59 protein-coding genes, 1 pseudogene and 1 riboswitch (2 of these 61 cut by a window edge) are annotated in these 55,679 nt (G+C 67.5%); of the genes and pseudogenes, 27 read left to right on the top strand and 33 right to left on the bottom strand.

All coding sequences use genetic code 11. The features are described from left to right. Positions 1-1,049, bottom strand: partial view of an APC family permease gene (locus SKC41_RS24755; protein ID WP_330980336.1) — the 5' portion only. It extends 946 nt beyond the left edge of the window; the window shows 1,049 of its 1,995 coding nt (coding positions 1-1,049); the start codon lies at positions 1,047-1,049; its stop codon lies beyond the left edge, outside the window. Between the two features lie 124 nt (positions 1,050-1,173). Here SKC41_RS24755 and SKC41_RS24750 point away from each other — a divergent pair, with 124 nt between their 5' ends. Both SKC41_RS24750 and SKC41_RS24745 read left to right on the top strand, forming a co-directional pair. After that, positions 1,174-1,857 (top strand): potassium channel family protein, encoded by a 684-nt coding sequence (locus SKC41_RS24750; protein ID WP_330980335.1) that lies wholly within the window; start codon positions 1,174-1,176, stop codon positions 1,855-1,857. A gap of 38 nt (positions 1,858-1,895) precedes the next feature. After that, complete coding sequence (locus tag SKC41_RS24745) at positions 1,896-2,573, top strand: potassium channel family protein (protein WP_330980334.1); 678 nt, start codon at positions 1,896-1,898, stop codon at positions 2,571-2,573. On the opposite strand, the gene SKC41_RS24740 is transcribed toward SKC41_RS24745, so the two are convergent. After that, positions 2,570-3,253: a DUF3159 domain-containing protein gene (locus SKC41_RS24740; RefSeq protein WP_330980333.1), complete on the bottom strand. Its 684-nt coding sequence runs from the start codon at positions 3,251-3,253 to the stop codon at positions 2,570-2,572. The genes SKC41_RS24745 and SKC41_RS24740 overlap by 4 nt on opposite strands. Next, a complete protein-coding gene (locus SKC41_RS24735) occupies positions 3,250-3,618 on the bottom strand; it encodes an OB-fold nucleic acid binding domain-containing protein (RefSeq protein ID WP_330980332.1) in 369 nt (122 codons plus the stop codon). Before SKC41_RS24735 ends, SKC41_RS24740 begins: the two co-directional genes overlap by 4 nt. A gap of 138 nt (positions 3,619-3,756) precedes the next feature. Between SKC41_RS24735 and SKC41_RS24730 the strand changes: the two genes are divergently transcribed. Further along, on the top strand, positions 3,757-4,455 hold the full coding sequence (locus SKC41_RS24730) for an alpha/beta hydrolase (protein WP_330980331.1): 699 nt from the start codon (positions 3,757-3,759) through the stop codon (positions 4,453-4,455). Between the two features lie 13 nt (positions 4,456-4,468). Here the strand turns inward: SKC41_RS24730 and SKC41_RS24725 are convergent, their stop codons facing one another. Both SKC41_RS24725 and dut read right to left on the bottom strand, forming a co-directional pair. Next, a complete protein-coding gene (locus SKC41_RS24725; RefSeq protein ID WP_330980330.1) occupies positions 4,469-5,251 on the bottom strand; it encodes a DUF3710 domain-containing protein in 783 nt (260 codons plus the stop codon). A 71-nt stretch (positions 5,252-5,322) separates the two neighbouring features. Continuing rightward, a complete protein-coding gene (dut, locus tag SKC41_RS24720) occupies positions 5,323-5,775 on the bottom strand; it encodes a dUTP diphosphatase (RefSeq protein WP_330980329.1) in 453 nt (150 codons plus the stop codon). 48 nt (positions 5,776-5,823) lie between these two features. Here dut and SKC41_RS24715 point away from each other — a divergent pair, with 48 nt between their 5' ends. Beyond that, a complete protein-coding gene (locus SKC41_RS24715) occupies positions 5,824-6,303 on the top strand; it encodes a DUF3093 domain-containing protein (RefSeq protein WP_330980328.1) in 480 nt (159 codons plus the stop codon). 9 nt (positions 6,304-6,312) lie between these two features. Here the strand turns inward: SKC41_RS24715 and SKC41_RS24710 are convergent, their stop codons facing one another. Further along, entirely contained in the window at positions 6,313-6,615 is a 303-nt protein-coding gene (locus SKC41_RS24710; RefSeq protein WP_330980327.1) for a DUF4193 domain-containing protein, read from the bottom strand. 182 nt (positions 6,616-6,797) lie between these two features. On the opposite strand from SKC41_RS24710, the gene cei reads away from it, so the two are divergent. After that, positions 6,798-7,451 (top strand): envelope integrity protein Cei, encoded by a 654-nt coding sequence (cei, locus tag SKC41_RS24705; protein WP_330980326.1) that lies wholly within the window; start codon positions 6,798-6,800, stop codon positions 7,449-7,451. A 1-nt stretch (position 7,452) separates the two neighbouring features. Here cei and SKC41_RS24700 read toward each other — a convergent pair whose 3' ends face one another. Then, the gene (locus SKC41_RS24700) at positions 7,453-8,331 is read right to left on the bottom strand and encodes an inositol monophosphatase family protein (protein WP_330980325.1); all 879 of its coding nucleotides are present in this window, start codon (positions 8,329-8,331) and stop codon (positions 7,453-7,455) included. A 127-nt stretch (positions 8,332-8,458) separates the two neighbouring features. Here SKC41_RS24700 and ppgK point away from each other — a divergent pair, with 127 nt between their 5' ends. From ppgK to SKC41_RS24680, 4 genes and pseudogenes are all read left to right on the top strand, one after another. Then, positions 8,459-9,268 carry a polyphosphate--glucose phosphotransferase gene (ppgK, locus tag SKC41_RS24695; RefSeq protein WP_330980324.1) on the top strand — a complete coding sequence of 270 codons (810 nt, stop codon included), beginning with the start codon at positions 8,459-8,461 and terminating at the stop codon, positions 9,266-9,268. A 177-nt stretch (positions 9,269-9,445) separates the two neighbouring features. Then, positions 9,446-10,975, top strand: coding sequence for an RNA polymerase sigma factor (locus SKC41_RS24690; RefSeq protein WP_330980323.1), 1,530 nt, complete (start codon positions 9,446-9,448; stop codon positions 10,973-10,975). 69 nt (positions 10,976-11,044) lie between these two features. After that, positions 11,045-11,899 (top strand): DUF4436 family protein, encoded by an 855-nt coding sequence (locus SKC41_RS24685; protein ID WP_330980322.1) that lies wholly within the window; start codon positions 11,045-11,047, stop codon positions 11,897-11,899. Between the two features lie 68 nt (positions 11,900-11,967). Continuing rightward, positions 11,968-12,401, top strand: a pseudogene (locus SKC41_RS24680) (RidA family protein). On the opposite strand, the gene SKC41_RS24675 reads toward SKC41_RS24680, so the two are convergent. Next, on the bottom strand, positions 12,329-12,715 hold the full coding sequence (locus SKC41_RS24675) for a DUF952 domain-containing protein (RefSeq protein WP_330980321.1): 387 nt from the start codon (positions 12,713-12,715) through the stop codon (positions 12,329-12,331). The pseudogene SKC41_RS24680 and the gene SKC41_RS24675 overlap by 73 nt on opposite strands. A 134-nt stretch (positions 12,716-12,849) precedes the next feature. On the opposite strand from SKC41_RS24675, the gene SKC41_RS24670 reads away from it, so the two are divergent. Then, the gene (locus SKC41_RS24670) at positions 12,850-13,038 is read left to right on the top strand and encodes a DUF7455 domain-containing protein (RefSeq protein WP_330980320.1); all 189 of its coding nucleotides are present in this window, start codon (positions 12,850-12,852) and stop codon (positions 13,036-13,038) included. Between the two features lie 66 nt (positions 13,039-13,104). After that, positions 13,105-14,109: a YihY/virulence factor BrkB family protein gene (locus tag SKC41_RS24665; protein WP_330980319.1), complete on the top strand. Its 1,005-nt coding sequence runs from the start codon at positions 13,105-13,107 to the stop codon at positions 14,107-14,109. Here the strand turns inward: SKC41_RS24665 and SKC41_RS24660 are convergent, their stop codons facing one another. Then, positions 14,110-14,349 carry a DUF3039 domain-containing protein gene (locus SKC41_RS24660; RefSeq protein WP_330980318.1) on the bottom strand — a complete coding sequence of 80 codons (240 nt, stop codon included), beginning with the start codon at positions 14,347-14,349 and terminating at the stop codon, positions 14,110-14,112. 45 nt (positions 14,350-14,394) lie between these two features. Between SKC41_RS24660 and SKC41_RS24655 the strand changes: the two genes are divergently transcribed. The 3 genes from SKC41_RS24655 to SKC41_RS24645 all read left to right on the top strand — a co-directional run bounded on the left by SKC41_RS24655 (position 14,395) and on the right by SKC41_RS24645 (position 16,796). Further along, positions 14,395-14,856, top strand: coding sequence for a DUF3099 domain-containing protein (locus tag SKC41_RS24655; protein WP_330980317.1), 462 nt, complete (start codon positions 14,395-14,397; stop codon positions 14,854-14,856). 149 nt (positions 14,857-15,005) lie between these two features. Next, positions 15,006-15,968 (top strand): sigma-70 family RNA polymerase sigma factor SigB, encoded by a 963-nt coding sequence (sigB, locus tag SKC41_RS24650; RefSeq protein ID WP_330980316.1) that lies wholly within the window; start codon positions 15,006-15,008, stop codon positions 15,966-15,968. Between the two features lie 138 nt (positions 15,969-16,106). Continuing rightward, complete coding sequence (locus SKC41_RS24645) at positions 16,107-16,796, top strand: metal-dependent transcriptional regulator (protein ID WP_330980315.1); 690 nt, start codon at positions 16,107-16,109, stop codon at positions 16,794-16,796. A 7-nt stretch (positions 16,797-16,803) separates the two neighbouring features. Here SKC41_RS24645 and SKC41_RS24640 read toward each other — a convergent pair whose 3' ends face one another. Further along, on the bottom strand, positions 16,804-17,862 hold the full coding sequence (locus tag SKC41_RS24640; RefSeq protein ID WP_330980314.1) for a DUF4192 domain-containing protein: 1,059 nt from the start codon (positions 17,860-17,862) through the stop codon (positions 16,804-16,806). A gap of 114 nt (positions 17,863-17,976) precedes the next feature. On the opposite strand from SKC41_RS24640, the gene sthA reads away from it, so the two are divergent. Next, positions 17,977-19,383, top strand: a complete 1,407-nt coding sequence (sthA, locus tag SKC41_RS24635; RefSeq protein WP_330980598.1) for a Si-specific NAD(P)(+) transhydrogenase — start codon at positions 17,977-17,979, stop codon at positions 19,381-19,383. Here the strand turns inward: sthA and SKC41_RS24630 are convergent, their stop codons facing one another. Further along, positions 19,384-20,205: a trypsin-like serine peptidase gene (locus tag SKC41_RS24630; protein WP_330980313.1), complete on the bottom strand. Its 822-nt coding sequence runs from the start codon at positions 20,203-20,205 to the stop codon at positions 19,384-19,386. A gap of 207 nt (positions 20,206-20,412) precedes the next feature. On the opposite strand from SKC41_RS24630, the gene SKC41_RS24625 reads away from it, so the two are divergent. From SKC41_RS24625 to SKC41_RS24615, 3 genes are read left to right on the top strand one after another with little or no spacing between them, the layout of a single operon-like run. Then, positions 20,413-21,387, top strand: a complete 975-nt coding sequence (locus SKC41_RS24625; RefSeq protein WP_330980312.1) for a proteasome assembly chaperone family protein — start codon at positions 20,413-20,415, stop codon at positions 21,385-21,387. A gap of 34 nt (positions 21,388-21,421) precedes the next feature. Further along, positions 21,422-22,453, top strand: a complete 1,032-nt coding sequence (locus SKC41_RS24620; protein WP_330980311.1) for an alpha/beta fold hydrolase — start codon at positions 21,422-21,424, stop codon at positions 22,451-22,453. Between the two features lie 34 nt (positions 22,454-22,487). After that, positions 22,488-23,174 carry a PhzF family phenazine biosynthesis protein gene (locus SKC41_RS24615; RefSeq protein WP_330980310.1) on the top strand — a complete coding sequence of 229 codons (687 nt, stop codon included), beginning with the start codon at positions 22,488-22,490 and terminating at the stop codon, positions 23,172-23,174. Between the two features lie 3 nt (positions 23,175-23,177). Here the strand turns inward: SKC41_RS24615 and SKC41_RS24610 are convergent, their stop codons facing one another. The 3 genes from SKC41_RS24610 to SKC41_RS24600 form a co-directional block, all read right to left on the bottom strand. Further along, entirely contained in the window at positions 23,178-23,663 is a 486-nt protein-coding gene (locus tag SKC41_RS24610) for a peroxynitrite isomerase (protein WP_330980309.1), read from the bottom strand. A gap of 5 nt (positions 23,664-23,668) precedes the next feature. Further along, a complete protein-coding gene (gene nrdR / locus SKC41_RS24605; RefSeq protein ID WP_090601310.1) occupies positions 23,669-24,133 on the bottom strand; it encodes a transcriptional regulator NrdR in 465 nt (154 codons plus the stop codon). Between the two features lie 157 nt (positions 24,134-24,290). Beyond that, positions 24,291-24,803, bottom strand: coding sequence for a LysM peptidoglycan-binding domain-containing protein (locus SKC41_RS24600; protein WP_330980308.1), 513 nt, complete (start codon positions 24,801-24,803; stop codon positions 24,291-24,293). A 293-nt stretch (positions 24,804-25,096) separates the two neighbouring features. Here SKC41_RS24600 and lexA point away from each other — a divergent pair, with 293 nt between their 5' ends. After that, positions 25,097-25,798, top strand: a complete 702-nt coding sequence (gene lexA / locus SKC41_RS24595; protein ID WP_330980307.1) for a transcriptional repressor LexA — start codon at positions 25,097-25,099, stop codon at positions 25,796-25,798. A 19-nt stretch (positions 25,799-25,817) separates the two neighbouring features. On the opposite strand, the gene SKC41_RS24590 is transcribed toward lexA, so the two are convergent. After that, positions 25,818-28,262 (bottom strand): sunset domain-containing protein, encoded by a 2,445-nt coding sequence (locus tag SKC41_RS24590; protein WP_442931780.1) that lies wholly within the window; start codon positions 28,260-28,262, stop codon positions 25,818-25,820. Between the two features lie 526 nt (positions 28,263-28,788). Beyond that, complete coding sequence (locus tag SKC41_RS24585) at positions 28,789-29,949, bottom strand: acyl-CoA dehydrogenase family protein (protein WP_330980305.1); 1,161 nt, start codon at positions 29,947-29,949, stop codon at positions 28,789-28,791. Between the two features lie 175 nt (positions 29,950-30,124). On the opposite strand from SKC41_RS24585, the gene SKC41_RS24580 reads away from it, so the two are divergent. Beyond that, positions 30,125-33,292: an ATP-binding protein gene (locus tag SKC41_RS24580; protein ID WP_330980304.1), complete on the top strand. Its 3,168-nt coding sequence runs from the start codon at positions 30,125-30,127 to the stop codon at positions 33,290-33,292. A 12-nt stretch (positions 33,293-33,304) separates the two neighbouring features. On the opposite strand, the gene hflX is transcribed toward SKC41_RS24580, so the two are convergent. The 6 genes from hflX to SKC41_RS24550 form a co-directional block, all read right to left on the bottom strand. Next, positions 33,305-34,759 carry a GTPase HflX gene (gene hflX / locus SKC41_RS24575; protein ID WP_330980597.1) on the bottom strand — a complete coding sequence of 485 codons (1,455 nt, stop codon included), beginning with the start codon at positions 34,757-34,759 and terminating at the stop codon, positions 33,305-33,307. A gap of 46 nt (positions 34,760-34,805) precedes the next feature. Next, positions 34,806-35,684, bottom strand: coding sequence for a diaminopimelate epimerase (gene dapF / locus SKC41_RS24570; RefSeq protein WP_330980303.1), 879 nt, complete (start codon positions 35,682-35,684; stop codon positions 34,806-34,808). Positions 35,685-35,768: 84 nt separating this feature from the next. Continuing rightward, positions 35,769-36,710 carry a tRNA (adenosine(37)-N6)-dimethylallyltransferase MiaA gene (miaA, locus tag SKC41_RS24565; RefSeq protein ID WP_330980302.1) on the bottom strand — a complete coding sequence of 314 codons (942 nt, stop codon included), beginning with the start codon at positions 36,708-36,710 and terminating at the stop codon, positions 35,769-35,771. Between the two features lie 108 nt (positions 36,711-36,818). Beyond that, on the bottom strand, positions 36,819-37,514 hold the full coding sequence (locus SKC41_RS24560) for a hypothetical protein (protein ID WP_330980301.1): 696 nt from the start codon (positions 37,512-37,514) through the stop codon (positions 36,819-36,821). A gap of 35 nt (positions 37,515-37,549) precedes the next feature. Then, a complete protein-coding gene (locus SKC41_RS24555) occupies positions 37,550-38,488 on the bottom strand; it encodes a DMT family transporter (protein WP_330980300.1) in 939 nt (312 codons plus the stop codon). Between the two features lie 445 nt (positions 38,489-38,933). Continuing rightward, positions 38,934-39,836, bottom strand: a complete 903-nt coding sequence (locus SKC41_RS24550) for a DMT family transporter (RefSeq protein WP_330980299.1) — start codon at positions 39,834-39,836, stop codon at positions 38,934-38,936. A gap of 255 nt (positions 39,837-40,091) precedes the next feature. On the opposite strand from SKC41_RS24550, the gene SKC41_RS24545 reads away from it, so the two are divergent. Further along, positions 40,092-41,426 carry a DUF349 domain-containing protein gene (locus tag SKC41_RS24545; RefSeq protein WP_330980298.1) on the top strand — a complete coding sequence of 445 codons (1,335 nt, stop codon included), beginning with the start codon at positions 40,092-40,094 and terminating at the stop codon, positions 41,424-41,426. Here SKC41_RS24545 and SKC41_RS24540 read toward each other — a convergent pair. The 4 genes from SKC41_RS24540 to recA are packed head-to-tail and all read right to left on the bottom strand — an operon-like array spanning position 41,423 to position 45,138. Then, the gene (locus SKC41_RS24540; RefSeq protein ID WP_330980297.1) at positions 41,423-42,052 is read right to left on the bottom strand and encodes an Rv2732c family membrane protein; all 630 of its coding nucleotides are present in this window, start codon (positions 42,050-42,052) and stop codon (positions 41,423-41,425) included. The genes SKC41_RS24545 and SKC41_RS24540 overlap by 4 nt on opposite strands. Further along, positions 42,040-43,566, bottom strand: coding sequence for a tRNA (N6-isopentenyl adenosine(37)-C2)-methylthiotransferase MiaB (gene miaB, locus SKC41_RS24535; RefSeq protein ID WP_330980296.1), 1,527 nt, complete (start codon positions 43,564-43,566; stop codon positions 42,040-42,042). Before miaB ends, SKC41_RS24540 begins: the two co-directional genes overlap by 13 nt. A gap of 44 nt (positions 43,567-43,610) precedes the next feature. Further along, positions 43,611-44,132 carry a recombination regulator RecX gene (recX, locus tag SKC41_RS24530; protein ID WP_330980295.1) on the bottom strand — a complete coding sequence of 174 codons (522 nt, stop codon included), beginning with the start codon at positions 44,130-44,132 and terminating at the stop codon, positions 43,611-43,613. Beyond that, a complete protein-coding gene (gene recA, locus SKC41_RS24525; RefSeq protein ID WP_330980294.1) occupies positions 44,098-45,138 on the bottom strand; it encodes a recombinase RecA in 1,041 nt (346 codons plus the stop codon). Before recA ends, recX begins: the two co-directional genes overlap by 35 nt. A gap of 167 nt (positions 45,139-45,305) precedes the next feature. Next, a riboswitch (cobalamin riboswitch) is annotated at positions 45,306-45,431 on the top strand. Positions 45,432-45,474: 43 nt separating this feature from the next. Here recA and SKC41_RS24520 point away from each other — a divergent pair. After that, positions 45,475-46,149 (top strand): (2Fe-2S)-binding protein, encoded by a 675-nt coding sequence (locus SKC41_RS24520; RefSeq protein WP_330980293.1) that lies wholly within the window; start codon positions 45,475-45,477, stop codon positions 46,147-46,149. A 97-nt stretch (positions 46,150-46,246) separates the two neighbouring features. Here SKC41_RS24520 and SKC41_RS24515 read toward each other — a convergent pair whose 3' ends face one another. Together SKC41_RS24515 and SKC41_RS24510 are read right to left on the bottom strand one after the other, a co-directional pair. Next, positions 46,247-46,441 carry a DUF3046 domain-containing protein gene (locus SKC41_RS24515; protein ID WP_442931778.1) on the bottom strand — a complete coding sequence of 65 codons (195 nt, stop codon included), beginning with the start codon at positions 46,439-46,441 and terminating at the stop codon, positions 46,247-46,249. 23 nt (positions 46,442-46,464) lie between these two features. Beyond that, on the bottom strand, positions 46,465-47,631 hold the full coding sequence (locus SKC41_RS24510) for a glycosyltransferase (protein ID WP_330980291.1): 1,167 nt from the start codon (positions 47,629-47,631) through the stop codon (positions 46,465-46,467). A gap of 50 nt (positions 47,632-47,681) precedes the next feature. On the opposite strand from SKC41_RS24510, the gene SKC41_RS24505 reads away from it, so the two are divergent. Then, positions 47,682-48,113 (top strand): limonene-1,2-epoxide hydrolase, encoded by a 432-nt coding sequence (locus SKC41_RS24505; protein ID WP_330980290.1) that lies wholly within the window; start codon positions 47,682-47,684, stop codon positions 48,111-48,113. On the opposite strand, the gene pspM is transcribed toward SKC41_RS24505, so the two are convergent. The 4 genes from pspM to pgsA all read right to left on the bottom strand — a co-directional run bounded on the left by pspM (position 48,110) and on the right by pgsA (position 50,852). Continuing rightward, entirely contained in the window at positions 48,110-48,919 is an 810-nt protein-coding gene (pspM, locus tag SKC41_RS24500) for a phage shock envelope stress response protein PspM (protein WP_330980289.1), read from the bottom strand. The two genes, SKC41_RS24505 and pspM, sit on opposite strands and share 4 nt — an antisense overlap. Before the next feature lie 15 nt (positions 48,920-48,934). Continuing rightward, positions 48,935-49,765 (bottom strand): phage shock protein PspA, encoded by an 831-nt coding sequence (pspA, locus tag SKC41_RS24495; RefSeq protein WP_330980288.1) that lies wholly within the window; start codon positions 49,763-49,765, stop codon positions 48,935-48,937. 102 nt (positions 49,766-49,867) lie between these two features. Beyond that, on the bottom strand, positions 49,868-50,200 hold the full coding sequence (gene clgR, locus SKC41_RS24490) for a transcriptional regulator ClgR (RefSeq protein WP_330980287.1): 333 nt from the start codon (positions 50,198-50,200) through the stop codon (positions 49,868-49,870). Between the two features lie 61 nt (positions 50,201-50,261). After that, positions 50,262-50,852, bottom strand: coding sequence for a CDP-diacylglycerol--glycerol-3-phosphate 3-phosphatidyltransferase (gene pgsA / locus SKC41_RS24485; protein ID WP_330980286.1), 591 nt, complete (start codon positions 50,850-50,852; stop codon positions 50,262-50,264). 56 nt (positions 50,853-50,908) lie between these two features. Between pgsA and SKC41_RS24480 the strand changes: the two genes are divergently transcribed. After that, positions 50,909-51,427, top strand: coding sequence for an amino-acid N-acetyltransferase (locus SKC41_RS24480; protein WP_330980285.1), 519 nt, complete (start codon positions 50,909-50,911; stop codon positions 51,425-51,427). A gap of 82 nt (positions 51,428-51,509) precedes the next feature. On the opposite strand, the gene SKC41_RS24475 is transcribed toward SKC41_RS24480, so the two are convergent. Beyond that, positions 51,510-54,038: an FtsK/SpoIIIE family DNA translocase gene (locus SKC41_RS24475; protein WP_330980284.1), complete on the bottom strand. Its 2,529-nt coding sequence runs from the start codon at positions 54,036-54,038 to the stop codon at positions 51,510-51,512. A 208-nt stretch (positions 54,039-54,246) separates the two neighbouring features. On the opposite strand from SKC41_RS24475, the gene SKC41_RS24470 reads away from it, so the two are divergent. The 3 genes in view from SKC41_RS24470 to SKC41_RS24460 are tightly spaced (at most 5 nt apart) and all read left to right on the top strand, a layout consistent with a single transcriptional unit that may run on beyond the window. Further along, positions 54,247-54,561, top strand: a complete 315-nt coding sequence (locus SKC41_RS24470; protein ID WP_330980283.1) for a putative quinol monooxygenase — start codon at positions 54,247-54,249, stop codon at positions 54,559-54,561. Continuing rightward, positions 54,558-55,391: a mycofactocin-coupled SDR family oxidoreductase gene (locus SKC41_RS24465; RefSeq protein ID WP_330980282.1), complete on the top strand. Its 834-nt coding sequence runs from the start codon at positions 54,558-54,560 to the stop codon at positions 55,389-55,391. The genes SKC41_RS24470 and SKC41_RS24465 overlap by 4 nt, the downstream gene beginning before the upstream one ends. Positions 55,392-55,396: 5 nt before the next feature. After that, positions 55,397-55,679: the 5' portion of an SAM-dependent methyltransferase gene (locus SKC41_RS24460; protein ID WP_330980281.1), read on the top strand. Its footprint extends 590 nt past the window's final position; 283 of the gene's 873 nt are visible here — the first part of the coding sequence; it begins with the start codon at positions 55,397-55,399; its stop codon lies beyond the right edge, outside the window.

Raw genomic sequence — 55,679 nt, 5'->3', positions numbered from 1 at the left:
CCGAGCACCGGGAAGCCGTTGAACGCGGTGTTGGCCGCCAGCACCAAGATCAGGGCCGTCACGGTGGCGATGAGCAGAAACCCGATTCGGAAGCTGCCGAACACCGTCTCGGCGAGCTGGGTGACCAGTGTCTTCTGCAGGTAGCCGGCCGGCGCACCCGTCAGCTGAGTGGCGGGATCGTCGACCAGCTGCACATGGATCTGCTGGGCCAGCACGATGATGCCCATCAGCAGCGTCACCGCGATCACGCCGAGCATCAGCAGCGTCGTTGCGGCGTTGCGGGACTTGGGTTTCTGGAACGCCGGGACGCCGTTGCTGATCGCCTCGACACCCGTCAGCGCCGCGCAGCCGGACGAGAACGAGCGGGCCAGCAGGAAGGCAAAGGCGAAACCGACGATCTGGCCGTGCTCGGCATGCATCTGGAAGGCGGCGGATTCGGCGCGCAGCGGATTGCCCAGCACGAAAATCCGGATCAGCCCCCACCCGATCATCACGACGACCCCGACGATGAACGCGTAGGTCGGGATCGCGAAAGCCACCCCGGACTCGCGGATCCCACGCAAATTCAACGCCATCACCACGAGAATGGCGGCCACACAGAACCACACCTTGTTCTGCGCCACGAGCGGGACCGCCGAACCGATGTTCGCCATCGCGGATGAGGTCGAAACAGCAACGGTGAGAACATAATCCACCATCAGCGCACTGGCCACGACGAGGCCGGCGGTCTCGCCGAGGTTGGTGGTGACCACTTCGTAGTCACCGCCGCCGGACGGGTAAGCGTGAACGTTCTGCCGGTAGCTGGCCACCACCACCAACATCACCGCGGCCACCGCGAGCCCGATCCACGGCGTCAGCGCGTAGGCGGCCGCTCCGGCCACCGACAGCATCAAGAAGACTTCCTCGGGCGCATACGCGACCGAGGACAGTGCGTCGGAAGCGAACACCGGCAAGGCGATGCGTTTGGGCAGCAGGGTGTGGCTCAGCCGGTCGCTGCGTTGCGGTCGCCCGATGAGCAACCGGCGCGCTGCGGTTGAAAGTTTGGACACGAGAGCCAAGAGTAAGCGCAACGGGCCATGCCGGTAGCGTTCCGTGGGCGAGAATATTCCCGACGGAAATCGGCTGGCCACACAAGTTTGCCGATGGAACGCGACCCGGCCGAGAGGACCTGACGTGCGGGTGGTTGTAATGGGCTGCGGGCGGGTGGGCTCGTCGCTGGCCGACGGGCTGTCCCGAATTGGTCACGACGTCGCCGTGATCGACCGCGACAGCACGGCATTCAACCGGCTGAGCCCGGAGTTCGCCGGCGAGCGGGTGCTGGGCCAGGGCTTCGACCGCGATGTGCTGCTGAAGGCCGGCATCGAGGAGACCGACGCGTTCGCCGCGGTGTCCTCCGGCGACAACTCCAACATCATTTCGGCCCGGTTGGCCCGCGAGACGTTCGGCGTTCACCGGGTGGTGGCGCGGATCTACGACGCCAAGCGCGCCGAGGTCTACGAACGCCTCGGTATTCCCACGATTGCCACCGTGCCGTGGACCACCGACCGGCTGCTCGGCCTGCTGACCCGCGACACCGAGACTGCCAAATGGCGCGACCCCACCGGCACGGTCGCCGTCGCCGAGGTCGTCCTGCACGAGGACTGGGCGGGCCGCCGCGCCACCGATCTCGAGCAGGCCACCGGTGCTCGCGTGGCGTTTCTGATCCGGTTCGGCACCGGCATCCTGCCCGAGCCCAAGACGGTCATCCAGGCCGGCGATCAGGTCTACATCGCCGCGATCTCCGGCCGCGCAGCCGAGGCGGTGGCCATCGCCGCCCTGCCGCCCGCCGACGACATCGATTCGGGGGCGGGGCATTGACCCCGGGCCGCCGGACCGCGACTTAAGGAGCGCCGCACATGAAGGTAGCTATCGCCGGAGCCGGTGCGGTCGGCCGCTCGGTCGCCCGCGAGCTGATCGAGAACAACCACGACATCACCCTGATCGAACGCAACCCCGACCACGTCGACGTCGACGCGATCCCGGCCGCGCAATGGCGTCTCGGCGACGCGTGCGAACTGAGCCTGCTGGAGTCGGTGCACCTCGAGGATTTCGACGTGGTGGTCGCCGCGACCGGTGATGACAAAGCCAACGTCGTGCTGTCCCTGCTGGCCAAGACCGAGTTCGCGGTGCCCCGGGTGGTGGCCCGGGTCAACGACCCCCGCAACGAATGGCTGTTCACCGACGCCTGGGGTGTCGACGTGGCGGTGTCCACCCCGCGCATGCTGGCCTCGCTGATCGAAGAAGCCGTCGCCGTGGGCGATTTGGTGCGCCTGATGGAGTTCCGGCGGGGTCAGGCCAATCTGGTCGAGATCACCCTGCCCGACGACACGCCCTGGGGTGGCAAGCCGGTCCGCCGGCTCGAGCTGCCCCGCGATGCCGCGCTGGTGACCATCCTGCGCGGGCCGCGCGTGATCGTCCCGGAAGCCGACGAGCCACTGGAAGGCGGCGACGAGTTGCTCTTCGTCGCGGTCACCGAGGTCGAAGAGGACCTGCGCAAGCTGGTGCTGCCGGCGGTTGCGCCACCCGGCAGCTAATCGCCGAGGGTGTCGGCGTCGATCGGCATGGCGGCCGGACCGACGGCATCGCCGGCGCCGGCCATCGCGCGCTGCGCGGCCCTGATCGCCCCATAGGTCACCACCGCGGCGGCCGCGGTCAGCGGCCAGCCCATCCCGAGGCGCGCCGCCGCCAGCCAGCCGGTCTGGTCGGCGTCGTAGAGCAGTCGCTGCACCACGAACCGGGCGGCGAAGACCAGCGTCCAGCACAGGGTGGCGATGTCGAAGGCGTAGACGGCCCGGGACACGTTGCGCCAGGCGCGGTCACGTCCGGTGGCCCAGCTCCAGGCGTAGCCGACCAGCGGCCGGCGGATCACAACCGACGCCGCGAAGACCACGGCCCACACCAGCGACATCCAGATGCCGAGCAGGAAGTACCCCTTGGAGGCTCCGACGACGTAGGCGATCAGCGCGCAGACCGCGACTCCGATGAACCCGGAGAAGGCGGGCTGGGTGGATTCGCGGCGAATCAGCCGCCACACCAAGACGAGTGCGGCCAGTCCCAGCGCGACCCCGATCGCGGGCACCAGGCCCAGCAGGCTGGACGAGGCCACGAAGGCCACCACGGGCAGCGACGAGTAGACGAGACCGCTCACCCCGCCCAGCTGACTCAGCAGGCGTTCTGGGTTGATGCGGTTAGACGTGTTACCGGGCAGAGTCAACGCTGAATTTCGTAATGCGGGTTGTAGATGGCCTTGGTTCCGTTCTCCAGCTTGCCCATCCGGCCGCTCACCCGCAAAGTGCGTCCCGAGTCGATGCCGGGGATCCGGCGCTGCCCCAACCAGACCAGGGTCACGGTGTCGCTGCCGTCGAACAGTTCGGCCTTCACGCCGCCGGAGCAGCCCTTGCCGTTACATTCCACGCTGCGCAACGTGCCCACCATCGTGACCTCTTGGCCGCGTTCGCAATCGATCGCGCGCTGCGCACCAGTGCTGGCGACCTCGTCCGACAATTCCTCGGAATCGCGTTGCTCCGGGTCCTCCGTCAACCGACGGGTGAGGCGGCGCAAATAACCTTGGGCCCCCATGGCCACTCCTGACAATTGGAGAAAAAGCTGCGGTGCTTTCATCTATGCCAACGGACACCGTAGACCTGTTGGTTCCCCTGCGCCAACCGAATCAAACTGTGATTTTGGAAGGTTCGCCGCGCCGGGCAGTATCGGAGCGTGGGTGTCGATCTGCGCGGTGTCACGGCCGTGCTGCTGCCCGGAACCGGATCCGACGACGTTTACGTCAATCGGGCATTTTCCGGACCCTTGCGCAATGCCGGCGCGCTGCTCGTTTGCCCGCCGCCGCGGCCGGAGAGTTTGGTCGACGGCTACCTGTCCGCCTTGGACGAGGCCGCGCGCGAAGGCCCCATCGCCGTTGGCGGAATCTCGATCGGTGCTGCCGTAGCGGCCGCCTGGGCACTGGCACACCCAGGCCAAACGGTCGCGGTGCTGGCCGCGCTGCCCGCCTGGGCGGGACCGCCGGGGTCGGCGCCGGCCGCGCTCGCCGCGCGGTACTCGGCGTCCCAGCTACGCACCGAGGGCCTGGCCGCCACGACCGCGCAGATGCGCGCCTCGAGCCCGGCCTGGCTGGCCGATGAGCTGACCCGGTCGTGGCAGGCCCAGTGGCCGCTGTTGCCCGACGCCATGGACGAAGCGGCCGCCTACGTCGCACCCAGCTGTGACGAACTCAACACGCTCGCCGCGCCTCTCGGCGTGGCGGCCGCGGTCGACGATCCGATTCATCCGCTGCAGGCCGGCGTCGATTGGGTCGCCGCGGCGCCCCACGCGGCGCTGCGGACGGTGACGCTCGACCAGATCGGCGCGGACAGCGCCGCGCTGGGAGCGGCCTGCCTGGCGGCGCTGGCCGACGCGTAGGCGTCGGGCCGGGCTAGCCGCCGGTGGTGGTGCGCAGCTGCTGCATGGCCGAGCCGTCCGCGCTGCGGCGCGCGGCCGGCTCGTTGGGCGGCGCTTGCGCATCGGTTTGTTCGGCGGCCTGCTGCGCCGCCTCGGCCTGCTGCACGGCGGCCTGCCGCAGTTGCTCGGCCATCGGCTCGGGCAGGTTCACGGCCAGCGGCGTGCGCACCGGCAGCGGGGTGTCGCCGCGGCGAACCACGGTGTCCGCCAACGCCGAACGCGCCTCCTGCTCGAGTGCCTCGATGGTTTCGTGCGGGCCGTTGATGACGCAGCGAATCATCCAGCGGTAGCCGTCGACCCCGATGAAGCGCACCACCCCCGACGCGGTACCGACCACCTCGCGGCCCCACGGGCCGTCCTTGATGCTGACTTGGGCCGAGTCCTTGCGCAGCGAGTCGGCGAGCTCGCCGGCCACCTCGCGCCACAGGCCGCCCGTCTTGGGCGCGGCGTAGGCGGCGATCGTGAACCGGCCGTTGGGCGTGACGACCCACACCGCGCTCGGGACGCCGGTCTCGGTCAGCTCGACCTGCAGCTGGCCGGCCTCGGGCATCGGGATGAGCACCGAGCCCAGATCGAGCCGGGCCAACTCCGCGACCGACGGGTCGTCGAAGTCGTCGATGTCGAACGGACCCTCCAGCTCGTCCTCGAACTCGTCGTCGACCGGGCCGGCGGCGACATCCACTGCGGCCGAGTCGTCGCCGGCCGGCGTGGCGGGGGCGTCGTCGTCTTTGCCTGAACGTTTACCGAATGCAGCCATTGGCGCCGCTCCTCCTCATCGCTTCGTCCCCCGCGAGCGGGAGGTACCCGCACTGCGTCGTCGCCAGCGCATCACAAACTCGCATGTCCGCCGGAGGAACCGTGACCACCATCGCCACGGGATGTGTCGGCCAGCCCGGCCTCGTCGAAGGACGCGACCTCGACCAGCTCGACCAACTCGACCCGCTGCACCAGCAACTGGGCGATGCGATCGCCGCGGTGCACCTCGATCGGCTCGGCCGGGTCGAGATTGATCAGCGAAATCTTGACCTCGCCGCGATAGCCCGCGTCGATCGTACCCGGACTGTTGACGATCGAAAGTCCAACCCGCGCAGCCAATCCCGAGCGGGGGTGCACCAGGCCAACCATCCCGAAGGGGATGGCGACCGCCACACCGGTACGGACCAGGGCGCGTTGCCCCGGGCCCAGTGTGACGTCTTCTGCGCTGAACAGATCAACCCCCGCGTCGCCGTCGTGGGCACGACTGGGCAGCGGGAGCTCGGGGTCGAGGCGGACAACTTTCACTTCAAGGCCAGACTGGTTGACACGGGGCCACAGACTACCCTTGACCGCGTGTCGAGTACGCGCGTCGCGCCGCACAGTGTGCGATACCGCGAGCGGCTATGGGTCCCATGGTGGTGGTGGCCACCGGGCTTCGCGCTGGCGACGTTGATCGCCGTCGAGGTCAATCTGGGTGTCAAGACGCTCCCTGACTGGCTGCCGTTCGTGGTGCTGTACATCGTGGCGACCGGCGCGCTGCTGTGGCTGGGCCGCACCGAGATCCGGGTCACCGTCGGCGACGACGGTGTGGCGCAGCTCTGGGCCGCCGAAGCCCACCTGCCGGTCACGGTGATCGCCCGATCCGCCGAGATAGCGCCGACGGCGAAGTCGGCTGCCCTGGGACGCCAACTCGACCCCGCGGCGTATGTTCTGCATCGCGCATGGGTCGGACCGATGGTTTTGCTGGTCCTCGACGACCCAGACGACCCGACGCCGTACTGGATGGTGAGCTGCCGTCACCCCGAGCGGGTGCTGTCGGCACTGACACGCTAGGTGCAGCGATCAGGCTGCGCAGTCGGTGCAGATCATCATGCCGTTCTTCTCGCTGGCAAGTCGACTGCGATGTTGCACTAAAAAGCAGCTCGAGCAGGTGAACTCGTCGGCTTGTTTCGGAATGACCCGAACCGATAGCTCCTCCCCGGACAGGTCGGCACCAGGCAGTTCGAAATTCTCGGCGGACTCGGATTCGTCCACGTCGACAACAGCCGACGCGGCCTCGTTCCGCCGTGCCTTGAGCTCCTCGAGCGAGTCCTCCGAAACGTCGTCCGTTTCGGTGCGCCGTGGAGCGTCATAGTCGGTAGGCATTGTCCAATCCCCTCACATGCCTGCGTTACCTCAAGCAACGCTTTGTACCAGCGTCGAACGCATCCACCAAACGATTCGTGCCCGGAACGCGGTCGGATGGGTTGTGATTTACCTCACACCCCCGAATTGACCCTCATATTTGCCTTTAAACAGTGGATTTAGTGTGCGGCTAGAGTGCACGTGTGGTCGCACAAATCACCGAGGGTACAGCCTTCGACAAGCACGGTCGGCCGTTTCGGCGACGCAACCCCCGACCCGCGATTGTCGTGCTGGTTTTCCTGGTGGTGGTGACCGGCCTCGCGTGGACGGTGGCGCTGACGCGACCGGCGAAGGTTCGCGAGGCCCAAGTGTGCAACCCGCCGCCACAGCCGACCAACGGATCGGCGCCGGCGCAGCTCGGCGAGCAAATGTCACGCAGCGCGATGGCCGACGTGCCGCCCGCCAAACTCGCCGACACCAAGGTTCGCGTGCTGAACGCCAGCGGCCGCGGCGGCCAGGCCGCCGACGTCGCCGGCGCGATGAAGGATCTGGGCTTCGCGCAGCCGACCGCGGCCAACGACCCGATCTACGCCGGCGCCCGGCTGAACTGCCAGAGCCAGATCCGCTTCGGGACGGCCGGCGGGTCCACCGCCGCCGCGGTGTGGCTGGTCGCCCCCTGCAGCGAGCTGTTCAACGACAACCGGGCCGACGACTCCGTCGACCTCGCGATCGGCACGGAATTCACGGCGCTGGCCCACAACGACGACATCGACTCGGTACTCGCCAGCCTGCGTCCCGGCGCCACCGGATCGTCAGATCCCTCGCTGTTGTCCAAGATTCACGCCAGCAGCTGCTGACTCAGTCGGCGATCGGCGCTAGGCCGCCGAACTCGTCCAGCGCCGCCAACAGCGCGTCGGCGATTCCGGGGGCGGCCGCCACCACCAGCCCGGCTTCCGATCCGGGCGGGCCGACCGGCCCGTCCGGCGGCACCAACACCCGCGCCCCGGCCTCGGCCGCGATCAGCCCACCCGCCGCCCGATCCCACACTTGCAGTCCGTGCTCGTAGTAGGCGTCCAGCCGCCCCGCCGCGACCATGCACAGGTCCAGCGCCGCGGACCCGACCCGGCGCACGTCCCGCACCAACGGCAGCATCTTCGCCAACAGCGCGGCCTGAGTGGTGCGGCGTCCGACCGAATACCCAAACCCGGTGCCCAACAAGGCCATTGACAGATCGTCGACGTCGGCACACCGCAACGGATGCGCCCCCTGCGCGTCGATGACGTGGGCGCCCAGGCCCTGTGCCGCGGAATAGACGCGGCCCCCGACGACGTCGGCGACCGCGCCGGCCACCGACACGCCGCCGATCTGCGCCCCGACCGAGACCGCATAGGCCGGGATGCCGTAGACGAAATTCACCGTGCCGTCGATCGGGTCGAGCACCCAGGTGACCGCGTCGTCGGACGCTGCGTCCCGTTCGGTCGGCCCGCCGCCCTCTTCCCCGAGAATCGGGTCGCCAGGCCGTAATTCGGCCAACCGGTCGCGCAGCAGCCGTTCGGTCTCGGTGTCGACCACCGTGACCGGATCGGTCGGTGTGCTCTTGGACCGCACCGCGCCACTGACCGTCGCGCCCGCGTGGGCGCCGAATACCTCGGCGCGGCGTGACCTGACGAACTCGGCGGCTTCGGTGGCCAGCGTTTCGGCTACGGCGCGCAGCTGCGCGGGCTCGGATCGCGTCACCGGTCCATCGCAACACAGTCGGCCACCGCGGCGCAGACCGGCGGCACCCCTAACGGATTGCCCGACCGCAACCGCAGCGTCGCCAGCTAAGGTGTGAACGATCCCAAATCTCGCCAAGGAGATTTCGATGACCAGCACCGACTCGGCCACGGATGCACCCGGCACCGAGGCAGCCTCCGGCACGCCGCAGCGTCGTGGATTCGGCATCGACGTCGGGGGCAGCGGAATCAAAGGCGGAATCGTCGACCTGGACACCGGACTGCTGATCGGTGACCGGGTCAAACTGCTGACGCCACAACCCGCCACCCCGTCGGCCGTCGCCAAGACCATCGCCAAGGTCGTCACCGAATTCGGCTGGACCGGTCCGCTCGGCGTGACCTATCCCGGCGTCGTCACCAACGGCATCGTCCAGACCGCAGCCAACGTCGACCGCGCCTGGATCGGGACCAACGCGCGCGAGGTGATCAGCTCCAAGTTGGACGGCCAGGAGGTCACGGTCCTCAACGATGCCGACGCGGCCGGGCTCGCCGAGGAGCGCTACGGGGCCGGCAAGGGCAACTCCGGACTGGTCGTGTTGCTCACCTTCGGAACCGGAATCGGATCGGCCTTGATCCACAACGGGAAGCTGATACCAAACACCGAATTCGGCCATCTCGAAGTCGGCGGCAAAGAGGCCGAGAAACGCGCGGCGTCGTCGGTCAAAGACAAGAACAAGTGGAGTTACCCGCGCTGGACCAAAGAGGTGACCAGAGTGCTGATCGCCATCGAAAACGCGATCTGGCCCGACCTGATCATCGCCGGAGGCGGGATCAGCCGAAAGGCCGACGAATGGGTGCCGCTTCTGAAAAACCGCACCCCGGTGGTGGCCGCGGCACTGCTCAATACCGCCGGAATTGTGGGTGCCGCGATGGCCTCGATCGCGGACGTAACGCACTGAATTTTCCCCGCTAGGGCGGTACGAGCGCGCACTGTCGTTACAATGGTCCACGGCGACCGCCCGACAGAAAGCGTGCGAGCAGTCACGCTCATACCAACGCCGACATTCGACATAGCAGACACTTTCGGTTAACCATGCCCAAACCCACCGAAAGTGAGTCCAACCGAAGGGGTGTAAGTGGCAGCGACCAAGACCAGTCCGGCAACCGATGAGCCGGTGAAGCGCACCGCCACGAAGACTCCCGCCAAGCGTCCCGCGGCAAAGGCCGCCAACGGCTCCGCGCCGGCAAAACGCGCAACAAAGACCGCACCGCGGGCTACCAAGCCCGCCGACGACACCGAGGCGACCATCGAGAAGAAGCCCCGCACCCCTGCCAAGGCCGCCACGGGCAAGGCGCCGGCCGGACGCGGCACCAAGGCCGCAGCCAAAGACGCCGGCGACGACGAGACCCTGGAGGCCGTCGACGAGACCGCCGAGGAACTCGACGGCGAGCCCGACCTCGAAGGCGAGGACCTCGACATCGAAGCCGACCTTGTCCTGGACGACCTCGAGGATGTCGTCGCTGAAGACGAGGCCGAGGCCGACGCGGGCGAGGCCGCCGACGACGAGGCCGGAGAGGTCGGAGAGGTCGTCACCGTCGTGAAGCCGGCCGCGGCCAAGAAGCCGGCCGACGAGGACGAGGAAATCGCCGAGCCGTCGGAAAAGGACAAGGCGTCCGGCGATTTCGTCTGGGACGAAGACGAATCCGAGGCGTTGCGGCAGGCCCGCAAGGACGCCGAACTCACCGCGTCCGCGGACTCGGTTCGTGCGTACCTCAAGCAAATCGGCAAGGTGGCACTGCTTAACGCCGAGGAAGAGGTCGAGCTCGCCAAGCGGATCGAAGCCGGTCTGTATGCCACGCAGCTGATGGCCGAGCTGGTCGAACGCGGCGACAAGCTACCCGCCGCCCAGCGCCGCGACATGATGTGGATCTGCCGCGACGGCGATCGCGCGAAAAACCATCTGCTGGAAGCCAACCTGCGTCTGGTGGTCTCGCTGGCCAAGCGCTACACGGGCCGCGGCATGGCCTTCCTCGACCTGATCCAGGAAGGAAACCTGGGTCTGATCCGCGCGGTGGAGAAGTTCGACTACACCAAGGGATACAAGTTCTCCACCTACGCCACGTGGTGGATTCGGCAGGCGATCACCCGCGCGATGGCCGACCAGGCCCGCACCATCCGCATCCCGGTGCACATGGTCGAGGTGATCAACAAGCTGGGCCGCATTCAGCGCGAGCTGCTGCAGGATCTGGGCCGCGAGCCCACGCCTGAGGAGCTGGCCAAGGAAATGGACATCACGCCGGAGAAGGTGCTGGAGATCCAGCAGTACGCGCGTGAGCCCATCTCGCTCGACCAGACCATCGGCGATGAGGGCGACAGCCAGCTCGGCGACTTCATCGAGGACAGCGAAGCGGTCGTGGCCGTCGACGCGGTGTCGTTCACGTTGCTGCAAGACCAGTTGCAGTCGGTGCTCGAGACGCTCTCGGAGCGTGAAGCCGGCGTAGTACGGCTGCGCTTCGGGCTCACCGACGGCCAGCCGCGCACTCTGGACGAGATCGGCCAGGTCTACGGCGTGACCCGTGAGCGCATCCGCCAGATCGAGTCGAAGACGATGTCGAAGTTGCGCCACCCCAGCCGCTCCCAGGTCCTGCGCGACTACCTCGACTAGCCCTTAGCTGTTCAGCCGGCGTTCAACCGTCGACCCGCCCGGCTGGGTCCACTCGTTTAGGGTGTGGGCGTGGGCGCGGACTTCAAAAATGTCCCCGCAGCACGCAACCGGCGACCGCTCTTACTGCTCGCCGTAGCCGCGTTCCTGGCCGTACTGACAATCACGGCGGTGTCCTACGAGCAGGCGGGCCACGCGGCGGGCGTAAACGGCGACAGGAACCTGAGCGACGGCATCCGCATACATGCCGACATCCAAAAGATCAGTCCCGTCGATGACCAGTTGGTGGTCGGGCTGCAATTCGAGCCGAGAGGACGCTTCGCGCAGGACGGCGTGTTCTTGGCCAAGAACGTGCGGGTCGTCGCGGTCGGAGGCGCGGGCTTGATTGACGAATCGTTTACCGCGGGCGGGCTGATGACATCGCAAACGCTGCCCGTCGCGCTCGAAACCGGCGACATCAGCCAGTACCCATTCGACAGCTACACATCGCTTTTCAGCGTTCGCATCCTGACCACCGATGGCGCCCCGGTGCCTACGGTGTTGCTCGCCGGCGGGTCGGTGCACGGCTACAGCATCAGCATCGGCAACCCTCCACGGGAGCCGAACGAGGGCAACGACCTGACGATCAGCGTGGGACGCGCGCCTTCGACATGGATCTTCGCGGTATTCATCATCTTGCTGATGTGGACGTTGACGATCCTGTCAATGCTGCTGGTAGCCAATCAGATTCGTAGCGATCGACCGATCGATGGCACACTTATCTCATTCCTCGGCGTTCTTCTGTTTTCGTTTTCGGCAGTGCGCAACTCGATGCCCAACGCGCCGGCCGTTGGTGCGCTCACCGATTACCTGTCCTTCTTCTGGTGTGAGTTGGTACTGGGACTCTGCGTGGTCGCGATGCTCATTGCGCGCATCCGCCGTAACTGAATCGCTTGTCCTGTAGATATTTTCGCGATCGTGACGGCGCACAGTCGCGGGCGGGCTACGGTGACCGCATGACAGGCACACGTAAGCTCGTCTCGTCAGGATCCGATTTCGAAGCGACGGTGGGTTATTCGCGCGCGGTGCGAGTAGGTCCCTATGTGGCGATCGCCGGCACCACCGGCGCCGGACCCGCGGATGACATCGTCGCTCAAGCCCAAGACGCCTTGCGCCGCATCGAGATTGCACTGCACGAGGCTGGCGCTTCGCTGACCGATGTGGTCCGCACCCGGATCTATGTCACCGACATTTCCGGTGGCGCGAGGTCGCCGCGGTGCATGCGCGGGTGTTCGGGCAGATACGGCCGGTGGCGACCATGGTCGAAGTCTCGGCGCTGATCGCACCCGAGCTGCTGGTGGAGATCGAGGCCGACGCCTACCTGGAGCCTGCAGACGGGTCCGCGGGCCCCGCGATCGGCGGGAACGTGCCGTCGTCTCCCGGCGAGTAGCCAGTGACCCGTGTCACGGCCGCGAGTGGCAGCGGTCCGTACAGATGCGGGAACAGCATCGCGTCGGGATCCGTTGGCAGACCGGGCTCCCACCGCACGGGCGCGTCCAGCAACGCCGGGTCGATGTGCAGCAGCACCAAATCCTGGCGACCGCGGAAGAGCCGGTTGGCCGGCAGATGGACTTGCTCGGGCGCCGACAGGTGGATGAAGTCGGCACCCGCGGTGGTGTCGGGGCGGATTTCCCCCCGGCTCCGCGCGTCGGACCACTCTTCGGCTCCGCACAGGTGTACAAGCAGGTCAGCAGCATTCGTCACAGTCGTTAACCCTAAAAGAACCCACGAAACCAAACGTTTACAGCCCGTGAGAAACGACACACCCGATAACGATCGGGGAACAACGCAAAAACGCCGAACGTCTGAGACAGTGAAGGAACGAGAAGGAGAAGCCAATGCACGCAACTCTGACGACAACCGCCGAGCTGACTAGAGCAGACCGCTGCGACCGCTGCGGTGCCGCAGCTCGCGTACGCGCCAAGCTGCCTTCGGGAGCCGAACTTCTCTTCTGCCAGCATCACGCTAACGAGCACGAGGCAAAGCTTGTCGAACTCGCCGCCGTGCTGGAGGTCAGCGGAAGCTAGGTCCAGCGAAACTCGCCCGTTCACAATGTGAGGTGTGGGCGAACTGATCGGTAATGCTGGACCGGTATGAGCGATCAGACCGTAAGGCCGTCACGCCATCACGTTTGGCGAATCGCGTTGAGGACCCTCGCAAAAAGCTGGGACGACTCCATCTTTGCCGAGTCCGCGCAGGCGGGCTTCTGGTCGGCGCTCTCGACGCCTCCGCTGCTGTTGGGGATGCTGGGCAGCTTGGCCTATGTGGCTCCGCTGTTCGGGCCGGACGCGTTGCCCAGCATCGAGAAGAGTGCGATCTCGGCGGCACACAGTCTGTTCTCGTCCAGCGTCGTCAACGAGATCATCGAGCCCACCGTTCGTGACATCACCGCGCACGCCCGCGGTGAGGTGGTCTCCCTCGGCTTCTTGCTGTCGTTGTGGGCAGGGTCATCGGCGATCTCGGCCTTCGTCGATTCCGTGGTCGAGGCGCACGACCAGACACCGCTGCGCCACCCGGTGCGCCAGCGCCTGTTCGCGCTGTTCCTCTACGTAGTAGGGCTGGTGTGCGCGGTGGTGGCCGCACCGGTCCTCGTGGTGGGCCCGCGCACGGTGTCCGAACACATCCCGGACGACCTGGCCAACGTGCTGCGCTACGGCTACTACCCGGCGCTGATCCTCGGGCTGATCCTGGGCGTCGTCATTTTGTACAGGGTGTCACTGCCGGAACCCCTGCCGACACATCGCCTGCTCTACGGCGCCGTCCTGGCCACCGCCGTGTTCGTGATCGCGACGCTGGGCCTGCGGATCTACCTGCGCTGGATTACCAGCACGGGCTACACCTACGGCGCGCTGTCCACACCGATCGCGTTCCTGTTGTTCGCCTTCTTCGGCGGCTTCGCGATCATGCTCGGCGCCGAGCTCAATGCCGCGATCCAGGAGGAATTCCCGGCGCCCCGCACGCACGCCCACCGGCTGCGCAAATGGTTGTTGTCGCGTTCGCCCGCACTCAAGCGAACGGCGGAGGCGCTGTCGAATCCGGTGACGACAAATCCGGCGACACAGGACCGCGCCGGCGAGCCGGTAGAGCGGCCGAGCTGATCAGGCCTTCTTGAGCTGCTCGTAGATCTTCTTGCAATCCGGGCAGACCGGCGAGCCCGGCTTGGCCGCCCGCGTCACGGGAAAAACCTCACCGCACAACGCGACCACGTGGTTACCCATGACCGCACTCTCGGCGATCTTGTCCTTCTTGACGTAATGGAAGTACTTGGGGGTGTCGCTGCCGGTCCCGTCGTCGACGCGTTCGTCGGTGTCGGTGCGTTCGATCGTCTGGGTCTGCATACCTCACATTGTGCCTGCCGAGGCGCCCTGACCGGAATCGGCCGGATGTGGGACAGTGGAGGAATGAAGCGCGGCCCGGATTTGGGGTTCGACGACGACGGCCGGCCGGTGCTGATTACCGCCGCCGAGCCTTCGTACGAGCAACAGCATCGCGCCCGGGTGCGTAAATATCTGACGCTGATGGCTTTCCGGATTCCCGCGCTGCTGCTGGCCGCTTTCGCCTATGGCGCCTGGCACAACGGACTGATCTCGCTGGCGATCGTGGCGGCGTCCATCCCGTTGCCCTGGATGGCAGTGCTGATCGCTAATGATCGGCCACCTCGCGCCAAGAACGAGCCTCGGCGGTTCGACGATGCCGCACGGCGCACCCCGTTGTTCCCGACGGCCGAGCGACCGGCACTCGAGGCGCGGCGCCCCCCGCAGCCGCAACCGGGTTCGCCGGGCGCGGAATACAACCCGGGCCGCGACGACAACCCGGATCACGAATACGGCGCCGGTTCCGGTTAACCGGGTTCCGCGCACTCTTCTCAGGACATTCTCAGGTCGGCGGCACATTTGTGCACGTCAAAGCGTGTGAGATGGCGGCGGCGCGGGAACTCTGAGGGCTGATCTGTCGTTTAACACCATGACAGCTACAAGCCAATCGGGAGGCCGCCATGGCGAATGCCATCACAGGCAGGATCGACACCAGCGATCTTGATGCTCAGAGCCCTGCAGCGGACCTCGTGCGCGTATATCTGAACGGCATCGGGAAGACGGCGTTGCTGACCGCCGCGGACGAAGTCGAACTGGCGAAGCGCATCGAGGCCGGACTGTATGCCGAGCATCTGCTCGCGACGCGCAAGCGTCTCGGCGAGAACCGCAAACGCGATCTTGCCGTCGTCGTACGTGATGGCCAGGCGGCGCGTCGTCACCTGCTGGAAGCGAACCTGCGCCTGGTGGTCTCACTGGCCAAGCGCTACACCGGCCGGGGGATGCCGTTGCTCGACCTGATTCAGGAGGGCAACCTCGGACTGATCCGCGCGATGGAAAAGTTCGACTACACAAAGGGATTCAAGTTCTCGACGTACGCCACGTGGTGGATCCGTCAGGCCATCACCCGCGGGATGGCCGACCAGAGCCGCACCATCCGGCTGCCCGTTCACCTCGTTGAGCAGGTCAACAAGCTGGCCCGGATCAAGCGGGAGATGCACCAGAACCTGGGCCGTGAAGCCACCGACGAGGAACTGGCCTCCGAGTCCGGAATCCCGGTCGAGAAGATCAACGATCTGCTCGAGCACAGTCGCGACCCGGTCAGCCTGGACATGCCCGTCGGATCCGAAGAAGAAGCGCCGCTGGGCGACTTCATCGAGGACGCCGAAGCGATGTCCGCGGAGAACGCGGTGATCGCCGAGCTGCTGCACACCGACATCCGTAGTGTGCTGGCGACTCTCGACGAGCGCGAACACCAGGTGATCCGGCTGCGTTTCGGTCTCGACGACGGCCAGCCGCGGACGCTGGATCAGATCGGCAAGCTGTTTGGTCTGTCGCGTGAGCGGGTCCGTCAGATCGAGCGCGACGTGATGGCCAAGCTGCGCAACGGAGAGCGCGCCGATCGGCTGCGCTCGTACGCGAGCTGAGGCGCCGCACTCAAGCCAGGTAGCGCCGACAGTATGCCCGCCGCGAAATTGCGGCGGGCATACTTGCTTGCCGAGGGGAAGCGTTGAGCCCATTTCGGCAGCTGGGCAAGTAGACTCGGCGTCAATGGAGGGTGCTGAATGAACGACCTGGTCGATACCACCGAGATGTACCTGCGGACCATCTACGACCTCGAGGAAGAGGGCGTAACGCCGCTGCGCGCCAGGATCGCCGAACGGCTCGACCAGAGCGGTCCGACCGTCAGCCAGACCGTCTCCCGGATGGAGCGCGACGGACTCCTCCACGTGGCCGGTGATCGGCACCTGGAACTCACCGACAAGGGCCGGGCCCTGGCCGTCGCCGTGATGCGCAAGCACCGGCTCGCCGAGCGGCTGCTCGTCGACGTCATCGGGCTCCCATGGGAAGAAGTGCACGCCGAGGCGTGCCGGTGGGAGCACGTGATGAGCGAGGACGTGGAGCGCCGGCTGGTCAAAGTGCTCAACAATCCCACCACCTCCCCGTTCGGCAACCCGATTCCCGGTTTGCTGGACCTCGGCGTGGGCCCCGATTCCGGCGCCGACGGCCTCAATCTGGTCCGCCTGACCGAATTGCCGGCGGGATCGCCGGTCGCGGTCGTCGTCCGCCAGCTCACCGAGCATGTTCAGGGCGACATCGATCTGATCGCACGGCTCAAGGACGCCGGTGTCGTGCCGAATGCGCGCGTCACCGTCGAAACCGGCCCCGTCGGGGTCACCATCCTGATACCCGGACATGAGAACGTCACCCTGCCGCACGAGATGGCGCACGCCGTCAAGGTCGAAAAGGTCTGACTCGCCGCTACCCCGCGCAGCGGCCGGATGCCCGCCGCGGCGGTAGCCGCACCCCGAGCCGCTTGGCCAGCCGGTAGCCGGTCGCCGCGAGTTCGCGGATCTGTTCCGGCCGCAGACCCGACTGCAACGCCGTATCGAGCATGCCCGCCATCCGATGGTCCGGATCGCAGCGCAGCGCGGCCTCCAGCGACACCCCGGCCAGCGGGCCATCCCCGCGGACGTAGGCGCTGAACGCGAGCAACACCAGCGCTTCGACCCGCCACGGCGCGGGCAGGGTGCGTGCCAGCGACGCCCACAACGTCTCGGCTTCCCCGGCCTTCGCGCCCACCGCGAGGGCGTACAACGTGTCGCGCACCTGCGCGTCGTGCAGCGCGCAGCCCAGCGCGGCCAGCTCGTCGTCCGACAGCGATCGCCCGCCCACCACGCGACCGGCCGCGGCGATCGCGCGTTCCACGTCGCGACGGCAACAGCCCGCGGGATCCGCGCGATGCTCCGCCGCGCGGGTGGCCGCCTGCTCGCCGAGCGGGCCGGCCAGTGCGGCGCTGCGGGCCGGATCCTCGACAGCCAGCACCGCCAGCAGGTCGGCGCGACGCGAATACAGCCGCCGACCCTCCAGCACCGCGGCGGCGGCCAGGGGCGACGCGGATGGATCGTCGACCGTGCCGCTCGCGCCGCAGCCGTCCACGCAATGCCAGCGCCCGCCACGGGCCACCCGATCCACCACGTGCGCCGCCAACAGCTCAATGTTGTGCTCCGACAACACTTCTGCGAGCATCGCGCAGAGCTGCCGGTATTCTTCGTTGCACTGCGGGCAGTGGGCGCCCTCGTCGTTGACGATCACCGCGATCGCCGCCTCGGGCGCCGCGGCGGCGGTAACCTCGGCCAGGTGCCCGATCCCGCCGACGAGTTCGTCGGAGAGGTCGACGCGCAGCACGGCGCCGAGCTCGCCGCGGTCCAACGACACCAAGACCAATGAATTCTCCGGAACGAAGCCGAGAACGGCCGGTAGCGCCGCAATCAGTGCGCCGGGGCGGTTCAGTTCAAAATCGGGTGTATGCGGTGTCATGAGGCCCAACGCTGCTGGCCGCCACCGTCAGACCGCGTTCGCGCAACGCAATTGCGCCATCCGTCTGTGGAGAAAGTCTCGACTGTGGGCTCTATCGTCTATCTCATGGGATCGATGCAGGAATACGACATGGTCGTGATCGGCTCGGGGCCGGGCGGCCAGAAGGCCGCCATCGCCTCGGCCAAGCTCGGCAAATCGGTGGCGATCATCGAACGCGGCCAGATGCTGGGCGGTGTGTGCGTGCAGACCGGCACGATCCCGTCAAAGACGTTGCGCGAAGCGGTGCTCTACCTCACCGGCATGAGCCAGCGCGAGCTCTACGGCGCGAGCTACCGCGTCAAGGAGAAGATCACCCCTGCCGACCTGCTGGCCCGCACCCAGCACGTGATCGGCAAGGAAGTCGACGTCGTACGTAACCAGCTGATGCGCAACAGGATCGACCTGCTGATCGGGCACGGCCGCTTCATCGACCCGCACACCATCGAAATCGAAGACCCGTCCCGGCGCGAAAAGCTAACCATCAGTGGCAAATACATCGTGATCGCCACCGGCACCAGGCCGGCGCGGCCGTCCGGCATCGAGTTCGACGAAGACCGGGTACTCGACTCCGACGGCATCCTCGATCTCAAGACGCTGCCCACCTCGATGGTGGTGGTCGGCGCCGGTGTGATCGGCATCGAATACGCGTCGATGTTCGCCGCGCTGGGCACCAAGGTCACGGTCGTCGAAAAACGCGGCGACATGTTGGACTTCTGCGATCCCGAGGTCATCGAGGCGCTGAAGTTCCACCTGCGCGACCTGGCGGTGACGTTCCGGTTCGGTGAGGAAGTGACCGCGGTCGACGTCGGCTCGGCCGGCACCGTCACCACCCTGGCCAGTGGCAAGCAGATTCCCGCCGAGACGGTAATGTATTCCGCCGGGCGCCAAGGGCAGACCGATCACCTCGATCTGCACAACGCGGAGCTCGAAGCCGACAACCGCGGCCGGATCTTCGTCGACGATAACTTCGCGACCAAGGTGCCCCACATCTACGCCGTCGGCGACGTGATCGGCTTCCCGGCCCTGGCCGCCACCTCGATGGAACAAGGCCGGCTGGCCGCCTACCACGCGTTCGGGGAAGCCTGCGATGGCATCACCGACCTGCAGCCGATCGGGATCTACTCCATTCCCGAGGTCTCCTACGTCGGCGCCACCGAGGTGGAACTGACCAAGAACTCGATCCCCTACGAGGTGGGCATGGCCCGCTACCGCGAGCTGGCCCGCGGCCAGATCGCCGGCGACTCCTACGGCATGCTCAAGCTCCTGGTGTCCACCGATGACCTCAAGCTGCTCGGGGTGCACATCTTCGGCACCAGCGCGACCGAGATGGTGCACATCGGTCAGGCCGTGATGGGGTGCGGGGGCACCGTCGAATACCTGGTCGACGCGGTGTTCAACTACCCGACGTTCTCCGAGGCGTACAAGGTGGCGGCGCTGGACGTGATGAACAAGGTGCGCGCGCTCAACCAGTTCCGCCGCTGACTAGCAGGTGTCGTCCAAGTCGACCGGTATCGGATCGCCCGGGCCGCCGGCTTCCGCGCGGGTCAGAAGCTGGGCGATGTGGTCGTCGAACGGCGCGGAGTAGGACACGTTCTCGGCGCATCCCCCGCGTTCGAGTCCACCGATCAGCCCGACAACGGTCGTGCCGCTGACCCAGGGTGCGCCGCTGGTGCCGCCGACGAGTCCCTGGCATACCAATGAGGGATATCCGCCGTCGGTGAGCGCCGTGCTGCCCTGACAGGCGATCGGCGAGCCGCCCACGCCGGATGGATAGCCCACCACGGTCACGCGGCTGCTGGGCGGCGGGGCGGTGCCCAGGGTCAGCGCCAAGCCGGCCCGCGCCTCCACCGAACCACCATGGTCGCTGTTGACCCGCGCAATCGCGTAGTCGGCGTGGGGGTCTTTGCTGGCAACCCAACGTGGATCCAGGTAGACGTTGTCGGCCGTCCAGAGATCAGGTGGCACCCCATCCCCGGACAAACCGGGCACGAAGGTGATCTGGGCAGCTCCGGCCAGGCAGTGCGCGGCGGTCAGCACCAGGTTGCCGGCCGCGGAATGCAGCACCGAGCCCGTGCACACGTGCTGAGTGCTGCCGTCCAAGAAGATTGCTCCCACTCGCCGGTCCGGATCCACCGGGGCGGCAACCGCACCCGGCTCGGGCTGGCTGAGACGCTGGACCGTCTTACTCGTTTTCGGTGCCTGAGTGGTAGTGGGCAGCGACACATGCAGCACCGGGCGCCCGCACGACGCCAACAACGTCGCCAGGCCGACCAGTGGGCATAGCAGCAACATCCGGACGCGCATCGAGTCCCATAATGCCCGACCAGAGGAGCGGAAGCGGAATTCCACGCTCGGCGCCGCGGTTGTAGATTTGCTGGACGACTTCGATCCGGGCGGAATTGTTCCATCCGGATTACGTTCAAGCGTCATCCCGTTTTCGAGTAATGGTGCCCGTCGATTCGGGAGACACTAGTTAAGGCACCCTGGAGAAACCCCCGGGAGGAGGCAACGATGTCTAACGAGCAGAACGACGACGATCTCTACTACCAGCCAGGGCAACCCGGCATGTATGAGCTGGAGTTCCCGGCGCCTCAGTTGGTGACATCGGACGGTCGCGGCCCCGTGCTGGTGCACGCTTTGGAGGGATTCTCGGACGCCGGCCACGCGATCCGGCTGGCCGCTACCCACCTGAAGGAGGCCCTGGACACCGAGCTGGTCGCGTCCTTCGCGATCGACGAACTGCTGGACTACCGCTCGCGCCGGCCGCTGATGACCTTCAAGACAGACCATTTCACCAACTACGACGACCCGGAGCTGAGCCTGTACGCACTGCGCGACAGCGTCGGGACGCCGTTTCTGCTGCTCGCCGGGATGGAACCGGATCTCAAATGGGAGCGGTTCATCACCGCGGTGCGTCTGCTGTCCGAACGGCTGGGTGTACGGCAGACCATCGGCCTGGGCACCGTCCCCATGGCGGTCCCGCACACCCGGCCCATCACGCTGACCGCGCACTCCAACAATCGCGACTTGATCACCGATTTCCAGCCGTGGATCTCCGAGATCCAGGTCCCGGGCAGTGCATCGAACCTGCTGGAATACCGGCTGGCACAGCACGGGCATGAGGTGGTCGGTTTCACGGTTCACGTTCCGCACTACCTGACGCAGACCGACTACCCCGCCGCCGCCCAAGCGCTGCTCGAGCAGGTCGCCAAGACCGGGTCGCTCGACCTCCCGCTGTCGGCACTGACCGAGGCAGCCGCCGAGATCCGGGGCAAGATCGACGAGCAGGTCGAGGCGAGCGCCGAGGTCGCTCAAGTGGTGGCCGCACTCGAGCGCCAGTACGATGCCTTCATCGACGCTCAGGAAAACAGGTCGTTACTAACGCGCGATGAGGACCTTCCTAGCGGCGACGAACTTGGTGCCGAGTTCGAGCGATTCCTAGCCCAGGAAGCGGAGAAGAAGCGCGACGACGACGGCCCCGCGTAATCACCCGACGGGACGCGACAACAAGGGTGGCGAGATGACTGAGCGGAAGCGTAAGAGCAACCTTCGCCCGGTGCGTGAAGTGACCACCCCCAGGCTCGAATACCGCACCATCCACGGGTACAAACGAGCGTTCCGCATCGCCGGCTCCGGTCCGGCGATTCTGTTGATTCACGGCATCGGTGACAACTCCACGACGTGGAATACGGTGCAGGCCAAGCTCGCTCAGCGCTTCACGGTGATCGCCCCCGACCTGCTGGGGCACGGCCAGTCCGACAAACCCCGCGCGGACTACTCGGTGGCCGGCTACGCCAACGGCATGCGCGACTTGCTGTCCGTGCTCGACATCGAACGCGTGACGATCGTCGGTCACTCCCTCGGTGGCGGGGTGGCGATGCAATTCGCTTACCAGTTCCCACATTTGGTCGAGCGGCTCATCCTGGTCGCAGCGGGTGGTGTCACCAAGGACGTCAACGTCGCCTTCCGGTTGGCCTCGCTGCCGATCGGGACGGAGGCACTGGCGCTGCTGCGGCTGCCCCTGGTATTACCGGCCGTCCAGGTGGCGGGGCGGCTCGCGGGCCTGGCGATCGGATCGACCGGCTTGGGCCGCGATCTCCCGAACGTGTTACGCATTCTGGACGACTTGCCGGAGCCGACGGCCTCATCGGCCTTCAGCCGGACACTGCGGGCCGTGGTGGACTGGCGGGGGCAGATCGTCACGTTCCTGGACCGATGTTATTTGACCGAGGCCATCCCCGTGCAGATCGTCTGGGGCACCAAGGATGTGGTGGTCCCCGTCCGCCATGCCTGGATGGCACACGCCGCGATGCCCGGCTCGCGCCTGGAGATCTTCCAGGGCTCCGGCCACTTTCCGTTCCACGAAGACCCGGCCCGTTTCATCGACGTCGTCCAGCGCTTCATCGACACCACCGCGCCCGCCGAATACGACCAAGCCGCGCTACGCCAGCTGCTGCGCACCGGCAGCGGCGAACGCACCGTCACCGGCCCGGCCGACACTCGCGTCGCTGTGCTCAACGCGATGGGTTCCGACGAGCGCAGCGCGACTTAGACAATTCGTTTGACCCGGCCCGTACAGTCGGGCCATGGGCATCGACGTGACGGTGTTGCGCGTCTTCACCGACCGCGACGGCAACTTCGGCAATCCGTTGGGCGTCGTCGACGCCAGTCAGGTCCCACCCGCCGATCGCCAGCAGCTGGCCACCCAATTGGGTTACAGCGAAACGGTATTCATCGATCTACCGGCTGCCGGAGCAACCACCGCGCATGCCACGATCTACACGCCACGCACCGAGATTCCGTTCGCCGGGCACCCGACCGTCGGCGCGTCGTGGTGGCTGCGCGCGAGCGGTATGCCGATCAACGCGCTTGCGGTGCCGGCCGGCATCGTGCAGGTGCACTACGAGGGCGACCTGGTGGGTGTGCGGGCCCGCCCGGAATGGGGCCCGGAGTTGCTCTTTCACGAATTCGAGTCCGTTGACCAGGTTCTCGCGGCCGACCCCAGCGAGTTTCCCGACGACACCGCCCATTACCTGTGGGCCTGGATCGATCAGTGCGCCGGGGCACTGCGTTCCCGGATGTTCGTCGCGAATCTCGGTGTGCCAGAAGACGAAGCGACCGGCTCGGCGGCCATGCGGATCACCGACCATCTCCGCCGCGACCTGAGCATCGTCCAGGGCCAGGGATCGATGCTGGAAACCGGGTGGAGCCCCGGGGGCTGGGCTCGCGTCGCCGGCCGCGTCGTCAACGATGGTATGACACAACTCGACTGAGATTCAGGGCTTGCGCTGCAGCTGCGCGGACAGATGATGCTGCAGGGGTTGCCCGACCGCACCCATCCGCACCGAGTAGGACAGCTGGTCGCCGTCGATCCGCAAGGTCCGACCAAGCGCGGAAACCTCTTTGGCGGTCGGGGTCAATCCGACCGACGTGGTGGCCAACTCGATTTCGATGACGCCGCCGATCACCCGGTAGGTCCCGACCTCGATTTCGGTCACGCCGCTGGGGTGGGCCAGCACCATCTCGACGTGACCGGGCTGCGGCACCCGAAGGTAGCCGGTCTCGGCATGCATCGGCTTGCCGTCGGCGGCACCTTTGGTCTTTTGCGCGTAGGCCAGAAACGGTTTGCCCACATGGGAAAACACGATTTCTTCGAGATACTCGAAGGGCTGGATCGTCGGGTATTCGCCCGAACCGCGGCCGGCCCAGGTGCCGAGCAGCGGCGCGAGCGCCTCGAGATCGGGATGCACGTCCGGAGACATCGGGGTCAGCTCGGTGTCGATACTTTGCGGTGCTTGCGAAGCGCGGCGATCTCGCGCTCGAAATCGTCGGCCGACGAAAAGGACCGGTATACCGAGGCGAAGCGCAGATAGGCCACCTCGTCCAGGTCACGCAATGGGCCGAGGATCGCCAGGCCGACTTCGTGACTGGGAATCTCCGGCGAGCCGGCGGCACGCACGGTGTCTTCGACCTGCTGGGCCAGCAGATTCAGCGCGTCCTCGTCCACCTGGCGGCCCTGGCAGGCGCGGCGGACGCCTTTGATGACCTTTTCGCGGCTGAACGGCTCGGTGACACCGCTGCGTTTCACGACGGCCAAGACCGCAGTCTCTACGGTGGTGAATCGTCGCCCGCACTCCGGGCAGGATCGGCGGCGCCGAATGGCTTGGCCTTCATCGGTTTCCCGGGAGTCGATCACCCGGGAGTCGGGATGGCGGCAGAACGGGCAATGCATGACCGCTCCTTCGCTGGGCCGGCGTCTCGGAAGAACACTCCGAGCGTACCCGTGCCCTCCCCCGGGCGGGCCAACGTTGCCACGACGCGTGCGCCGTCACCGACGGGAGAACCGAGGAGCCTTGGCGTAGAGCGGCTTTCGCGATACGCGGCTGCGGTCAGCCGACCGGCGCGATCAGGGTCTGGCCGGCGGCCAGCGCCGGAGAGCTCAGGTTGTTGAGTTCGCGGATGCGGTCGGCGACCTGGCGGGCCGGCGCTTCCGGCGCGACCCGGTGCGCCACATCCTGAAGGGATTCGCCCGGCTCGACCTGCACGACCGACAGCCGGTCCGGAACGGGAGCGGCCGCGGCGCCGGAGTCGCCGTTGGCGATCTGACCGAGATTGGCGACCAGTCCCAGCCAGAGCGTGATGACTCCGGCCATCAGGGCCAGACCCACCGTCGTCCCCAGCGTGACCGGGCGGCGACGATGCGGTGCTTGCGACATCGACACACCGGTACCGCGGTAGCGCATCGGCGCTCCGGCCGGCCGGGCCGGCACGGACCGGCGCCGCAGCACGCGCTCCTGCTCGTAGCGAGGCCGTGCGACGTCATAGCGAGGCCGTGCGACCAGCCCATCGGTGGGGCGCCGCATGTTGCTGATCCGCGGTGAGACTGTGTGCATGAGCGTCATGGTGCGTTCCTCCGGTCGTCTAAATCCTCGCTCGTGTGTTCGACACTATCGCTCGTGTGTTCGAAATACGAACATTTGAGCGAAGCGTGTCGCACGAGCAAAACGCTAGACCACGCCACCGACAACTTCTGCCGGTCGCCATTCCTGCCATGCAGCACAGGTACCCGGTCTACGCAAAAGTTACACACGTGTGATTCAGCCGTTCTAGGGCCTTTAGCCACCATGTGCATGCCATGACACGCCAGTCGAACACATGTTTGATTCCTCGGTGCGGGGAGACTACATTCAGTGCCATGAGCGACAGCAACGACACCTCGGCGACCGGTCCAAGCGGCCGCCTGCATTCCGTGGATTCATCGCTTACCCAGCGGCAACGCACCATCTTGAATGTCATCCGGGAGTCGGTGACCACCCGTGGCTACCCGCCGAGCATCAGGGAGATCGGCGACGCGGTCGGCCTGACGTCGACCTCTTCGGTGGCTCATCAACTGCGCACCCTCGAACGCAAGGGATTCCTGCGCCGGGACCCGAACCGCCCCCGGGCGGTCGACGTCCGCGGCGCCGACGATGTGGTCGCGGCCGCGCCCGCCACCGAGGTCGCCGGGTCCGACGCATTGCCGGAACCGACCTTCGTGCCCGTGCTCGGGCGCATCGCGGCCGGTGGACCGATCCTGGCCGAGCAAGCCGTCGAGGACGTCTTCCCGCTCCCCCGCGAGCTGGTCGGCGAGGGCACGCTGTTTTTACTCAAGGTGGTCGGCGACTCCATGGTCGATGCCGCGATCTGCGACGGCGACTGGGTGGTGATCCGGCAGCAGAACGTCGCCGACAACGGCGACATCGTCGCCGCCATGCTCGACGGCGAGGCCACCGTCAAGACGTTCAAGCGCGCGGGCGGTCAGGTCTGGCTGATGCCACACAACCCGGCGTTCGATCCCATTCCCGGCAATGACGCGACCGTGCTCGGCAAGGTCGTCACGGTGATCCGCAAGGTATAGCGCCGGGACGTCCGGCTTGTCAGTCGGCCTTCACGAACCCGTTGATCAGCGCGACTTCCTCGCTGGTGAACCAGATCTCGGCCAGGGTGTCGTGGTAGAGCTCGCTACCCGGCGTGTAGTACAGGCCGAATCGGGCACTCGCCTTGATCGGGTAGCCGTCGGGTATCTGATACGGGTCGTCCAACGGCAGATGGATCGTCGGGCGCCCGGCCGGACCTATTGCCCCGATCGCCGCGGCCGGCGCGAAGTCCTCTTCGTCGGCGTCCGCGGCTGCGTGGCGCCCGGCTCTCGGCGCGAGGCCGGACGCGGCCCCGAGCGCCGCCGCAAGGCTGGCTGCGGGCCCACCCGCAGCTGCCCCACCGGCAGCGGCAGCACCGGACGCGGCAGCACCGGAGGCGGCACCGCCGGCGCCGGCAAGATCCGGCGGCGTGTGCGGGACCGCGACGTCGGGATACGCGGTCGCCGGCTCTTCTGCGGGATAGGCAGCATCGGGATGCACTGCGCCCGGCGGGGTGTGCGGGACGGCGACGTCGGGATAGGCGGCCTCTTCCTCGTCGGCGCCCGGGTAGCCCGCCTCGGGGTAAGCGGCTTCCTCGTCGGCGAGTTCGGGATAGCCGGCCTCCGGATAGGCGCTTTCAAGCGGATAGGCGCCCTCCGGACCGGCCGCGTCCGCGTACTCGTCGTCCGCGACGTCCGGGTACGCGCTCTCCGGTACGTCGGGCCTATCCGGATAGCCGGCTTCCGGCAGCTCATCGCCGTAGCCGGCGTCGAACAGATCGTCGGCCGACACGACCGGGATGGAATCGGTGTCGACCGAGTCGGGATCCCGCTCGTCGACCGCTAACTCATCCCATTCCTCCTCGGTCAAGGGATGCGACGGCTCGTCATACCCACCGTCTTCGTCCATTTCGGCCGTTTCCGGTGAGTGCGGCCACCTGGCCAGCAGCGCGTGTTCGTCGTCGTCGCGGTGATCCGGTTCGTGCGGTTCGGTGAACGACATGTGCTCGCTGGATGCGTCGGTGTAGTCGGGACCCCAGCGCGGCTCGCCCGCGTCCTCGTAGCCGCCGACGTCGACGTCGCGCTCCAGGTCGTAGGGTGCGCTGTTGCGACCGGCGCGGTGCCGGCGCCACCGCAACGCCACGAACACCGCCAGCAGCACCAGAACCAGCAGCGGAACCAGCGCGAACAGGTACCACCAGCTCCAGCTGAACCAATTCTTGGCGTGCGCAGGCAGCGCCGAACCGCTCGGCTGGTTCTGCCCCGACACCTGTAGGCCCGACAACAGCGGAGCCAGGTTGGCCGGGTCCGTGGCGAAGGTGTTCTTCGCGCGGTTCCACGAGATCTTGCCGCCGGTGAACTTCTGCGAGATCACGTCGCCGTCGACGGTCTGATCACCGACCGGCGCGCCCAGCTTCCCGGTGGGACCACGCAACTTGTCCCAGGCGGCCTTCATGGCCCCGCGCACGACGAAGGCGCCGTGGTCGGAGGTCCAGAAGATGACGGGCTTGTCGGCCCCGGAGAAGGTGGCGATCCGGCTGTTGGGGCTGACGCCGCCGTCGGACTCGTTAGCGGTCGGGAAACCCAGGTCGCTACTGACCGGGCCACCGACCGACTCGTACTTCGCCAGGATGTCGCTTTCGAGGGCGCTCGCACCCGTAGCCGGGCTGAAGAACACCTTGCCGCCGGCGAAGTTCTGGACGATGCCGTCACCGCCGATGGGATTCGGACCGCCCTGCTTGGCGCCCAGCGGACCGTTGACTCCGCCGGCCGCGCGCCAGGCCATGTTGATGGCCGCGGTGGGATCGATCGCTACCTGCAAGCCCTTGAGCTGCTCGGCCAGATTCGCCGGCTCGGTGGTGAATTCCTTGGTTTTGCGGTTCCAGGAGATCTGGCCGCCGCTGAACTTCTGCGAGGACACTTCGCCGTCGTAGGTCTCATCCCCGACCGGGGCGCCGAGGACGCCGCCGGAGCTGCCGAGTTTGTCCCAGGCGGCGTTCAGGGCGCCGCGCACGACGAACGCGCCGTGATCGGGCGTCCAATAGATCACCGGCTTGTCGCTGGCCGAGAACGTCGCCACTCGACTGTCCGGGCCCGCCAGACCGGGCACCTCGTTGATGGTCGGAAAGCCCAGATCGCCACCGGCCGCACCGCCCAGCATGTCGTACTTTTCCAGGATCGGGCCGTAGATGAATTTCGCTCCGGTGGCCGTGGTGAAGAAGAATTTGCCGCCGTCAAAGTCGCACGCGAAGCCGTCGGCAACCGGGTAGACGTCGCCCTTGCGGGGGCCGAGCGGAGAGGTGTCGCCGCCGGCCTTGGTCCACTCGGCCATGATGGCGGCTTCGGCGTCACCGATCGGAGACGCTGAAACGGTAGGTGCCAACAGCACGATGGCCAACGCTGTGGTCGCCACGCTGACGAGCGCCCGACCAGCGAGCCTGCGCACGTGACCTCTCTTCCCGTTCACCAAGCCTCCCAGCCGACGGATATGCCCCTTTGTATGGCCATGCCCGTACCCTGCGGCCCCTGCGCGCGGTTGGTGCCCCAAACGCGGGTTACGAACCCCACCGAGTTCGTATTATCGCCGGGCTCGCATAACTTTGCTCCAGCGAACAAGAAATACGAAGGCAATTCGCGAATATTACGAAAACGGAGACCACTCCGATGTCGAAATGATGCAGGAAGACGATCGTGTCGCGACCGATCCTGCCTCAAGACACGCCGACGCCGGGTGATTACGCGCTCCGCGTAGCCAATGGACATGCGCCGACGGCACGCGAGGCGCCGGCTATCCACTCGAGCAAAGGAGCTATTCATGGGCATCGACTATTTTGCCGTAAAGCCAAGCAATGACAGCGTAAGCCGACTAGTTGTGCTTGGTTCGTGTCACCATCCGCACGGGTGCCGCGCGTCTGCCGACGATTCGTTGTTGCGTGACAGCAAGATTGGTCCACCGCCGCCGACGTTAGCCGATGTGCATCATGATCACGCGGCTAGACCCCGAGGCTGCGTCCGACGATCTCCTTCATGATCTCGGTTGTGCCGCCATAGATCGTCTGCACCCGGGCGTCGAGATAGGAACGAGCGACCGAGTATTCGCGCATGTAGCCATAGCCCCCGTGCAGCTGCAGACACCGGTCGATCAGATGCACCTGCTTTTCGGTGGAGTACCACTTGGCCATCGCGGCCTGCTCGGCCGTCAGCTTCTTGTCCAGATGCAGCCGCAGGAACTCGTCGACCATGATGCGCACCACGGTGGCCTCGGTCGCCAACTCGGCCAGCACGAAGCGGCTGTTCTGGAAACTGCCGATCGGCTTGCCAAAGGCCTTGCGCTCCTTGGTGTATTGCAGCGTCTGTTCGAGCACCTGCTCCATCGCCGCGGCGGCCATGACCGCGATGTTGATCCGCTCCTGCGGCAAGTTCTGCATCAAATAGATGAAGCCCTTGCCCTCCTCGCCGAGCAGGTTTTCGACGGGAACCTTGACGTCGGTGAACGACAACTCCGCCGTGTCCTGCGCGTCGAGACCGATCTTGTCCAGATGGCGGCCGCGCTCAAAGCCTTCCATGCCGCGTTCAACGACGAGCAGCGAAAAGCCTTGTGAGCCCTTGTCCGGATCAGTCTGGGCGACGACGATCACCAGGTCGGAGTTGATTCCGTTGGTGATGAACGTCTTTGCGCCGTTGAGCACGTAATGATCGCCCTGTTTGACCGCGCGGGTCTTGATGCCCTGCAGGTCGCTGCCGGTTCCCGGCTCGGTCATCGCGATCGCGGTGATGATTTCGCCGGTGCAGAACTTCGGCAACCAGCGTTGCTTCTGCTCTTCGTTGGTCAGCTCCAGCAAATACGGCGCGATGATGTCGTTGTGCAGTCCGAAGCCAATTCCGCTGTATCGCCCCGCGGTCGTTTCCTCGGTGATGATCGTGTTGTACCGGAAGTCGGGGTTACCGCCGCCGCCGTACTCTTCAGGCACCGCCATGCCCAGGAATCCCTGCTTGCCGGCCTCGAGCCAGACACCGCGGTCGACGATCTTCGCCTTCTCCCACTCGTCGTGGTACGGCGCCACATGGCGCTCGAGAAAGGCCCGGTAGGACTCGCGAAACAAATTGTGCTCGGGTTCAAACAGTGTGCGCTGGTACTTGATTGCGCTGCCCATGGATAACCTCCGGCTGGCGGGAACTCTGCCGCCCAACATATACCAACCAGACGGTTGGTCGGCAGTCGGCCACGGGTACCCGGGGTGCCGCGACGACGACACCGCTGCGGCGACGGCGCCCCGACGCCTATCCTGAGAAAGCGCTGGAATCGCTGGGGATCGGGCGGAGGGTCGGATGACCGCCATGGCACCGTGCCGGACGTGTGGCACTGCGCCCCTGGAGAGTGCCCGGTTCTGTCATGGCTGCGGTTCCCCCGTCAAAGATGTCGATGCACGGGCGGAGTACAAACAGGTCACCGTTCTGTTCGCCGACGTGGTCCACTCCATGGACATCGCGGCGGCGGTGGGCCCCGAGAGGCTGCGGGAAGTCATGGCCGACATCGCCGATCACTGTGCCGCGGTGGTGGGGCGGTTCGGCGGCACGGTGGACAAGTTCACCGGTGACGGGATCATGGCCGTGTTCGGCGCTCCGATTGCGTTGGAGGATCACGCTATTCGCGCCTGCCACGCGGCACTTGGCATTCAGCAAGAAGCCAAGCGACTCGCCGCCGACGTCCACGAACGCGACGGTGTCGACCTCCAACTGCGCGTGGGCCTCAACTCCGGTCAGGTGATCGCCGGTGAAATCGGGTCGGGTCCGTTCGGCTACACCGCCATCGGTGAGCAAGTCGGGCTGGCTCAGCGGATGGAATCGGCGGCCCCGCCCGGCGGGGTGATGCTCAGCACCTCGACCGCGCGCCTCGTCGAAGGCCTCGCGAATCTCGGTGAATTCGAGCTGGTCCGGATCAAGGGCGCCGACGCGCCGGTCGGCGCCCGCCGGTTGCTGGGCCTTGGAGAAGAACCTTTGCCTTCCGCGCGAGCCGAGTCGAAGCTGGTCGGTCGCCGCCAGGAAATGTCCGCCGTCGAAAACTTGCTGGGACTCGCGATCGACGGCGATGGCGCGGTGGTCACCGTGGTCGGCCCACCCGGGATCGGCAAGAGCCGCATCGTTCGCGAACTCGTCGCGGTGGCAGCCGCCCGAGGTGTCGACGTGTTCAGCGCCTTCTGCGAATCCCACACCAGCGGAATCCCTTTCCACGTCGTAGCACGGCTGCTGCGCAGGATCACCGGCGTCAAAGGCCTTGAGCCGGATGTCGCTCGAGCGCGGATACGGGCTCAGTCTCCCGACGCAGAGCCGGAGGACGTGTTGCTGTTCGACGACCTGCTGGGTATCGCCGATCCCGATGTGCCGCCGCCCAAGATCGATCCGGATGCGCGGCGGAGACGGTTGACCGCGCTCGTCAATGCCGCATTGACGGCCCACGACAGCCACACGCTCTACGTCATCGAGGACGCGCATTGGATCGATGAGGTCAGCGAGTCCATGCTTGCCGACGTTTTCGCGGTGATACGCCAAACCGCCTCGCTGGTGGTGATCACCTACCGCCCCGAATATCGCGGCGGCCTGAGCAACGGCACCCAGACCATTGCGCTGGCACCACTGAGCGATCGGGAAACCGCGACGCTGGCAACCGAGCTACTCGGGACCGATCCCTCAATCGTCGGGATCAACGCCCTGATCACCGACAAGGCGGCCGGTAATCCGTTCTTCGTCGAGGAGATGGTGCGTGATCTGGCCGAGCGCGGTGTGCTTGACGGCGACCGCGGCGACTTCCGCTGCGCCATCGATGTGGCCGACGTCAAGGTGCCGGCGACTCTGCAGGCAACGCTGGCCGCCCGCATCGACCGACTTGATCCAGCGGCCAAGCGGACGCTGAACGCCGCAGCGGTGATCGGGGCGCGGCTGGATGCCGAACTGCTGGTCAGCCTGATCGGCAGCGCGGAAGTGGATGCGCTGATCGAGGCGCAACTTGTCGATCCGGCGACGGTCGGCTCGCGCGCCGGCTACGCATTCCGGCATCCCCTGATCCGCGCTGTCGCCTACGAATCGCAGCTCAAATCCGACCGTGCCGAATTGCACCGCCGGTTGGCCGACGTGCTGCAGCAACAGCATTCTGGACCGGCAGACGACGTCGCCGCGCTGGTCGCCGAGCATCTGGAGTCGGCCGGGGACCTGGCCGGCGCGTACGGGTGGCACATGCGGGCCGGCAGCTGGCTGATGGGACGCGACGTCGCGGCCGCGCGATCCAGTTGGGAACGCGCTCGCAACGTCGCTGACGCGCTGCCCTCCGGATTTCCGGACCAGATCTCGCTGCGCATTCTGCCCCGCACACTGTTGTGTTCGACCGCATGGCGCGTGGGCAGCACCGCCGACGAGGCCGGATTCGGTGAATTGCGAGCACTGTGCACCGCCTCGGGTAACCGAGTTTCGCTGGCCGCCGGCCTTTCCGGCGCGATGTTGTCGTTGACCATGGCCAACCGCCACCACGACGCTGCGCGGCTGGCCTCCGAACAGATAGCGCTGTTCGATTCCGCGGACGACCGGATGAGCATGTTCGGCGTGATGTCGGCGGCGATGTTCGCCAAGTTGCATGCCGGCGAGGCGGCTGAAGCGCTTCGGGTGGCACAGGCGGTGACCGACTTGATGGCCGACGACGGCTCGACGGGCAATCTCATGGGATGGGGCTTGGGATCTCCACTTGCGGTCGCGCTGCTCTATCGCGCGCAAGCCCGGGCGGCGCTCGGGGACAGTTCCTGGCGCGCCGATCTGCGGCGCGCCCTGGCGATCCAACGCGATTTCGGTGAGCGAGGCATCGTCATCGTGGTCACCTACGGCTACTCCCTATCCGTGACGAACGGCCTGCTGGTAGCCGATGCCGCCGCCCTCGCGGAAACCGCCGCCGTGCTCCGCGATGCCGAAAAGTCCGGTGATGCAAGCGCATTGGCGCTCGCGCAGGTAACGCACGGGCTCGTCATGACCCGTGCTGAGGCAGCCGATCATCAAGCCGGCGCACAACTCCTACTGACCGGACGCAAGGCGCAACAGGTACAGCGCAACCTGCTCAGCGTGGCGATCGTCGACATCCGCACGGCGCTGCTGAAGGCCGAGGCCGGGGAGTTCGACGACGCCATCGCGATCGCCCGGGCGACCGTGAACGAGCTGACCGGATCCGGTGAAATGGTCATCCGTGCCGCGGCCGTCGCGGCATTGGTGACCGCCTTGCTGGGGCGAGGCGGCGACGCCGAGGTGTACGAGGCGCAAGCGATGGTCGACCGGTTGGCCGCGGTGCCGACCGAGCCGGGGTTCGTCCTCAACGAGATCTGGCTGCTGCGGATGCGTGCGCTGCTGGCCCGTGCGCACAGCGACCAGAACAGCTACCGCGACTACTTGAGTCGCTACCGCTCGATGGCGAAAAGCCTGGGTTTCGAAGGGCACCTGCACTGGGCCGACGCGATGACGTGACGCCCGGTACCGCTACGGGGTCGACCCGTTGGCCGTGGCGAATTGCCGCAGGCTCGCGGCCAGCGCCACCGGTACCCGGGCCTTGATCCGGGTGCCGAAGGAGTTGTGCTCGGCTTCCTGGACGCGGCCATCGGCGTGCACGCGGGCCAGCAGGTCGCCGCGGTCGTAGGGAATCACCACGTCAACGGCGGCGTCGGTGGGCGCGGCGAGTTCGGCCATCCGCCGGCGCAGCGCGTCGATGCCCTCGCCGGTGTGCGCGGAGACGAACACCGCGCCGGGCAGCCCGTGCCGCAGCTTGGCCAGCATCAGGTCGCTCGCGGCGTCGATCTTGTTCACCACCAACAACTCCGGCGGCGGCTCCCCCTTGTGGTCGGCGATCACTTCGGAGATCACCTGGCGCACCGCATTGATCTGGGCGAACGGGTTGACGTCGGAGCCGTCCACGACGTGCACCAGCAGATCGGCGTCGACGACCTCCTCCAGCGTCGAACGGAATGCCTCGACCAGCTGGGTGGGCAGGTGCCGCACGAAGCCGACAGTGTCGGTGAGCACGAGCGGACGGCCGTCGGGGAACTCGGCACGCCGGGTGGTGGGTTCCAGGGTGGCGAACAGCGCGTCCTGCACCAGCACGCCGGCCCCGGTGAGCGCGTTGAGCAGGCTTGACTTGCCGGCGTTGGTGTAGCCGACGATCGCGACGGACGGCATATCGCTGTGCACGCGGCGACTGCGTTGGGTGTCGCGGGCCTGCTTCATGTCCTTGATCTCGCGGCGCAGCTTGGACATTCGCTCGCGTATGCGGCGCCGGTCGGTCTCGATCTTGGTCTCACCGGGACCGCGCAGGCCCACGCCGCCGCCGCTGCCGCCGGCGCGACCACCCGCCTGCCGGGACATCGACTCACCCCAGCCGCGCAGCCGCGGCAGCATGTACTGCATCTGCGCCAGGGTTACCTGTGCTTTGCCTTCCCGGCTGGTGGCGTGCTGGGCGAAGATGTCGAGGATCAGCGCGGTGCGGTCGATGACCTTGACCTTGACGGCCTTCTCCAGTGCGGTCAGCTGCGCCGGGGACAGCTCACCGTCGCAGATGACGGTGTCGGCGCCGGTGGCCACGACCACTTCGCGCAACTCCTGGGCCTTGCCGGAGCCGATGTAGGTCGACGGGTCGGGCTTGTCGCGGCGCTGGATCAGCCCCTCGAGCACCTGCGAGCCGGCGGTTTCGGCCAGGGCCGCCAGCTCGGCCATGCTCGCCTGGTTGTCGGCGGCGCTGCCCTCGGTCCACACGCCGACCAGAACGACGCGTTCCAACCGCAGCTGGCGGTACTCGACCTCGGAGATGTCGGTGAGTTCGGTCGACAGGCCGGCGACGCGGCGCAGTGCCGATCGGTCTTCGAGGGCGAGCTCGCCGACACTGGGCTCGGACGCGGGATGGTCGGCCGGTTGATCGTGGTACGGCATTTCGGGATGTGTCATAGGCAATTAGCAATGATGCACGCCAAACCCGTGGCGTGCATTCGAATTATTGAGCGTTCCACCAGTCCTCGCTTACTAAGCCACGGGCCAGCAGCACCGACGGCCCGCGCAGGTAGCTGGTGGCGTCGGTGATGGTGACGACGACGTCGCCCCCGGGCACCCGGACAGTCAGCGTGCCCGTGTCGGCCCCGGCGTCGGCGAGCGCGGCCACCGCGGCCGCGACGGTTCCGGTTCCGCACGAACGGGTTTCGCCGACCCCGCGCTCATGGACCCGCATCTGCACCACGCCTCCGGCCGCCGCGGTGAGTACTTCGACATTGACGCCTTCCGGGAACTGCGCCCGGTCGAAGTGCACCGGCGCGGCGACGTCCAGCGCGGCGAGCTCGTCGCTACTCAGCTGCGGGTCGACACACGCCAGGTGCGGATTGCCGACGTCGATCGCCAACCCGCGAAAGCGCCTGCCGCCGACGATGACCTCGTAGGCCGCCCCCCCGCTACCCATCCGGTTGGCCTTGCCCATGTCGACGGTGACGTCGGCGTTGGTGGTGTCGGCGTGGTGCATGGTGACCATCCGCGGCCCCGCCAGCGATCCGACGACGAACTCGTCGCGCGTCTCCAGGCCGCTGGCGCGCAGGTAATGCGCGAACACCCGCACGCCGTTGCCGCACATCTGCGCGGTCGAGCCGTCGGCGTTGCGGTAGTCCATGTACCAGTCGTCGGCGCCGACACCATCGGGCAGGCGATCGAGCACGCCGGCTTCCAGGGCGGCACCCGCGGTGGTGATCCGCAGCACGCCGTCGGCGCCCAGCCCGCGGTGGCGGTCGCACAGCGCGGCCACGCCGGCCGGGGTGAGCGGCAGCTCGGCGTCGAGGTCGGGCAGCAGCACGAAGTCGTTCTGGGTGCCGTGGCCCTTGGCGAAGATCATGTGCGCCATTCGCCCCCGCACGCGGGAGGTGCCCCCACAACCCCGGCCATGCCAGGGTCTTCGTCATTGGCGCGGATCACCTGTTCAGGGTACGTGCCGCCACGCCCGCACGGTGTCGGCGATGACACGGGCGCGGTCCGACTCGGTCGCGGCGCCCACGTCGACCCAGTGCACGCGGTGATCGCGGCGAAACCACGACCGTTGCCGTCGCACATAGCGGCGGGTGCCCACGAACGTCAGCTCTTGCGCGTCGCGCAACGCTGCGGGATCGTCGGCATCGAGCGCGGCGAGCACCTGCGCGTAGCCGAGCGCGCGTGACGCGGTGACGCCGTCGCGCAGGCCCTCGAGTAGCAGCGCCCGCACCTCGTCGACCAGGCCTTGGGAGAACATGGTGTCGGTGCGGCGGGCCAATCTCTCGTCGAGAAGGGTTGTTTCACAATCTAATCCGACGATGGCGGTGCCCCAGCGGGGAGCGCCGATGCGGGGCGCGGACGCCGCGAACGGCTGGCCGGTGAGCTCGACAACCTCGAGCGCACGCACCGTGCGGCGGCCATCGGTGGGCAGGATCGCCGCCGCGGCGGCCGGGTCGCGACGGGCCAGCTCGGCGTGCAGCACGCCCACGCCGACCTCGGCGAGCCGTTGTTCCCAGCGCGCCCGCACCGCGGGGTCGGTGGCGGGAAAGGTCCAGTCGTCGAGCAGCGACTGGACGTAGAGCATCGAGCCGCCCACGATGACCGGCACCGCACCGCGGGCCGCGATCGCCTCGATATCCGCAGCGGCGGCCCGCTGATAGCGGGCGACGGTCGCGGTCTGGGTGACATTCAGGACGTCGAGCTGATGATGCGGGATGCCGCGGCGTTCGTCGACGGGCAGCTTGGCGGTCCCGATGTCCATGCCGCGGTAAAACTGCATGGCGTCGGCATTGACGATCTCGGCACCCACCTCGCCGCTGAGGTGCTCGACGACGTCGAGGGCCAGCTGCGACTTGCCGGTCCCGGTGGGGCCGATGATCGCCAGGGGTCTCATGCGTCGACCCGCCGCGCCCGGCGTACCGCCGAGCTTGCGATCGCCGCGGGTCTCATGCGTCGACCCGCCGCGCCCGGCGTACCGCCGAGCTTGCGATCGCCGCGGGTCTCATGGCTGCCAGGCTCCGGCGAAGTACCCCACACCGTAGGGCGCTCCCCGGTACAGCTCCTTGGCCGAACGCGGTCCCGGCTCGGTCAGCCCGGCCAGCACCTGGAATGCGACCCGCCCCAGGATCTGCTCCGGCAGCCCGGCCAGCGCGGCGCTGTCGCCGTTCGCCAACGCGTCGGCCAGGGCCAGCTGGGCGTCGGGGCCAGCGGGGTCAAAGCCGCCGGGCGCACCCTCGGTGAGGGTGTTCGCGCCGTCGGCGACAACCAGCACGCCGAGCGGATCGGACGCCTGGTCGATCTCGGCCCGTAGCCGCCGGCCCATGTCCAGCGCGGTGTCGACGTCGTGGTCGCCGCGGTAGACGCGAACCTGCGCGGCGGCCTCGGGCCGGACCCGGCCGCGCAGCCAACCGGCGATCAACGCGCTGAGCGGGAAGTCGGCCACCACATCGGCGGGCTCGGCGGCCCGCGGCGATAGGCGGACGCGCACATCGGCGCCGTAGCCGGCAAAGCTGCCGATCCCGTTGGGGCCCACCACATCGTCGGCGTCGCCCGTGCCGATCACGACCCACCGCGGCGGCAGCAGCGCGGCCCCCGCCAGCACCGCCGTGGCCAGGTCGGCCAATTCGGCGGCCGCCACCCCGGCGAGCTCGGGAACAAGCAACGGCGTGGAGGGAACGATCGCAATGGCGCTCAGCACGACATCAAACTAATCGACGCCCGCCAAACCGACCGTCAGCTGCTGCACTCCGCCTCGGCGAGGCGCGCCTCAGCCGATCGGCGCAGCGCTTTTTTCGCCAGCTTCTCCGCGAAGCTGCTCGACATCGTCGCCGCCTCACCGCGGGCCAGAGCCACGGTCGCGACCACCACCACCACGACACCAACCGCGAGCACCACCTTCGCAGTTCCGTTGCAGTCGAGGTACTCACCGAGCACGGCCATACCGAGGATCGAACCGACGACCGGCTTGGCCACCACCGACGTCGGCAGGGAGGCGGTCAGCGAGCCGGCACGGAACGACGACTGCTGGAAGATCATCCCGGCGAGGGCAGCGGCTATCCACGCGTAGAACTCGGGCGCGGTCAACAGCGCACCGACGCCGTCTCCGACGATCACCACCACGGCCTTGGTCAGGACCGCGAACAGCGCCAACGACGAACCGGCGACGATGGCCAGCAGTACCGCGGCGACCGAGCCGGGCCACTTCCGCGCGCCCCACACGCAGAACACCAGCGCCGGGCCCATCACCAGGGCCACCACCACCCAGGTTTGCACCGAGCCGCGCGAGGCGCCGGGATCCGGATCACCGACGACGACGACCACCGCCAACGCGGCGGCCAGCAGCAGCGCCCAGGTCCATTCCCAGCGGGTGACCGAGCGCCGGGTCATCCGCGCGTAGATCGGCAGCGCGAACAGCAGCGCCGTGACCTGCAATGACGTGACCAGCATGACGGAGCCTAGCGTCAAAGCGGCGGCCTGCAGGGCGTAGTTCGCGATGGCCCCGCCGGCGCCCAGCCACCACTTGCCGTCACGCACCGACATCCGGAAGAGCTCGAGGTGGCCCACCGGCTTGTCGGTGATCTCCTGCGCTGAACGCTGACGGACGACATTGCCCAGTGCCGACGCGAACGCGGCGAGCAGGGCGAGAATAACCGCGATATCCGTCTTCTCCACCTGCGACCTCCTCCCCGGCCCGTGGCCACGAGGGCCATCATCTGCGACGGGTATTCGCTACCCGTTTCGGAGCCGTTTCCGTTGTGTGAGCGTCGAAATTGCCCGCGCCACTTGGGAAGAAACGGTCCTGCGCAACAAATAGTTCACGAACCTGTGTAGAGCCTGTGGCAAGGCTGTGGCTGGCTGGTGACGCCCGATAGGACCGATGAACTCGCTCCCATGGTGTCACAAGCCCGGCGACCGCGGCTTGCGCGGCGACGACGATCGCCACCGCTGTAGTCGCGGGCTCAATCCGCCGCCGCGGGGACCCCACCCCTGGCAATCTTGTCGCGCCCCCTCTAGCCCCACAAGTACCAACAACACCAATTGTCACTAACACGGTACCGGGCGCCGCGTGCCCGCCCTACGGCTCCGGCAACGGTGGAATCGAACCGTTATCCGCGTCCTACGCCGGTTGTTCGGCGGCATCACCCAACGCGGCCTGGACACGTTTGCTGGTCGCGACGGCATCGACGCGGGCGAGTTCGGCGGTGGCCGCCGCCACCACCACCGCGGCCGCGATCAGGGCAACCATGCCGCCGCGGCCGGTATTCAGCGTCTCGCCGAGGACGACGACACCCAGCAAAGCCGCCACGACGGGCTGCGACACTTGCAGGGTCGGCATGGACGCGGTCAGCGCGCCGGCCCGGAACGCCGACTGCTCCCAGGTGAATCCCCCGAGCGCGACCAGCAGCCAGGCGTAGAGCTCCGGGCTGGCGAGCACCGTCGCGCCGCCTTCGCCGAGCCGATGGACGACGCCCTTGGTGAGCACCGCGAAGATCCCCCACAGCGAGCCGGACACGAACGCGAACAGCACCGCGGCCAGCGTGCCGCCCCGAATACGGGCCGTGACGATGGACCCGATCAGCAACGGTCCGAGCACCGCCGCCACGTAGGCCCAGGTCTGCAGCGACACGGTCGAATGACCGGCCCGCGGATTGCCGACGGTGACGATCACGCACACCGCGGCGGTCAGCACCGTGGCCCAGATCCACTCCCGGCTGGAAACCCTGCGCTGGGCAAGCCGCGCGCCGATCGGCAGGGCAAACAGCAACGACAGGACCAGCAGCGCCTGCACCAGCAACACCGACCCCTGGTCCAGCGCGGCCGCCTGCAACGCGATGCTCCCGATCAGGATCAGCACACCCCACCGCCACCGCTGGTTGCGGGCCAGCTTGGCGAACAGCCGCAGCTGCCCCAGTGAGGTGTCGGTAATCCGATGCGTCGCGCGTTGCTGGAGGACGTCGCCGATGGCGACGCACAGCGCCGAACTCAACGCGAGCAACGCGGCGATGTCCACCTTGTCCATGTGCGGTTTCTCTCCGAAGTCGAGGGCCGATCACCGTAAAAATGCCGGGTGCCCACACTGTTTCACAGAGGCTGTCAAGGCGGTGACGATCAGGTTGCGGCATACGGCCCGCCAAGCTGCTTGAATACTGGTGGAATCGGTGACGGAGCGGCTGTCGATCGCAGCAAGTCTCCCGACCGTAGAGGTGCCGCTACGCGCGGCAGGTGCGCGGGAACAGCGAGCGCGCGAAAGGGTGCAAGAGATGGTGACGAGCGCATGACCGATGACGAGCCCCGCTCCAGCGATGCGCCCATCCCGGCACCACGTCCCGGGCCGCGACCCGGTCCCCGCCCGGGCCCGACACCGCGACCCAGCGCCCACCCGGTGGTGTTGCCACCGGCCAGCAATCCGCATCAGTACGGACGCGTCGACGACGACGGGACGGTGTGGCTGGTCAGCTCGGCCGGCGAACGCATCATCGGCTCCTGGCAGGCCGGCGACCGTGAGGCCGCCTTCGCCCACTTCGGCAGGCGATTCGAGGACCTGAGCACCGAGGTCACGCTGATGGAGGAGCGGCTGGCCTCCGGGAGCGGCGATGCCCGCAAGATCAAGGCCAACGCGGCCGCGCTGGCCGAGACATTGCCGACGGCCTCGGTGCTGGGTGATGTCGACGCGCTCGCCGGCCGGCTGACCGTGCTGGTGGAGCACGCCGAGGCCTCGGTCGCCGCCGACCGCTCCCGCCGCGACGAGCATCGAGCCGCACAGACCGCCCGCAAGGAGGCGCTGGCCGCCGAGGCCGAGGATCTGGCCGCCAACTCGACGCACTGGAAGCTCGCCGGGGACCGGATGCGCGAGATTCTCGATGAGTGGAAGACGATCACCGGACTGGATCGCAAGGTCGACGACGCATTGTGGAAGCGCTATTCGGCGGCGCGCGAAGCGTTCAACCGCAGGCGTGGCTCGCACTTCGCCGAGTTGGATCGCGAGCGCGCGGGCGTGCGGCAGTCCAAGGAGCAGCTGTGCGAGCGAGCCGAGGAGATGGCCACTTCGACCGACTGGGCCGCAACGAGCGCCGAATTCCGCAAGCTGCTGACCGAGTGGAAATCGGTGGGGCGCGCGACCCGTGAGGTCGACGACGCGCTGTGGAAGCGCTTCAAGGCCGCCCAGGACGCCTTCTTCTCCGCCCGCAATGCCGTGACGGCGGAGAAGGATCAGGAGTTCCAGGCCAACGCCACCGCCAAGGAGGCGCTGCTGGCCGAGGCCGAGAAGATCGACACCGGCAACCACGAAGCCGCCCGGGCGGCATTGCGGTCGATCGCCGACAGATGGGACGCGATCGGCAAGGTGCCCCGGGAACGGTCAGCCGATCTGGAGCGGCGGCTGCGTGCCGTCGAGAAGAAGGTGCGCGACGCCGGCGAATCGAATTGGTCTGATCCCGAGGCGCAGGCCCGTGCCGAGCAGTTCGCCACCCGCGCCGAGCATTACGAGCAGCAGGCCCGCAAGGCGGCCGCCGCCGGCCGGACCAAGGAAGCCGAAGAGGCACAGGCCAACGCCGAACAGTGGCGGCAGTGGGCCCAAGCGGCCGCCCAGGCGCTGACCCGCAGGTCCTAGCGGCCCGCCGCCTGCTCTGGCGGCGCCTCGGCATCGGGACCATCGGGGGTGTCCTGGTCCCCCAGGGTCTCCAGCAGCGTCCTGGACTGTTGCTTGGCGCTGATCCGGCGCCGCTGCTCCTCGGCCGCGAGCTGCACGATCGTGCGTGACCACACCACGCGGGCCCAGTGGAACGTCAACAGGATCACCGTGATCCACGCGATCCACAGCCCGATCCCCGGGCCGGGATGACCGGCGGCCGCGGTCTGGCGCGACCACACCGCCAATAGGCCGGTCGCGCTGGCTATCGACGAGCCCGCCAGCGCGATCCAGGCCAGCGCCCAGCGACGGGTCAGCAATGCCAGCATCGAGAACCCGACGCCGAAAACCAGTGTTAACCAGAGGAATACCTTCGACGGCAGCGACAACGCGGCCGCACCGGCGCCGTGGCTGCTGAACAATACATCCCAGCCCCGGACGTGGCCGGTATGCGGCAAGATGAACGATCCCAGCAGCACGAACACCAGGATGGCGACGATCAATGCCCTTGGACCGGGGTCGATTTCGCGGGCAACGCGGCGTTCTGCGGCCTCGATCTCGGCGCGCAGCGCATCAAAGTCCGTGTGTTCTTTCGTCATCGGGCACATCCCTGGGTTTCGACTGGTTGAATCGCCGGCCCAATGCCCGGCATGCCCAAACCGATCCCGCGCGGGCGCCGTCCGGCGGCGTGCGCGTCACCGGCCCGGGTGCGGCGGTGGGTCAGGATGCCGGCGTCGGCGATCAGGTGGTGCGGCGCGGCCTCGGTGACCGCGGTGGTGACGATGTCTCCGGGGCGCACCGGGGTGTCGGCGGTGAAGTGCACCAGTCGGCCGTCGCGCGCGCGCCCGGTCATGCGAGCGGTGCGAGCATCTTTGCGGCCTTCGCCGGTGGCGACCAGCAATTCGACCCGCTGGCCGATCAGTTCGCGGTTGCCCTCCAACGAGATTTGCTCCTGCAGTTCGATCAGCCGCATATAGCGTTCCTGCACAACGTCTTTCGGCAGCTGCCCGTCGAGTTCGGCGGCCGGGGTTCCGGGCCGCTTCGAGTACTGGAAGGTGAACGCGGCGGCAAACCGGGCCCGGCGCACCACGTCGAGAGTGGCCGCGAAGTCCTCCTCGGTTTCGCCGGGGAATCCGACGATCAGGTCGGTGGTGATGGCCGCGTGCGGCATCGCCGCCCGCACGCGGTCGATGATGCCGAGGTAGCGCTCGGCGCGGTACGAGCGCCGCATTGCCCGCAGCATCCGGTCCGACCCCGACTGCAACGGCATATGCAGGGCCGGGCACACATTGGGCGTCTGGGCCATCGCATCGATGACGTCGTCGGTGAACTCGGCCGGGTGCGGCGAGGTGAACCGCACGCGTTCCAGTCCGTCGATGTCTGCGCAGGCCCGCAGCAGATCGGCGAAGGCGCCGCGACTGCGGGGCACGGCGGGATCGGCGAACGAGACACCGTAGGCGTTGACGTTCTGCCCGAGCAGCGTGACCTCTAGAACGCCATCGGCCACCAACGATCGCACTTCGGCGAGGATGTCGGCCGGGCTGCGGTCGACCTCCTTGCCGCGCAGCGACGGGACGATGCAGAACGTGCAGCTGTTGTTGCAGCCGACAGAGATGGAAACCCAAGCGGCATAGGCAGATTCGCGGGCGCTCGGCAGCGATGAGGGAAATTCCTGCAGCGCCTCGACGATCTCCACCTGGGCGACTTTGTTGTGCCGGGCCCGCTCCAGCAGGGTGGGCAGCGACCCGATGTTGTGCGTGCCGAAGACCACATCGACCCATGGCGCCTTGCGCAGCAGGGAGTCTCGGTCTTTCTGGGCCAGGCAGCCGCCGACGGCGATCTGGAAGTCGGGGTTGTCGCGTTTGCGCGGGGCCAGGTGGCTGATGTTGCCGTACAGCTTGTTGTCGGCGTTTTCGCGCACCGCGCAGGTGTTGAAGACCACCACATCCGCGTCGGCGCCCTCGTGGGCGCGTCGGTAGCCGGCGGCCTCGAGCAGACCAGCCAACCGCTCGGAGTCGTGGACGTTCATCTGGCATCCGTAGGTGCGGACTTGATAGGTGCGCCCCGACCCCGCCGCGGGCCCGGCCAGGCTCGCGGCGTCCGGCGCCACTGTCGAAGTCACGGGGCCATGGTACGGCGACCGGGGCCTGCCCCATGAACCCCCAGCTAGACGCGGCGGCGTTCCCGTTCGGCGGTCAGCTCGGCGAGGACAACCTCGCAGGCCAGGTTCTGGCCATAGCCGCGGCGGGCCAGCATGCCCACCAGCCGGCGGGTGATCCGCGCGTCGTCCCCGCTCAGCGTTTCCCGCCGCAGCTTGGCCCGCACCAGTTCTTCGGCCCGGCCCCGCTCGGCACCGGCGTCGATCCCGGCCAGTGCGGTGTTGATGACCTCTTTGTCGACGCCCTTGGTGTGCAATTCGGCGGCCAACGCACGCCTGCTTTTTCCCGCCCTGGTGTGCCGGGACCGCACCCACTGCTCGGCGAAGTCTCGGTCGTCCACCAGCCCGACGGCGGCGAGCCGGTCGAGCACCCGAGCACTGACGTCGCCGGGATACCCGCGTTTAGCGAGCTGGCCGGACAACTCGGCCCGCGTGCGCGACCTCGCGGTGAGCAGGCGTAGGCACAGCGCCCGCGCCTGCTCTTCGCGGGCAGGCTCAGAAATCGACGGGGGCGGGGAGGACGTCGTCATCGGTCAGCACCGCGCCAATGCCCAGCTTTTCCTTGATCTTTTTCTCGATCTCGTTCGCGATATCGGCGTTCTCCACCAGGAAGTTGCGGACATTCTCCTTGCCCTGGCCGAGCTGCTCGCCCTCGTAGGTGAACCAGGAACCGGACTTGCGGATGAAGCCCTGATCCACACCCATGTCAATCAGCGACCCCTCCCTGCTGATGCCGCGGCCGTAGAGGATGTCGAACTCGGCCTGCTTGAACGGCGGCGCCACTTTGTTTTTGACGACCTTGACCCGGGTGCGGTTACCGACCGCATCGGTGCCGTCCTTGAGTGTCTCAATCCGGCGCACATCCAAGCGCACCGACGCGTAGAACTTCAAAGCCTTTCCACCCGTGGTGGTTTCGGGGCTGCCGAACATCACCCCGATCTTCTCACGGAGCTGGTTGATGAAGATCGCGGTGGTCCCCGAATTGTTCAGTGCGCCAGTCATTTTCCGCAGCGCCTGGCTCATCAGCCGGGCCTGTAACCCGACGTGGCTGTCACCCATCTCGCCCTCGAGTTCCGCGCGCGGCACCAATGCGGCCACCGAGTCGATGACCAGAATGTCCAGGGCGCCGGAGCGGATCAGCATGTCGGCGATCTCGAGGGCCTGCTCCCCCGTGTCGGGCTGGCTGACCAGCAGGGAATCGGTGTCGACGCCGAGTTTCTTGGCGTAGTCCGGGTCCAGAGCGTGCTCGGCGTCGACGAACGCCGCGACACCCCCGGCGGCCTGAGCGTTGGCCACCGCGTGCAGGGCGACGGTCGTCTTACCCGAGGATTCCGGGCCGTAGATCTCCACGACCCGGCCGCGTGGCAGTCCGCCGATGCCCAGAGCCACGTCCAATGCGATGGATCCGGTCGGAATGACCGAGATCGGCTGACGCTGCTCGTCGCCGAGACGCATCACCGAGCCTTTGCCATAGCTCTTCTCGATCTGGGCCATCGCCAGTTCGAGAGCCTTCTCGCGGTCGGGGGCTTGCACCATGGTGCTCTCCTATAGTCGGTGTTCTTCTGACCGTTATCGGTCGGTTGGCCGTGACACTAGAGATGGCCACCGACAAGTCGTCTTCTTCGCGTGATCACCACGGTAGACGAACACCTGTTCGAATCAAGTTTGACACGCCGTAGGCGGTTGCGTGTGGCAATATCGGCTACCGACAGGGTGCCGACGGGCCTGCATGAAGAGGAAACCGGTGCGAATCCGGTGCGGTCCCGCCACTGTGATCGGGCGCATTCTTGCCCCGCGAGCCAGATACTCACCGCCGGCGCTTCCTCACTAGACGCTGGGGCGGACCTCCCCAGAGAGGCCGGATGCGCACGCATGGATATCTCCGGCGAGCTTGCCGAAATATCTTCCTACAAAGGGTTTTTCGCACTGACCGTGGGCGGCGGGGCGCCAGGTTGGCACCCGGTCCGCCAGGACTACGGCGACGGCTTTGCGGGTTTGATCGACACCACAGCCAAGCGCTACCACACGACGGACTTGCGGATCGGCGCCTCCCTGGTCCACCTCGGCCACGCCACCCGGCTGTGGTCACCGGTGCTGGCCTGCGCGTTGGCCCACGGCGTCGTCCCGGACCTGCAACACCTGCAACGTGCCGACGACGGGGCGCAGCTGCGCCTACCCGAGCCCATCGGAGAGCCGGTCGAGGACATCGCGGCCGAGTCGTATCGCCTGGTGGTGCAACAGCATATGCAGCCGTTCGCGGCCGGCTTGCGGGTCACACTGGCGCCCGCCCTGCTGGCGGGCAACATCGCGTCCGCGCTCGTCGGCGCGTCACGGGCGCTGCTCGCGGCCCGACCGGACCTGCGTGCGCGGATCGTCGAGATCACCGCATCCCTGCTGGACACCGGCGTGCTGTCCGGATCCGGCGCCATCACCGGCTCACACCTGGGCTTCACGCGCGACAGCTGCTGCCTGTTCTATCGCCTGCCCGGGCGATCGGTGTGCGGTGACTGCGTGTTTCCCCAGGCACCGCGCTCGACCCGGCGTTGAGTGTGCCTCCCGGGCGTTGAGTGTGCCTCCCAGGCGGCGAGTGCGGGGGTAAGGCGCTCGAGGTGCGCACTCAACGGAGAGCCGGTGAGCTAAGAGCTCACCACTGTTCGCGCGGCACGTCGAAGTCGACGCACAACGCCCGCCAGACGTCGCGGGGTTCGATGCCGTCCTCGATCGCCTGCGCGGCGGTCCGGCCGCCGAAACCCGGCAGCACGTGATCTACCAGTACCGATGCGCCGTAGGCGGCGCCGAATCGCAGCACTACGCGCTCGTTGAACTCCGTCAGCCGCACGCCAGCCAACATACCGAGCCCGGCTATTTCGCGAGCGCCAGCGCTTGGTGGCAAACCCGAACCGGGTCGGCGACGCGATGGATGCCGGAGGCGGCGGTGCGCGCAGCCTCCCGGTAGCCCGGCGTCGACAACACGTCGTTGACCGCCTCCACCAGCGCATCGGCGGTCAGCGGCCGAATCAGCCGCGCGCTCCCCTGTCGCCGCACCCGGTTGGCGATCTCCCACTGATCCCCGCCGCCGGGAACCACCACCAGCGGCACCCCGGCCAGTAGCGTCTTGGCCACCATGCCATGGCCGCCGCCGCAGATCACCAGGTCGGCATGCGAGAGCAGCTCGTCCTGTCGACCCAGCCCGACGACCGCCCACGGCGGCACCGCCAGATCCGGTCCGTCCAGCCGCGACACCAGCAGGCGCGAGCCCGCCGGCAACGTCTCGCCCGGCGTCAGGCACCCCAGCGCGACTTCGGCCAGACCCTCGGTCCCGATCAAGGCGGTCGACGGCGCGATGACGATCACCGGCCCGGAGTCGGCCGGGACCTCGAGGATGCGATCGGTCGGCTCGAAGTGCAGCGGCCCGACGACGACGGCCTCGGCCGGCCAGTCCGGGCGGGACACCTCCAGTGCGGGCAGCGTGGCGATCAGTCGTCGCAGCGGCCCGGGATCGCGCGCCGGCAGGCCGATCTCGGCCCGGGAGATCTCGCGCTGCTGCAGACCCGCGCGCACCGACCGTGCCGTCAGCGCCCGCATCGTGGCGTCGCGCAGCCGGCCGCGAACGCCGGTACCCGGCGCCAGCCCGCTGCCGATCGGCGGCAATCCTTTGGACGGCAGGTACAGCGGGTGCGGGTTCAGCTCGATCCACGGGATCCCGAGCAGCTCGGCGGCCATCCCGCCACCGGCGGTGATGACGTCGGACACCACCAGGTCGGGCGCCAGGTCGCGCAGCGCCGGAACATTGAGCACCGCCATTCGGGCCGCGCGCCGGTGGAGTCGGGCCCCGGCGTCGAGGTCCTCGTCGGTCGCGGCCAGCCCGTCGAGCGCGCGCGCCCCGATGCCGACGTCGCGGGCTGGCTGCAGCCATTCCTCGCCGGTGAACAGGGTCGGCTCATCGCCCGCGTCCCGGAAGCGCTGACACAACGCGATCGCGGGAAACGAGTGCCCGGGATCCGGCCCGGCGACCACCGCGACTCGCACCGCCTTACCCTGCCACAGCGCCCAACGGGCGCGCGCCTACGCTGGCACCCATGACCGAGCTGACTGGAACAGCCGTCGCGAACACGCGCACGGTCGAGACTTTTCTGAACGCCCTGATGGACGCGGACTTCGACACCGCGGATGCCTCGCTGGACGACAACCTCGTCTACGAAAACGTCGGATTGCCGACGATCCACGGCCGCGCCCGCGCCATGAAGCTGTTCCGCCGCATGGACGGTCGCGCGGGGTTCGAGGTGAAGATTCACCGCATTGCCGCCGACGGCGCCGCGGTGCTCACCGAGCGCAGCGATGCGCTGATCCTGGGCCCGCTGCGCCTGCAGTTCTGGGTGTGTGGCGTGTTCGAGGTCCACAACGGGCGAATCACGTTGTGGCGGGACTACTTTGACTTCTTCGACATGACTAAGGCGTTGCTGCGCGGGGTGGCGGCGCTGGTATTGCCGTCGCTCAAAGCGTCGTTCTAACGACGCGGTAATCCGCCGAGTTCGTCGAACGCCTGGGCCCAGCCGGTCAGGCGATCGGTAGCCTCGACCAGCTCGGCACGGTAGCGCTGGTGCGCATCGGCTAACCCGTCACCGTTCGCCGAGGAAACCAATTGCGCTGCGGCGGTGACCATTTCGTTGTACTGCCGGACGCCGGCGCTGAGCTGCGCGGTGAACGCATTGATGCTGGGCACCAGATACGCGCGCGACGATTCCGAATTGTGCGCTGCGCGCTCCATCGACACCACCTCCGCGGCGGTCGACGCCATCGCCGCCGAGGTCCTGTTCGCCGCGGCGGTCAAGTCGCTGATCTCGTCCGCCGGCAACATGGCGCCTCGCTCGATGACGCCCAACAGCGAGAAAAACCCGCGCTCGGAGGCGCCCAGCGCATACATCGCGGGTCGCGCAGCGGAGCCGGGCGGCGGCAGCCGGCGGGCATTGGCGGGCCGGCTGGCCGGCAGCGGCTCGGCCTTCAGCCAGTGATAGCGGAAGAACAGCAGCGTCGCGGGGATCGTCTCGAGGACCGCGATCCCGCCGGTGATCTGCAACAGCAATACGAACCAGCCCCACCACGCCAGCACGGCCGTGACCAATCCCCAGAACACGCTGCCGACGGTGAAGATCCAGGCCCACCGCAGCGCACGACGGCGGCGGCGCAGCAGCCGCGCGCGCGGGTCGGCGGCCGCGCTGATCTTCTGGGCGACGAAGCCGGTCAGGTCGGCGGCGGTGTCCAGCCCCTGCTGCAGCAGAGCGCGCCACAGCCCGCGCTGCGTTGCCTTCACCGCCATGTCACACCGACCGGGCTACTGGCCAAAGGGTTTCTCGGCCACCTGTCCGCCGGCACCCTCGGCCGGCGCGGGGGTGGCCGGCGTGGCTCCGGGAGCCGCGGCGGTTCCACCCGTCGGCAGGGCCTCGCCACGCATCGACGCGCGAATTTGCTCGAGCCTCGAGTGACCCGCCATCTCCACGCTGGCCTGCTGGACCTCCATCATGCGGCCCTGCACGGAGTTCTGCGCCAGTTCGGCCGAGCCGATCGCGTTGGCGTAGCGGCGTTCGATCTTGTCGCGCACCTCGTCGAGGCTCGGGGTATTGCCCGGGGCGGCGATCTCGCTCATCGACCGCAGCGACGCGCTGACCTGTTCCTGCATCTTGGCCTGCTCGAGCTGGCTGAGCAGCTTGGTGCGCTCGGCAATCTTCTGCTGCAGCACCATGGCGTTGCGTTCGACGGCCTTTTTGGCCTGCGCCGCCGCGCCCAGGGCTTGGTCGTGCAACGTCTTGAGGTCTTCGACGCTCTGCTCCCCGGTCACCAGCTGGGCCGCGAACGCCTCCGCGGCGTTGGTGTACTCGGTGGCCTTGGCGGCATCTCCGGCGGCGGTGGCCTGGTCGGCCAGCGTCAGTGCCTGACGCACGTTGACTTGCAGCTTCTCGATGTCGGCCAGCTGCCGGTTGAGCCGCATCTCCAGCTGACGCTGGTTGCCGATCACCTGCGCGGCCTGTTGGGTCAGCGCCTGATGGGTGCGCTGGGCTTCCTCGATGGCCTGCTGAATCTGGATCTTCGGGTCGGCGTGCTCGTCAATCTTCGCGTTGAACAGCGCCAAGACGTATTTCCACGCTTTGACGAACGGATTGGCCATGAGTTAGCTCCACCTTCGCTTCTGTGTGCCGGAGGACCCCTGCTGAGCCCTGGCGATCACCCTGCCGCTCAATTTAACGGGTTGGAGCCCTTCGCCCCACCCTCAGGCCACCGCGAACGACGCGACCTGCGGGATGACGACCTTCGTGGTGGCGTCGATGCTGGACGCGCTGGCCTCGGCCGTCTGTGCGGCCGCGCGTTCCTCGTCCGCCATCCGCTCACCGGCGTCGGTGAGCACCGTCGATAGCGGGACGTCCAGCGCGTCGCAGATGGCGTTCAGCAGCTCGCTGGAGGCCTCCTTGCGGCCGCGCTCCACCTCGGAGAGATAGCCGAGGCTCACCCGTGCCGTGTCCGATACCTCGCGCAGCGTTCGTCCTTGTGTCGTTCGGGCCAGGCGCAGCACCTCGCCAATGACCTCGCGCACCAATGGCGACATCCTGCTCTCCTTCGTCTCCAGAGCAAACCTGCTTCATCAGGTCAACGCCACCAGCCGCCGTCTAGGTTCCCGTCCGTCGCACTTCCTTGACGGTCGACGCCACATAGTCGATCCCGGTGAGCACGGTCAGCACCACCGCGGCACCCATCACCACCGACGCCGCCACCAGGAATCCCCCCGACAGCGGCAGCACGAACAGCCCGATGGCCAGCGCCTGGACCGCGGTCTTGAGTTTGCCGCCCCAGCTGGCCGGAATGACGCCGCGGCGAATCACGGCCAGTCGCAACAGCGTCACGCCGATCTCGCGGACCAGGATCAGCACTGTCACCCACCAGGGCAGGTCGCCCAGCATCGACAGTCCGACCAGGGCCGACCCGATCAGCATCTTGTCGGCGATCGGATCGACGAACGCACCGAATTCGGTCGCCATGCCATAGTTGCGGGCCAGCAGGCCGTCCAGCCGGTCGGTGATACACGCCACCGCGAACACCACGCAAGCCACGATCCGCGCGACGGTTTCGTGGCCCCCGCCGGCGAACAGCGCGAGCAGGAAGATCGGAACCAGGACCAGCCGCACCAGCGTGAGGACGTTAGCCAGGTTGGCGATGCTGACGCGTCCCGCCACCGGTCCTGTCTGCGGCTGACCCGACACGGCATCAGAATAACGGTTGACCAGCACAGCCGCCCCCGATGTCAATACTGATACCCGTGACCGAACGTTCTCGGGATAACCAGCAAGTGGTCGTCCGGCGCGCGCGAACATCCGACGTCCCCACGATCAAGCACCTCGTCGACACCTATGCGGGCAAGATCCTGCTGGAAAAAGCCCTGGTGACGCTATACGAGGCCGTCCAGGAGTTCTGGGTGGCCGAGCTGGATGGCAAGGTGGTCGGCTGTGGGGCGTTGCACGTGTTCTGGTCGGACCTCGGCGAGATCCGCACCGTCGCGGTCGACCCCGCCGCGACGGGCCATGGTGTCGGCCACGCGATCGTCCAGTGTCTGCTCGACGTCGCGCGCGAGCTGCAGCTGGAACGGATCTTCGTGCTGACCTTCGAAACCGAGTTTTTCGGCAAGCACGGGTTCACCGAGATCGAGGGCACGCCGGTCACCGCCGAGGTGTTCGAGGAGATGTGCCGCTCCTACGACATCGGTGTCGCCGAGTTCCTGGACCTGAGCTACGTCAAGCCCAACATCCTGGGGAACACCCGGATGCTGCTACTGCTCTAGCGGCCGCGCCAGGGCCCGCGCCGAACGTGACGTGGCTGCGAAATTTGGGCCGATTTTTCGCAGTGAGGCCACGTTCGCCGAATTACTCGCCGGCGTCGCCGCCGTCGGCGTTGGCACCGCCGCGGATCAGCGCCAGCGTGCCGGCCAGCTCGTCGGGCTTGACCAGCACCTCGCGCGCCTTGGAACCCTCGCTGGGCCCGACGATGCCGCGTGTCTCCATCAGGTCCATCAGCCGGCCGGCCTTGGCGAAGCCGACCCGCAGCTTGCGCTGCAGCATCGACGTCGAACCGAACTGGCTGGACACCACCAGCTCGACGGCCTGCAGGAAGACGTCCATGTCGTCGCCGATGTCGGGGTCGACATCGGTGCGCTCGGCGGTCGGCTTGGCGGTCGTGACGCCGTCGGTGTACTCGGGTTCGGCCTGGTCCTTGCAGGCGGTGACGACGGCGTGGATCTCGTCGTCGGTGATGTAGGCGCCCTGCAGCCGGACGGTCTTGTTCGCGCCCATCGGCAGGAACAGGGCGTCGCCCATGCCGATCAGCTTCTCGGCGCCCTGCTGGTCCAGGATCACCCGGCTGTCGGTCAGCGACGACGTCGCGAACGCCAGCCGCGACGGCACGTTGGTCTTGATCAGCCCGGTGACCACGTCGACGGACGGGCGCTGGGTGGCGAGCACCAGGTGGATGCCCGCGGCGCGGGCCTTCTGGGTGATCCGCACGATGGCGTCCTCGACGTCGCGCGGGGCGGTCATCATCAGGTCGGCCAGCTCGTCGACGATCGCCACGACGTACGGGTACGGACGGTACTCACGCTGGCTGCCCAGCGGCGCCGTGATGGCACCGGAGCGCACCTTCTCGTTGAAGTCGTCGATGTGGCGCACCCGCGACGCCTGCATGTCCTGGTAGCGCTGCTCCATCTCCTCGACCAGCCAGGCCAGCGCGGCCGCCGCCTTCTTCGGCTGGGTGATGATCGGCGTGATCAGGTGCGGAATGCCTTCGTAGGGCGTCAGTTCCACCATCTTCGGGTCGATCAGGATCATCCTGACCTCCTCGGGCGTGGCGCGGGTCAGCAGCGACACCAGCATCGAGTTGACGAAGCTGGACTTACCGGAACCGGTGGAGCCGGCCACCAGCAGGTGCGGCATCTTCGCCAGGTTGGCCGAGATCATCTCGCCCTCGATGTCCTTGCCCAACCCGATCACCAGCGGGTGGTGGTCGCGGCGGGTGGACGGGTCGGTGAGCACGTCGGCCAGCCGCACCATTTCCCGGTCGGTGTTGGGCACCTCGATGCCGACGGCGGACTTACCGGGGATCGGCGCCAGCATGCGCACGCTCTCGGTGGCCACCGCGTAGGCGATGTTCTTCTGCAGGGCGGTGATCTTCTCGACCTTGACGCCCGGCCCCAGCTCCACCTCGTAACGGGTGACCGTGGGCCCGCGGGTGCAGCCGGTGACGGCCGCATCGACCTTGAACTGGTTGAGCACCTCGCTGATCGCGTCGGCCATCGCGGTGTTGGCGGCGCTGCGCTTCTTGGGCGGATCGCCGGGGACCAACAGGTCCAGCGACGGCAGCGTGTACGGGCCCTCGACCACCCGGTCCAGCACCTGGGTGTCCGGCTTCTTGGCGGCACGACGGCGGCTCTTCGCCTCGCCGGCTTTCAAGGCGGGTTCTGGAACCGTCGGCGTTTCGTCCGGCAACGGGTCGTCGAGGACGACGGGGGGCTTGCCGGCCGACGGCCACGCCTTCGGCTCCTCGTCGAGCGCGCCGTCGTCGTAGTAACCGTCGGAAAAGTCTTCGCGCGCTTGGCCATCGGCGTCGTCGGCGTAGTCGTGGTCGTCCTCATCGGCGTACAGGTCGTCCACGAACGGGGTGCCGAATAGGGCCCGCATCATCTCGGGCAGCTCGCGCAAGGTGGTGCCGGTCAGCAACAGCAGCCCGAACAGTGCGCCGATGAACAACAGCGGCGCGGCGATCCAGGGCGTCAGCCCGTCGGCCAGCGGCCCGCCGATCGCGAAGCCGACAAATCCTGCTGCGCGACGGCGCAATTCGGGGTCGCCGGGCGAACCCGACCACAGGTGGCGCAGACCGAGCAACGAAAAGCTGATCATGCTCGCACCCAGGATCAGCCGCGGCCGCGCCTCGGGGTTGGGCTGGGTGCGCATCAGCACGATCGCCACCACGCCCAGGGCGGCCGGCAGCGCCAGGACGCCGGCTCCGATGAACGTGCGCAGCACCTCGTCGACCCACGCGCCGATCGGCCGCGCCGCGCCGAACCACGAACTCGCGGCGATCACCACGGCAAAGCCGAGCAGCACCAGCGCGATTCCGTCGCGACGGTGCCCGGGATCGATGTCACGGGCACGCCCGATCGACCGCGCCGCACCCCCGGTGCCTCGCGCCGCCATCAGCCAAGTAGCCCGCATCGCGCGCCCGCCGGTCACCCCGGCGGCGACGAGCAGCGACCGGTTGTGCCGCTTGGCCGGCCTGCGCGCCTTCTTGGCGGCCTTCTTGCGGGCAGGTGCCGGTCGCGCACTTCGGGATCCGCTGGAGCGCGAAGTGGCCTTTGACCTGCTCGTTCGGGTTGCGGAGCGGGCAGCGGTCTTACTAGCCATGGGGTCTAGCCTAGTCGCATTAGCCCCATATTCACCATCTGCCACACGGGTCACAAAAGTATGTCAATTCGGTCACCAACGCGCCCTCGCGTGCCGAAACGACTGTGACCGCGGCCCTCCCCATCCGGGTGGACGCAGGCTGACGACGGCCACTGTCGCGTGAGTAGGGTGACAATCATCGCCTCCGTCATCCCTCAAGGAGCTCCGCATGCCCGTCGTCGTCGTCGCCACCTTGACCGTCAAGCCCGAATCGGTTGACACCGTCCGCGACATCCTCAAGACCGCGGCCGAGGAGGTGCACTCCGAGCCCGGCTGCCAGCTCTATGCGGTGCACGAGTCGGGTGAGACCTTCGTCTTCGTCGAGCAATGGGCCGACGAAGAGGCGCTGAAGGCACACAGCACCGCGCCCGCGGTGGGCAAGATGTTCACCGCGGCCGGAGAGCACCTCGCCGGGGCGCCCGACATCAAGATGCTGCAGCCGGTCCCCGCGGGCGACGCGGATAAGGGACAACTGCGGCGGTGACCGCTGATGGCCCGCACCGGCCGCTGAACGGAAAAGTCGCGCTGATCACCGGAGCGGCCCGCGGTCAGGGCCGCGCGCACGCGGTGCGACTGGCCGGCGACGGCGCCGACGTGATCGCCGTCGACCTGTGCGCGCAGATCGCAAGTGTCCGCTACCCGCTGGCCACGCCCGAGGACCTGGCGGCCACCGTCAAGCTTGTCGAAGACACCGGCGCCCGCATCGTCGCCAAACAGGCCGACGTGCGCGATCGCGAATCGCTGTCGGCCGCGGTGCGGGCCGGTATCGAGGAGCTCGGCCGCCTCGACATCGTGGTGGCCAACGCCGGTATCGCGCCGATGCAATCCGGCGACGACGGCTGGCGCGATGTCATCGACGTCAACCTCACCGGCGTCTACAACACGATCAAGGCCGCGATACCGACCATGGTCGCCCAAGGCACCGGCGGGTCGATCGTGCTGATCAGTTCGAGTGCCGGGCTGGCCGGCGTCGGCAGTGCGGACGCCGGTTCGGTGGGCTACGTCGCCGCCAAGCACGGGGTGGTGGGGTTGATGCGGGTATACGCGAATCTGCTTGCGAGGGAGATGATTCGGGTCAACTCGATTCACCCGTCCGGGGTGGATACGCCGATGATCAACAACGAGTTCACCCGGGAATGGCTGGCCAAGATGGCCGCCGCGACCGACACGCCCGCGGCGATGGGCAACGCCATGCCGGTGGAGACGCTGGACGTAGAGGACATCGCCAACACGGTGGCGTGGCTGGTGTCCGATCAGGCGCGCTACATCACGGGAGTCACCTTGCCGGTCGACGCGGGCTTCCTGAACAAGTAGCGGACATGGCACGAAACCCAGCTGCGCAGACCGCTTTCGGCCCCGTGGTGCTGGCCGCCGTCGAGCAGAACGAACCGGCCGGGCGCCGGCTGGTCGACGACGACCTCGCGGATCTGTTCTTGCCGGCGCCGCTGCGCTGGCTGGTCGCGACAACCCGGGCCACGCCGATCCGGCGCCTGATGATTCGCGCATCGGAATACAGCGGCCCCGGCCTGTGGGCAAACCTGGCCTGCCGCAAGCGTTTCATCGCCGACAAGATCACCGAGTCGCTGGACGACATCGATGCGG

It is taken from the genome of Mycobacterium sp. 050128 (assembly GCF_036409155.1).
Taxonomy (GTDB): domain Bacteria; phylum Actinomycetota; class Actinomycetes; order Mycobacteriales; family Mycobacteriaceae; genus Mycobacterium.
Note: the sequence above shows the minus strand (reverse complement) of the source record. Positions and strands in the feature narration are given on the sequence as shown.

Coding starts and splice junctions, on each gene's coding strand:
- SKC41_RS24585 (WP_330980305.1), bottom strand. CDS start 29,949: ATGGGCAGCGCAATCAAGTACCAGCGCACACTGTTTGAACCCGAGCAC.
- SKC41_RS24620 (WP_330980311.1), top strand. CDS start 21,422: ATGACTGAGCGGAAGCGTAAGAGCAACCTTCGCCCGGTGCGTGAAGTG.
- sigB (WP_330980316.1), top strand. CDS start 15,006: ATGGCGAATGCCATCACAGGCAGGATCGACACCAGCGATCTTGATGCT.
- SKC41_RS24580 (WP_330980304.1), top strand. CDS start 30,125: ATGACCGCCATGGCACCGTGCCGGACGTGTGGCACTGCGCCCCTGGAG.
- miaA (WP_330980302.1), bottom strand. CDS start 36,710: ATGAGACCCCTGGCGATCATCGGCCCCACCGGGACCGGCAAGTCGCAG.
- SKC41_RS24615 (WP_330980310.1), top strand. CDS start 22,488: ATGGGCATCGACGTGACGGTGTTGCGCGTCTTCACCGACCGCGACGGC.
- SKC41_RS24710 (WP_330980327.1), bottom strand. CDS start 6,615: ATGCCTACCGACTATGACGCTCCACGGCGCACCGAAACGGACGACGTT.
- SKC41_RS24475 (WP_330980284.1), bottom strand. CDS start 54,038: ATGGCTAGTAAGACCGCTGCCCGCTCCGCAACCCGAACGAGCAGGTCA.
- lexA (WP_330980307.1), top strand. CDS start 25,097: ATGAGCGACAGCAACGACACCTCGGCGACCGGTCCAAGCGGCCGCCTG.
- SKC41_RS24540 (WP_330980297.1), bottom strand. CDS start 42,052: ATGTGCCCGATGACGAAAGAACACACGGACTTTGATGCGCTGCGCGCC.
- SKC41_RS24470 (WP_330980283.1), top strand. CDS start 54,247: ATGCCCGTCGTCGTCGTCGCCACCTTGACCGTCAAGCCCGAATCGGTT.
- clgR (WP_330980287.1), bottom strand. CDS start 50,200: ATGTCGCCATTGGTGCGCGAGGTCATTGGCGAGGTGCTGCGCCTGGCC.
- SKC41_RS24550 (WP_330980299.1), bottom strand. CDS start 39,836: ATGGACAAGGTGGACATCGCCGCGTTGCTCGCGTTGAGTTCGGCGCTG.
- SKC41_RS24660 (WP_330980318.1), bottom strand. CDS start 14,349: ATGCAGACCCAGACGATCGAACGCACCGACACCGACGAACGCGTCGAC.
- SKC41_RS24630 (WP_330980313.1), bottom strand. CDS start 20,205: ATGCGCGTCCGGATGTTGCTGCTATGCCCACTGGTCGGCCTGGCGACG.
- SKC41_RS24745 (WP_330980334.1), top strand. CDS start 1,896: ATGAAGGTAGCTATCGCCGGAGCCGGTGCGGTCGGCCGCTCGGTCGCC.
- pspA (WP_330980288.1), bottom strand. CDS start 49,765: ATGGCCAATCCGTTCGTCAAAGCGTGGAAATACGTCTTGGCGCTGTTC.
- dapF (WP_330980303.1), bottom strand. CDS start 35,684: ATGATCTTCGCCAAGGGCCACGGCACCCAGAACGACTTCGTGCTGCTG.
- nrdR (WP_090601310.1), bottom strand. CDS start 24,133: ATGCATTGCCCGTTCTGCCGCCATCCCGACTCCCGGGTGATCGACTCC.
- SKC41_RS24665 (WP_330980319.1), top strand. CDS start 13,105: ATGAGCGATCAGACCGTAAGGCCGTCACGCCATCACGTTTGGCGAATC.
- pspM (WP_330980289.1), bottom strand. CDS start 48,919: ATGGCGGTGAAGGCAACGCAGCGCGGGCTGTGGCGCGCTCTGCTGCAG.
- SKC41_RS24520 (WP_330980293.1), top strand. CDS start 45,475: ATGGATATCTCCGGCGAGCTTGCCGAAATATCTTCCTACAAAGGGTTT.
- SKC41_RS24725 (WP_330980330.1), bottom strand. CDS start 5,251: ATGGCTGCATTCGGTAAACGTTCAGGCAAAGACGACGACGCCCCCGCC.
- SKC41_RS24545 (WP_330980298.1), top strand. CDS start 40,092: ATGACCGATGACGAGCCCCGCTCCAGCGATGCGCCCATCCCGGCACCA.
- ppgK (WP_330980324.1), top strand. CDS start 8,459: ATGACCAGCACCGACTCGGCCACGGATGCACCCGGCACCGAGGCAGCC.
- recX (WP_330980295.1), bottom strand. CDS start 44,132: ATGACGACGTCCTCCCCGCCCCCGTCGATTTCTGAGCCTGCCCGCGAA.
- SKC41_RS24645 (WP_330980315.1), top strand. CDS start 16,107: ATGAACGACCTGGTCGATACCACCGAGATGTACCTGCGGACCATCTAC.
- SKC41_RS24625 (WP_330980312.1), top strand. CDS start 20,413: ATGTCTAACGAGCAGAACGACGACGATCTCTACTACCAGCCAGGGCAA.
- sthA (WP_330980598.1), top strand. CDS start 17,977: ATGCAGGAATACGACATGGTCGTGATCGGCTCGGGGCCGGGCGGCCAG.
- SKC41_RS24670 (WP_330980320.1), top strand. CDS start 12,850: ATGCACGCAACTCTGACGACAACCGCCGAGCTGACTAGAGCAGACCGC.
- SKC41_RS24600 (WP_330980308.1), bottom strand. CDS start 24,803: ATGACGCTCATGCACACAGTCTCACCGCGGATCAGCAACATGCGGCGC.
- hflX (WP_330980597.1), bottom strand. CDS start 34,759: ATGACACATCCCGAAATGCCGTACCACGATCAACCGGCCGACCATCCC.
- SKC41_RS24655 (WP_330980317.1), top strand. CDS start 14,395: ATGTGGGACAGTGGAGGAATGAAGCGCGGCCCGGATTTGGGGTTCGAC.
- SKC41_RS24640 (WP_330980314.1), bottom strand. CDS start 17,862: ATGACACCGCATACACCCGATTTTGAACTGAACCGCCCCGGCGCACTG.
- SKC41_RS24735 (WP_330980332.1), bottom strand. CDS start 3,618: ATGGGGGCCCAAGGTTATTTGCGCCGCCTCACCCGTCGGTTGACGGAG.
- SKC41_RS24610 (WP_330980309.1), bottom strand. CDS start 23,663: ATGTCTCCGGACGTGCATCCCGATCTCGAGGCGCTCGCGCCGCTGCTC.
- SKC41_RS24505 (WP_330980290.1), top strand. CDS start 47,682: ATGACCGAGCTGACTGGAACAGCCGTCGCGAACACGCGCACGGTCGAG.
- recA (WP_330980294.1), bottom strand. CDS start 45,138: ATGGTGCAAGCCCCCGACCGCGAGAAGGCTCTCGAACTGGCGATGGCC.